The sequence below is a fragment of the Cupriavidus sp. IK-TO18 genome (genome assembly GCF_015549295.1).
GTDB classification, from domain to species: Bacteria; Pseudomonadota; Gammaproteobacteria; order Burkholderiales; family Burkholderiaceae; genus Cupriavidus; species Cupriavidus oxalaticus_A.
The window spans coordinates 55972-113642 of the sequence record NZ_JADGMP010000005.1 but is presented as its reverse complement, the minus strand read 5'-3'; the positions used below and the strand labels follow the sequence as shown (position 1 = coordinate 113642).

51 protein-coding genes (2 of these 51 only partly in view) are annotated in these 57671 nt (G+C 65.0%); 20 read left to right on the top strand and 31 right to left on the bottom strand.

What is annotated here, in order from left to right; genetic code table 11:
- The 5 genes from IPF36_RS02955 to IPF36_RS02935 form a co-directional block, all read left to right on the top strand.
- A protein-coding gene (locus IPF36_RS02955) for an efflux RND transporter periplasmic adaptor subunit (RefSeq protein WP_195427287.1) crosses the window boundary here: on the top strand, positions 1–326 show its end. It extends 796 nt beyond the left edge of the window; the window shows 326 of its 1122 coding nt (coding positions 797–1122); its start codon lies beyond the left edge, outside the window; the stop codon is at positions 324–326.
- Between the two features lie 36 nt (positions 327–362).
- Complete coding sequence (locus IPF36_RS02950; protein ID WP_195427286.1) at positions 363–3608, top strand: efflux RND transporter permease subunit; 3246 nt, start codon at positions 363–365, stop codon at positions 3606–3608.
- Between the two features lie 114 nt (positions 3609–3722).
- Positions 3723–4376 (top strand): protein-L-isoaspartate O-methyltransferase, encoded by a 654-nt coding sequence (locus IPF36_RS02945; protein WP_135705722.1) that lies wholly within the window; start codon positions 3723–3725, stop codon positions 4374–4376.
- Positions 4377–4389: 13 nt separating this feature from the next.
- The gene (locus tag IPF36_RS02940; protein WP_063240539.1) at positions 4390–4713 is read left to right on the top strand and encodes a rhodanese-like domain-containing protein; all 324 of its coding nucleotides are present in this window, start codon (positions 4390–4392) and stop codon (positions 4711–4713) included.
- 114 nt (positions 4714–4827) lie between these two features.
- On the top strand, positions 4828–6333 hold the full coding sequence (locus IPF36_RS02935; protein ID WP_133092448.1) for a TolC family outer membrane protein: 1506 nt from the start codon (positions 4828–4830) through the stop codon (positions 6331–6333).
- A 116-nt stretch (positions 6334–6449) separates the two neighbouring features.
- On the opposite strand, the gene IPF36_RS02930 is transcribed toward IPF36_RS02935, so the two are convergent.
- On the bottom strand, positions 6450–7280 hold the full coding sequence (locus IPF36_RS02930; RefSeq protein ID WP_135705724.1) for an META and DUF4377 domain-containing protein: 831 nt from the start codon (positions 7278–7280) through the stop codon (positions 6450–6452).
- A gap of 311 nt (positions 7281–7591) precedes the next feature.
- On the opposite strand from IPF36_RS02930, the gene IPF36_RS02925 reads away from it, so the two are divergent.
- Entirely contained in the window at positions 7592–8635 is a 1044-nt protein-coding gene (locus IPF36_RS02925; RefSeq protein WP_135706302.1) for a glycosyltransferase family 4 protein, read from the top strand.
- 8 nt (positions 8636–8643) lie between these two features.
- On the opposite strand, the gene waaA is transcribed toward IPF36_RS02925, so the two are convergent.
- The 3 genes from waaA to IPF36_RS02910 are packed head-to-tail and all read right to left on the bottom strand — an operon-like array spanning position 8644 to position 12423.
- Positions 8644–9933, bottom strand: a complete 1290-nt coding sequence (waaA, locus tag IPF36_RS02920; protein ID WP_195427285.1) for a lipid IV(A) 3-deoxy-D-manno-octulosonic acid transferase — start codon at positions 9931–9933, stop codon at positions 8644–8646.
- Positions 9933–11057, bottom strand: coding sequence for a lipopolysaccharide heptosyltransferase I (waaC, locus tag IPF36_RS02915; protein WP_195427284.1), 1125 nt, complete (start codon positions 11055–11057; stop codon positions 9933–9935). The genes waaA and waaC overlap by 1 nt, the downstream gene beginning before the upstream one ends.
- Positions 11038–12423, bottom strand: coding sequence for a phosphomannomutase/phosphoglucomutase (locus IPF36_RS02910; RefSeq protein WP_195427283.1), 1386 nt, complete (start codon positions 12421–12423; stop codon positions 11038–11040). The genes waaC and IPF36_RS02910 overlap by 20 nt, the downstream gene beginning before the upstream one ends.
- A 331-nt stretch (positions 12424–12754) precedes the next feature.
- Here IPF36_RS02910 and IPF36_RS02905 point away from each other — a divergent pair, with 331 nt between their 5' ends.
- Genes IPF36_RS02905 through IPF36_RS02890 form a run of 4 tightly spaced genes read left to right on the top strand, consistent with a single transcriptional unit; the run spans position 12755 to position 17602 of the window.
- Positions 12755–13894 carry a glycosyltransferase family 4 protein gene (locus tag IPF36_RS02905; RefSeq protein ID WP_195427282.1) on the top strand — a complete coding sequence of 380 codons (1140 nt, stop codon included), beginning with the start codon at positions 12755–12757 and terminating at the stop codon, positions 13892–13894.
- On the top strand, positions 13894–15213 hold the full coding sequence (locus IPF36_RS02900; RefSeq protein WP_195427356.1) for a sugar transferase: 1320 nt from the start codon (positions 13894–13896) through the stop codon (positions 15211–15213). The genes IPF36_RS02905 and IPF36_RS02900 overlap by 1 nt, the downstream gene beginning before the upstream one ends.
- Positions 15214–15248: 35 nt before the next feature.
- Positions 15249–16346, top strand: coding sequence for a glycosyltransferase (locus IPF36_RS02895; RefSeq protein ID WP_255519663.1), 1098 nt, complete (start codon positions 15249–15251; stop codon positions 16344–16346).
- Complete coding sequence (locus IPF36_RS02890) at positions 16346–17602, top strand: lipopolysaccharide biosynthesis protein (RefSeq protein WP_195427280.1); 1257 nt, start codon at positions 16346–16348, stop codon at positions 17600–17602. The genes IPF36_RS02895 and IPF36_RS02890 overlap by 1 nt, the downstream gene beginning before the upstream one ends.
- A 27-nt stretch (positions 17603–17629) precedes the next feature.
- Here the strand turns inward: IPF36_RS02890 and IPF36_RS02885 are convergent, their stop codons facing one another.
- From IPF36_RS02885 to rfbB, 13 genes are all read right to left on the bottom strand, one after another.
- Positions 17630–18733: an MraY family glycosyltransferase gene (locus tag IPF36_RS02885; RefSeq protein ID WP_195427279.1), complete on the bottom strand. Its 1104-nt coding sequence runs from the start codon at positions 18731–18733 to the stop codon at positions 17630–17632.
- A gap of 9 nt (positions 18734–18742) precedes the next feature.
- On the bottom strand, positions 18743–19537 hold the full coding sequence (locus IPF36_RS02880) for a glycosyltransferase (RefSeq protein ID WP_368671103.1): 795 nt from the start codon (positions 19535–19537) through the stop codon (positions 18743–18745).
- A complete protein-coding gene (locus IPF36_RS02875) occupies positions 19521–20513 on the bottom strand; it encodes a glycosyltransferase family 2 protein (protein ID WP_195427278.1) in 993 nt (330 codons plus the stop codon). The genes IPF36_RS02880 and IPF36_RS02875 overlap by 17 nt, the downstream gene beginning before the upstream one ends.
- Complete coding sequence (locus IPF36_RS02870) at positions 20510–21691, bottom strand: glycosyltransferase (RefSeq protein WP_195427277.1); 1182 nt, start codon at positions 21689–21691, stop codon at positions 20510–20512. Before IPF36_RS02870 ends, IPF36_RS02875 begins: the two co-directional genes overlap by 4 nt.
- A 104-nt stretch (positions 21692–21795) precedes the next feature.
- On the bottom strand, positions 21796–24435 hold the full coding sequence (locus IPF36_RS02865) for a glycosyltransferase (RefSeq protein WP_195427276.1): 2640 nt from the start codon (positions 24433–24435) through the stop codon (positions 21796–21798).
- A 35-nt stretch (positions 24436–24470) separates the two neighbouring features.
- Positions 24471–25205 (bottom strand): ABC transporter ATP-binding protein, encoded by a 735-nt coding sequence (locus IPF36_RS02860; protein ID WP_218959474.1) that lies wholly within the window; start codon positions 25203–25205, stop codon positions 24471–24473.
- 8 nt (positions 25206–25213) lie between these two features.
- Positions 25214–26023, bottom strand: a complete 810-nt coding sequence (locus tag IPF36_RS02855) for an ABC transporter permease (RefSeq protein WP_195427275.1) — start codon at positions 26021–26023, stop codon at positions 25214–25216.
- On the bottom strand, positions 26010–26519 hold the full coding sequence (locus tag IPF36_RS02850) for a GNAT family N-acetyltransferase (protein ID WP_195427274.1): 510 nt from the start codon (positions 26517–26519) through the stop codon (positions 26010–26012). Before IPF36_RS02850 ends, IPF36_RS02855 begins: the two co-directional genes overlap by 14 nt.
- Complete coding sequence (locus IPF36_RS02845) at positions 26516–27643, bottom strand: DegT/DnrJ/EryC1/StrS aminotransferase family protein (RefSeq protein WP_195427273.1); 1128 nt, start codon at positions 27641–27643, stop codon at positions 26516–26518. Before IPF36_RS02845 ends, IPF36_RS02850 begins: the two co-directional genes overlap by 4 nt.
- 34 nt (positions 27644–27677) lie before the next feature.
- Positions 27678–28229, bottom strand: coding sequence for a dTDP-4-dehydrorhamnose 3,5-epimerase (rfbC, locus tag IPF36_RS02840; RefSeq protein WP_195427272.1), 552 nt, complete (start codon positions 28227–28229; stop codon positions 27678–27680).
- Positions 28226–29107 carry a glucose-1-phosphate thymidylyltransferase RfbA gene (gene rfbA, locus IPF36_RS02835; protein WP_195427271.1) on the bottom strand — a complete coding sequence of 294 codons (882 nt, stop codon included), beginning with the start codon at positions 29105–29107 and terminating at the stop codon, positions 28226–28228. Before rfbA ends, rfbC begins: the two co-directional genes overlap by 4 nt.
- On the bottom strand, positions 29104–30054 hold the full coding sequence (rfbD, locus tag IPF36_RS02830) for a dTDP-4-dehydrorhamnose reductase (RefSeq protein WP_255519662.1): 951 nt from the start codon (positions 30052–30054) through the stop codon (positions 29104–29106). The genes rfbA and rfbD overlap by 4 nt, the downstream gene beginning before the upstream one ends.
- Before the next feature lie 7 nt (positions 30055–30061).
- Positions 30062–31126, bottom strand: coding sequence for a dTDP-glucose 4,6-dehydratase (gene rfbB, locus IPF36_RS02825; protein ID WP_195427269.1), 1065 nt, complete (start codon positions 31124–31126; stop codon positions 30062–30064).
- 231 nt (positions 31127–31357) lie between these two features.
- On the opposite strand from rfbB, the gene IPF36_RS02820 reads away from it, so the two are divergent.
- Complete coding sequence (locus tag IPF36_RS02820; protein WP_195427268.1) at positions 31358–32206, top strand: symmetrical bis(5'-nucleosyl)-tetraphosphatase; 849 nt, start codon at positions 31358–31360, stop codon at positions 32204–32206.
- A gap of 35 nt (positions 32207–32241) precedes the next feature.
- Here IPF36_RS02820 and IPF36_RS02815 read toward each other — a convergent pair whose 3' ends face one another.
- From IPF36_RS02815 to IPF36_RS02785, 7 genes are all read right to left on the bottom strand, one after another.
- Entirely contained in the window at positions 32242–33075 is an 834-nt protein-coding gene (locus IPF36_RS02815) for a 1-acyl-sn-glycerol-3-phosphate acyltransferase (RefSeq protein ID WP_195427267.1), read from the bottom strand.
- On the bottom strand, positions 33072–34379 hold the full coding sequence (locus IPF36_RS02810; RefSeq protein WP_195427266.1) for a dihydroorotase: 1308 nt from the start codon (positions 34377–34379) through the stop codon (positions 33072–33074). Before IPF36_RS02810 ends, IPF36_RS02815 begins: the two co-directional genes overlap by 4 nt.
- Before the next feature lie 68 nt (positions 34380–34447).
- Positions 34448–35419, bottom strand: coding sequence for an aspartate carbamoyltransferase catalytic subunit (locus tag IPF36_RS02805; RefSeq protein WP_195427265.1), 972 nt, complete (start codon positions 35417–35419; stop codon positions 34448–34450).
- Between the two features lie 98 nt (positions 35420–35517).
- Positions 35518–36054, bottom strand: coding sequence for a bifunctional pyr operon transcriptional regulator/uracil phosphoribosyltransferase PyrR (gene pyrR, locus IPF36_RS02800; protein WP_195427264.1), 537 nt, complete (start codon positions 36052–36054; stop codon positions 35518–35520).
- A complete protein-coding gene (gene ruvX, locus IPF36_RS02795) occupies positions 36051–36476 on the bottom strand; it encodes a Holliday junction resolvase RuvX (RefSeq protein ID WP_133092474.1) in 426 nt (141 codons plus the stop codon). Before ruvX ends, pyrR begins: the two co-directional genes overlap by 4 nt.
- Positions 36469–37041 (bottom strand): YqgE/AlgH family protein, encoded by a 573-nt coding sequence (locus IPF36_RS02790; protein ID WP_041681585.1) that lies wholly within the window; start codon positions 37039–37041, stop codon positions 36469–36471. The genes ruvX and IPF36_RS02790 overlap by 8 nt, the downstream gene beginning before the upstream one ends.
- 124 nt (positions 37042–37165) lie before the next feature.
- Positions 37166–37873: a 16S rRNA pseudouridine(516) synthase gene (locus tag IPF36_RS02785; protein WP_195427263.1), complete on the bottom strand. Its 708-nt coding sequence runs from the start codon at positions 37871–37873 to the stop codon at positions 37166–37168.
- Positions 37874–38014: 141 nt separating this feature from the next.
- On the opposite strand from IPF36_RS02785, the gene IPF36_RS02780 reads away from it, so the two are divergent.
- Positions 38015–39583, top strand: a complete 1569-nt coding sequence (locus IPF36_RS02780) for a deoxyribodipyrimidine photo-lyase (protein WP_195427262.1) — start codon at positions 38015–38017, stop codon at positions 39581–39583.
- 17 nt (positions 39584–39600) lie between these two features.
- Here the strand turns inward: IPF36_RS02780 and IPF36_RS02775 are convergent, their stop codons facing one another.
- From IPF36_RS02775 to hemC, 3 genes are read right to left on the bottom strand one after another with little or no spacing between them, the layout of a single operon-like run.
- Positions 39601–40791, bottom strand: a complete 1191-nt coding sequence (locus IPF36_RS02775; RefSeq protein WP_195427261.1) for a heme biosynthesis protein HemY — start codon at positions 40789–40791, stop codon at positions 39601–39603.
- 5 nt (positions 40792–40796) lie between these two features.
- Positions 40797–42977, bottom strand: coding sequence for a fused uroporphyrinogen-III synthase HemD/membrane protein HemX (gene hemDX, locus IPF36_RS02770; RefSeq protein ID WP_195427260.1), 2181 nt, complete (start codon positions 42975–42977; stop codon positions 40797–40799).
- A 9-nt stretch (positions 42978–42986) separates the two neighbouring features.
- Positions 42987–44015 carry a hydroxymethylbilane synthase gene (gene hemC / locus IPF36_RS02765; RefSeq protein ID WP_195427259.1) on the bottom strand — a complete coding sequence of 343 codons (1029 nt, stop codon included), beginning with the start codon at positions 44013–44015 and terminating at the stop codon, positions 42987–42989.
- A 68-nt stretch (positions 44016–44083) separates the two neighbouring features.
- On the opposite strand from hemC, the gene ppc reads away from it, so the two are divergent.
- Complete coding sequence (gene ppc / locus IPF36_RS02760) at positions 44084–47179, top strand: phosphoenolpyruvate carboxylase (RefSeq protein WP_195427258.1); 3096 nt, start codon at positions 44084–44086, stop codon at positions 47177–47179.
- Positions 47180–47258: 79 nt separating this feature from the next.
- On the opposite strand, the gene IPF36_RS02755 is transcribed toward ppc, so the two are convergent.
- Positions 47259–47861, bottom strand: a complete 603-nt coding sequence (locus IPF36_RS02755) for a ferritin-like domain-containing protein (RefSeq protein WP_255519668.1) — start codon at positions 47859–47861, stop codon at positions 47259–47261.
- A gap of 153 nt (positions 47862–48014) precedes the next feature.
- On the opposite strand from IPF36_RS02755, the gene IPF36_RS02750 reads away from it, so the two are divergent.
- From IPF36_RS02750 to IPF36_RS02720, 7 genes are all read left to right on the top strand, one after another.
- Positions 48015–48614, top strand: a complete 600-nt coding sequence (locus tag IPF36_RS02750; RefSeq protein ID WP_133092481.1) for an RNA polymerase sigma factor — start codon at positions 48015–48017, stop codon at positions 48612–48614.
- Complete coding sequence (locus tag IPF36_RS02745) at positions 48611–49357, top strand: anti-sigma factor (RefSeq protein ID WP_135705777.1); 747 nt, start codon at positions 48611–48613, stop codon at positions 49355–49357. The genes IPF36_RS02750 and IPF36_RS02745 overlap by 4 nt, the downstream gene beginning before the upstream one ends.
- A gap of 120 nt (positions 49358–49477) precedes the next feature.
- Entirely contained in the window at positions 49478–50896 is a 1419-nt protein-coding gene (gene argH, locus IPF36_RS02740) for an argininosuccinate lyase (protein WP_195427256.1), read from the top strand.
- Positions 50897–51192: 296 nt separating this feature from the next.
- Positions 51193–51792 (top strand): TRAP transporter small permease subunit, encoded by a 600-nt coding sequence (locus tag IPF36_RS02735; protein ID WP_133092484.1) that lies wholly within the window; start codon positions 51193–51195, stop codon positions 51790–51792.
- A gap of 12 nt (positions 51793–51804) precedes the next feature.
- Positions 51805–53526, top strand: coding sequence for a TRAP transporter large permease subunit (locus IPF36_RS02730; protein WP_195427255.1), 1722 nt, complete (start codon positions 51805–51807; stop codon positions 53524–53526).
- A 271-nt stretch (positions 53527–53797) separates the two neighbouring features.
- Positions 53798–54034 carry a DNA-binding protein gene (locus IPF36_RS02725; protein ID WP_195427353.1) on the top strand — a complete coding sequence of 79 codons (237 nt, stop codon included), beginning with the start codon at positions 53798–53800 and terminating at the stop codon, positions 54032–54034.
- A complete protein-coding gene (locus IPF36_RS02720; RefSeq protein ID WP_195427254.1) occupies positions 54021–54437 on the top strand; it encodes a type II toxin-antitoxin system VapC family toxin in 417 nt (138 codons plus the stop codon). Before IPF36_RS02725 ends, IPF36_RS02720 begins: the two co-directional genes overlap by 14 nt.
- 53 nt (positions 54438–54490) lie before the next feature.
- On the opposite strand, the gene IPF36_RS02715 is transcribed toward IPF36_RS02720, so the two are convergent.
- The 3 genes from IPF36_RS02715 to IPF36_RS02705 form a co-directional block, all read right to left on the bottom strand.
- Positions 54491–56761 carry an arginine/lysine/ornithine decarboxylase gene (locus tag IPF36_RS02715; RefSeq protein WP_195427253.1) on the bottom strand — a complete coding sequence of 757 codons (2271 nt, stop codon included), beginning with the start codon at positions 56759–56761 and terminating at the stop codon, positions 54491–54493.
- 159 nt (positions 56762–56920) lie between these two features.
- On the bottom strand, positions 56921–57487 hold the full coding sequence (gene dcd, locus IPF36_RS02710; RefSeq protein WP_029046089.1) for a dCTP deaminase: 567 nt from the start codon (positions 57485–57487) through the stop codon (positions 56921–56923).
- A gap of 121 nt (positions 57488–57608) precedes the next feature.
- Positions 57609–57671 carry the final stretch of a formate dehydrogenase accessory sulfurtransferase FdhD gene (locus tag IPF36_RS02705; RefSeq protein WP_195427252.1) on the bottom strand. The gene runs 768 nt beyond the window's last position, so the window shows 63 of its 831 coding nt (coding positions 769–831); its start codon lies off the right edge, out of view — the gene reads right to left on this strand; its stop codon occupies positions 57609–57611.

Genomic DNA, 57671 nt, shown 5'->3' with positions numbered 1-57671 from the left:
TCATGGTCTACGTGCGCGTGGAGAATGCCAACGCGAAGCTGCGCGCCGGCATGTTCGCGCGCGGCGCGCTGGTGCTGGGGCAGCGGTCCGGCGTGGTGGCGGTGCCGGCCTCGGCCCTGCGCATGGAAGGCGAGCGTGCCTTCGTCTATGCCATCGACAAGGACGTGCTGGCCGAGCGCCCGGTGCAGCTGGGCGTGCGCGACGAAGGCAGCGGGATGGTGGAGATCGTCTCCGGTCTCGACGCCGGCACCGAGATCGTGCGCACCAACCTCGGCACGCTGCGCAGCGGCAGCCAGGTGCGGCGCGTGAATGACGTGAAAGCGTGAAGGCCTGACGCTTAGCCACGAACCGGAACGCGCCCCATGTGGTTCACTCGCCTGTCCATCCGCAACCCGGTGCTGGCCACCATGATGATGATGGCCTTCATCGTGGTCGGGCTGTTCTCCTACCAGCGCCTGCCGGTCGACCAGTTCCCCGATATCACCTTCCCGGTGGTGGTGGTACAGACCGAATACCCGGGCGCCGCGCCGGAATCGGTGGAATCCGACGTCACCCGCAAGGTCGAGGAGATCGTCAACACCATCTCCGGCATCGACGAGATCTTCTCGCACTCGTACCAGGGCACCTCGGTCGTCGTCATCAAGTTCGACCTCAGCGTCGATGTCGGCCAGGCCGCGCAGGACGTGCGCGACAAGATCGCGCTGATCCGGCCGCAGTTCCGCGACGAGGTCAAGGACCCGCGCGTGCTGCGCTACGACCCGTCCGACGCGCCGATCTTCTACCTGTCGGTGTCCAATGCCCCGGGCGCCAACCGCAGCCAGCGCGAGCTGACCACCATCGCAGACCAGATCGTGCGCAAGCGGCTGGAAACGGTGCGCGGCGTGGGTGCGATCAATCTCGTCGGCGGCACCAAGCGCGAGGTCGAGATCCGCATCCGTCCCGCGCAGCTGGAAGCGCTGGGTATCGGCGTCGACCAGGTAATGAACGCGATCCGCAACGAGAACCAGGAGCTGCCCGCGGGCGAGTTGCGGTCCTCGTCCACCGAGACCGTGGTGCAGATCAAGGGCCGCGTGCCCACGCCCGACGCCTTCCGCAAGATCATCGTGGCGCGCCGCGCCGGCCAGCCGGTCACGCTGGGCGAGATCGCCGACGTGCGCGACGGGCAGGAAGAACAGGAAAGCCTGGCGCTGCTCGATGGCAAGCGCGCCCTCTTCCTGTCGGTGGTGAAGGCGCAGGGCCAGAACACCGTCGATACCGTCGACGGCCTGGTGCGCATGACCGATGAGGTGCGCAAGCTGGTGCCTGCCGACGTGCAGCTCAACGTGGTCAACGACACCGCGCGCGGCATCCGCAGCAGCGTGAAGGAGGTGCGCTCCACGCTGCTGGAAGGCGCGTTCCTGACGGTGGCGATCGTGTTCCTGTTCCTCGGCTCTTGGCGCAGCACGGTCATCACCGGCCTGACGCTGCCGATCGCGCTGATCGGCACTTTCGGCGTGATGTACATGTGCGGCTTCACGCTCAATGTGATCACGCTGATGGCGCTGTCGCTGTGCGTGGGCCTGCTGATCGACGATGCCATCGTGGTGCGCGAGAACATCGTGCGCCACAACCTGATGGGCAAGGACCACCGCAGCGCGGCGCTGGACGGCACCAACGAGATCGGGCTGGCGGTGCTGGCCACCACCTTCTCGATCGTGGCGGTGTTCCTGCCGGTGGGCTTCATGGGCGGGATCATCGGGCGCTTCTTCCACCAGTTCGGCATTACGGTGGTGGCTGCCGTGCTGATCTCGATGTTCGTCTCGTTCACGCTGGACCCGATGCTGTCGTCGGTCTGGCACGATCCCGACCTGCACGGCACCGGCAACAAGAAGAGCTGGTACGGACGCACCATCGGCCGGATGCTGGACTGGTTCTCGGCGCGCATGGACCGGCTTGGCGACGGCTATGCCGCGATGCTGGGCTGGGCGCTGAAGCACCGGATGGCGACCGCGATCATCGCGGCGGTGACGTTCTTCGGCAGCTTTGCGCTGGTGCCGCTGATCGGCACGGAATTCGTGCCCAACGCGGACCTGGGCGAGACGCAGGTCGGGTTCACCACGCCGGTGGGCACGTCAATCGAAATCACCGAGGCCAAGGTGCGGCAGGTGGAAACCGCGCTGAAATCCTTCCCGGAAGTCGCCTACACCTACGCCACCATCAACTCGGGCAACGCCTCGGGCCGCAACAACGCGCTGGTCTCGGTGCGCCTGACCGAGCGGCGCGCACGCAAGCTCTCGACCGCGCAGCTCAACCCGCTGATCCGCGAGCGGCTGGCCGGCATCGCGGGCATCACGCTGACCATGGTCGGCATGCCCGACGGCGCGGGCGGCCAGAAGGCGATCCAGGTTTCGATCCAGGGCGACGACCTCAACGAACTGCGCCGGCTGTCGCAGGAAGCCGGCAAGCGCATGCGGGCGATCCCCGGCCTGGCCGACCTGGATTCGAGCATGAAGGACGACCGCCCCACCATCGAGGTCCGCATCCGCCGCGAACTGGCCTCGGACCTCGGCGTAGGCGTGGCGCAGATCGGCAACGCCCTGCGCCCGCTGCTGGCGGGCGATGCCATCAGCTCGTGGCGCGCCCCCGATGACGAGAACTACGACGTGCGCGTGCGCCTGCCCCGGGACGCCCGCACCGGCATGGCCGACCTGAGCGCGCTGATGATCGCCAGCAGCCAGGCCAACGCCGACGGCTCGCCGAGGATGGTGCCGCTGCGCCAGATCGCCGAGCTGGTGCCGACCACCGGCGCCAACCAGATCAGCCGGCGCGACCTGAACCGCGAGGTCGAGCTGACCGCCAACGTCGCCGGCCGCTCGGCCGGCGAGGTGGCGCGCGACGTCAAGGCCACGCTGGACGGCATGAACTGGCCGGCGGGCTACAAGTACCGTTTCGGCGGCTCGACCAAGTCGATGAACGAGTCCTTCGGCTACGCCGTGTCGGCGCTGGCGCTGGCGGTGATCTTCATCTACATGATCCTGGCGTCGCAGTTCGCCAGCTTCTTCCAGCCGATCGCGATCATGACCTCGCTGCCGCTCACGCTGGTCGGCGTGTTCGCGGCACTGCTGCTGTTCCGCTCGACGCTGAATATGTTCTCGATCATCGGCTTCATCATGCTGATGGGGCTGGTGACCAAGAATGCGATCTTGCTGGTGGACTTTGCCAACCAGGCGCGGCAGGGTCACGTCGATGGACCTGACGGCAGCGAGGGCCGCCAGCCGTTGTCGCGCGAGGCCGCGCTGGTGGAAGCGGCGCGCGTGCGCCTGCGCCCGATCCTGATGACCACGCTGGCGATGATCTTCGGCATGGTGCCGCTGGCCTTCAGCCTGGGCGAAGGCGCCGAGCAGCGCGCGCCGATGGGCCAGACGGTGATCGGCGGGATCATTACCTCGTCGATCCTGACGCTGGTGGTGGTGCCTGTGATCTATACGTATCTTGATGATTTCGGGGCGTGGTTGCGCCGGCTGTGGCAACGCAAGGCGGCCGCGCCGTCACCAAGCCACGCCGCGGCCGCGCCCGCCCGTCCGGCCACGCAGGAATTGCCGGGGCCCACGGAGGCCAGCGCGGAATGAACCCGACGGCGCCCGCAAGGTTAAAATAGCGGGTTAGACAAGACTGTCCGGCCGTGGGCACCGCGCGGCCGGCGCACAGAACGACAGCGGTTGGCCTTGGTAAGGAATGGCAAGATGGATCTCGAAAAAGCCCGATTCAACATGATCGAACAGCAAATCCGCCCGTGGGACGTGCTGGACCAGGAAATCCTGGACCTGCTGGCGGTGGTCAAGCGGGAGCAGTTCGTCCCGGCCGCGTACGCCTCGCTGGCGTTCGTCGACATGGAGATCCCGCTGCCCGCCGGGCAGAATATGCTGCCGCCGCGGGTCGAAGCCCGCATCCTGCAGGACCTGGCCGTGCGCAAGCATGAAAACGTGCTGGAAATCGGCGCCGGCTCCGGCTACATGGCCGCCCTGCTGGCCAACCGCGCACGCCACGTGCTGACCGTGGACATCGTGCCCGAGCTGGTCGAGCTGGCCCGCACCAACCTGGCCAACGCCGGCATCACCAATGTCGACGTCGCCGAAGGCAATGCCGCCGACGGCTGGGCCGCCGCGGCGCCGTACGATGTGATCTGCATCTCCGGCTCGCTGCCGGCGCTGCCGCAGTCGATCCTGTCGCAGGTCAAGGTGGGCGGCCGCATCGCCGCCATCGTGGGCGAACTGCCGGTGATGGAAGCGCGCCTGATCACGCGCGTGTCCGAAACCGAGTACCAGGTCGTCAACCTGTTCGAGACCGCGGTCAAGCCCCTGCAGGGCGCGGCCCGTCCGTCGCAGTTCCAGTTCTGAGGACAGTCCAATCATGCAGGTGATCAAGCCGACCGAACTGGCCCAGTGGCTGGCCGATGCCAGCCGCGCCAGGCCGGTCCTGCTGGATGTGCGCGAAGGCTGGGAGGTGCAGACCTGCGCCATGCCCGGCATCACCCATATCCCGATGCGCGACATCCCGGCGCGCGCCGCCGAACTGGATGAGGACGCAGACATCGTCTGCATCTGCCACCACGGCATGCGCAGCATGCAGGTGGCGGCGTTCCTGGAGCGCCAGGGCTACGCCAGGGTCTACAACCTGACCGGCGGCGTCGACGCCTGGGCCAGCGAAGTGGACCCGGCCATGCCGAAGTACTGAAGCGAGGCACGGCCTGGCCGCGCGGGCCGGCCGCTTTCGTTCGCGCCGCAAGCAGCATTCCGAAGAAGAAACAACCACAGGCCGCGGCCCCGCGCCCGGCAAACTGGAGCTGTCATGAAGTTTGCGCCCAACGCCCTGCCCGGAGCGATCCGGACACGCCTGGCGATCGCGGCTACCCTGCTCGCCCCGCTGCTTGCCATGCTGCCCGCGGCACCGGCAGGCGCGGCCGACCTGCTGCAGGTCTATCGCGATGCGCAATCCAATGACGCCCAGTTCGCCAGCGCCCGCTCGCAACTGCTCGCCACGCGCGAGCGGCTGCCGCAAGGCCGCGCCGGACTGCTGCCGCAGGTCGTCGGCACCGCCGGCGCCAACCGCACCAAGCTCGACCAGACTGCCTCGCTGCCGATCGGCGGCTCGCCCAGCGCCTCGGGCACGCGTTTCTTCAACAACAACAACTGGCAGTTGCAGCTGAGCCAGCCGCTGTTCCGCTGGGACCGCTGGGAAACCTACAAGCAGGGCGAACTGGCCGCGCTGGCCGGTGAAGTCACCTTCCACCAGGCCGAGCTCGACCTGATCACGCGCAGCGCGCAGGCCTACTTCGACGTGCTCGCCGCGCAGGACAACCTGTACCTGGCGCGCGCGCAGAAAAAGGCCATCGGCGAGCAGCTGGAACAGGCCAAGCGCAACTTCGAGGTCGGCACCGCCACCATCGTCGACGCCAACGACGCGCAGGCGCGCTTCGACCTGGCCACCTCGACCGAGATCGCCTCGCAAAACGACCTGGAAATCCGGCGCGCCACCTTGCAGCAGATCACCGGCAAGCCGGTCGACGAACTGATGGGCCTGCGCTCCGAGGCGTTGATTCCCGGACCGCAACCGCCGGACGTGAACGCCTGGGCAGCGCAGGCCGAAACCAGCAACCCGCAGGTCAACCTGGCCGGCTACAACCTGGAAACCGCGCAGCGCGAGACCAACAAGGCCAAGGCCGGGCACCTGCCCTCGGTCGACCTGGTGGCGTCGTACGGCTTCAACAACCAGACCGGCAGCGCCACGCAGGTCATCTCGACCCACTACAACGCGTCGCAGATCGGCGTGCAGCTGACCATGCCGATCTTCTCCGGCGGCCAGATCCAGTCGCGCGTGCGCGAGACCATCGCGCTGGCGGACAAGGCCGCGAGCGACCTCGAATTCGCGCGCCGCACGGCGGCGCAGACGGCGCGGCAGACCTACTCCGGCGTCTCCAACGGGCTGGCGCAGGTCAAGGCGCTGGAGGCTGCGGAGCGTTCGGCGCAGAGCGCGGTGGAATCGAACCAGCTCGGCTATGAGGTCGGCGTGCGCATCAATATCGATGTGCTGAACGCCGAGGCGCAGCTGTTCTCCACGCGGCGCGACCTGGCCAAGGCGCGCTATGACACCATCATGAACGGCTTGCGGCTGAAGGCGTCGACCGGCGTGCTGCAGGAAGAGGATGTGGTGCAGATCAATACGCTGCTGACTTCGGTGCCGGGGTCGATGTACAAGCTGCCGGTGCCGGGGCAGGCTGGCGGCAAGGCGGCGGCAAAGGCTGCCACCGCGGATCGCCGCGGTGTGCGGCGCGATGGCGGGACGCCGCGCTCCTGATCCCACTGACACGATGCAAACGGGCCGCAACTGCGGCCCTTTTTTCCTTGGTGATGCCGGAGATGCGCTGGTTTGCTCCCCTCTCCCGCACGCGGTAGAGGGGAGCAAACCAGCAGCTATTGCGCCCGCGTCCGCGACTCCACCTTCAGCAACTCCCACCGTATCGACGACGCATCGGCCGGCGGGTTCGGCACCTGGTATTCGCGCACGCGCAGCTTGTACGCCACCCCCTGCTCGAAATCCAGCCCTTCGATCGGCCCGTACCAGAGCTGCCACGGCGCGTCCGGCGACTCGCGCCAGCGATAGCACATCATCTTGCCGACGCCCGAACATTCCACGCGCTGCGAATCGATATAAACGATCTTCTCCACGCCACCCGCCGCGGCACTCGCGCCGCGCCTGCCCACGCCTTCGCGCTCGGCAAACTGCAGCAGGTCGCCGCTGGCGGTTTTCCAGACAATCTGCCGCCCGGTGCTGGCCGCCGACGGCTGCGTGCCGACGGTGGTGAACGATGCCTGCATCGCCTTGAGCAACGCCGACTCCAGTTCCATGCGCGGTGGCGGGCAAGCCATGCGCGTGCCAGCCACGCGGTCAAAGCGCACCCCGGTGTCGGTCTTGCCATAGCTGCCAGTAAAGCGGTTGCAGCCGCTGGTGCCGCTGACCGTGCCCTGCGCGGCATCGATGCCATCGCTGAACTCGAAGATGATGGGCTCGCCGTTGTCGCCATGCGGGATGTCGCGCAGCGTGCCGTCGGCCAGCTGCCAGCGCACCAGTTCCCAACGGCTGGGACCGGACGGCTGCGCCTGGTTGAGATTGGCGCCGGCGCTGGGCAGCCCTGGTGCCGGCGCGGTGGTGCAGGCGGCGAGTGTGGCGGCTGCGGTGGCAAGCGCAATGGCCGCGCTGCGCAGGCCGATGCTCCGGCAGGTGCCGCGAAGGGGTGTCTGCATCTCAGTAAGCTCCTGTAACTTGGGCGGGAACGCCGCTGTGCAAGCGATTGACGATCGCATGGCAGCGTCCGCGCTTCATGCTGGCTTAGAGCGTGGCGGATTCATGCAAGTTTCAGCATTGCCGGCTGCACAATGCTGCCGTCTAGTGTAACGTGCGCCCCATGTCTCGCCGCGGCCGGATGCCGGTCGCGGCCTTTCGTGTCTCCGGGTGCCTTAGAACACCTCGGATCGCCCAGAACGCCTTGCCCACCACCACGCATCCCTCGCCTTCCGGCCGCAACATCTGCTTCCTGACCGGCACGCTGAACGCCATGGCCGGCGCCGAGCGCATGACGGCGACAGTCGCCAATGCGCTGGCCGCGCTCGGCCATAACGTGACCATTCTGAGCCTGTGGGACCCGGCCAGCCAGTTCGCGCTGGATCCGCGTATCCGGCATGAAGCGCTGTTTGCGCAGCGGCCTTCGTTCAAGCGGGCTTACCTGGCCACCGTGGCCGGCATCCACCGCCATTGCCGTGCGCACCGGACCGACGTGCTGGTGCAGGTCGACACCATGCTCGCGCTGTTCGTGCTGCCCGCCACCGCCGGTCTGGGCCTGCACCATATCGCCTGGGAGCATTGCCACTTCGACGAGGACCTCGGCAAGCCGGCGCGCAAGCTGGCGCGGCGCCTGGATGCACGCTTCTGCCGGCAGGTCGTGGTCCTGACGGAGCGCGACCGCCAGCGCTGGCGCGAAGCGCTGCGGCCACGCAGCGATATCGTCTGCCTGCCAAACCCCCTGCCGTTCCCGATGCCACCCGAACCTGCGCCGCGCGCGCAGAAGACGGTGCTCGCCATGGGCCGTCTGGTTGCGGCCAAGGGCTTCGATGTGCTGCTGCATGCCTGGCAGCAAGTCGCCGCGCAGGCGCCGGGATGGCATTTGCTGATTCACGGCGAGGGCGAGGAGCGCCCGGCGCTGACCGCGCTGACCGTTGAACTGGGCTTGCAGGACAGCGTCAGCCTGCCGGGCATCTGCCACGATCCGGAGCAAGCGTACGGGCGCGCGTCGGTGTTCTGCCTGAGTTCGCGATACGAAGGCTTCGGGCTGGTGCTGATCGAAGCCATGGCGTTTGGCCTGCCCATCGTCTCGACCGATTGCGAGACCGGCCCACGCGAACTGCTGACGCCCGGGCAAGACGCGCTGGTGGTCGCGACAGGCAATGCGGATGCGCTGGCGCAAGCGCTGCTGACCGTGATCGGCGAACCGGCGACCGCCACCCGGCTCGCAGACGCCGGGCGTCGCAAGGCAGCCGGCTTTGCGCTCGAACGGATCGCGCTGCAGTGGGATGCACTGGTCAAGGCTCCTGCGGAGCCCTGACCTGCCGCTTAGTGTTCCAGGGCTGGCGCCAGCGCCGCCAGCGTACGTACGGTAGCGCCGCGATGCAGCCCGGCAAAAGTCTGTGCATGCGCCCGCATATCCGCCAGCCGCGCGCGGTCCGCCAGCACGCTGCCGGCGGTGCGCACCAGCTCATCCGCATTGTCCACGCGCAGGCACGCGCCCGCGGCAATGGCGTCTTCGGTCGCCTGCGCAAAGTTGAAGGTGTGCGGGCCGATCAGCACCGGCGTGCCGACCGCGCACGCCTCGATCAGGTTCTGCCCGCCCAGCGGCAACAGGCTGCCGCCGATAAAGGCGAGGTCCGATGCGGCGAAGTACATCGCCATCTCGCCCATCGAATCGCCCAGCAGGATATCCGCGTCCACGGGCGCCGTCTCGGCATCGAGATCCAGCGCACTGCGGCGCGCCACCGAGAATCCCGTGCGCGCCGCCAGCGCCGCCACTTCATCGAAGCGCTGCGGATGCCGCGGGATCAGCAGCAGCAACGGGCGCGGCACGTCGCCGGCCAGCGCCTGCCAGCGCGAGAAAGCATCGAGCAACAGCGGCTCCTCGCCTTCGCGGGTGCTGGCGGCGGCCAGCACCTGGCGGCCGCTGAAGGTTTTGCGCAGCCGCTCGCCCAGCGCCATGCCCGCCGGCGCCGGCTGCATGTCGAACTTGAGGTTGCCCGTGATTTGCACGGCCGGCACGCCCAGCTGGCGAAAGCGCTCAGCATCGCCGGCGGTCTGCGCCAGCACGCCCGCGAAGTCGCGGTACATCGCCGAAGCCGCGCGCCCGAAGCGCGCCGTGCGCCGGAAGCTGCGGGGCGACAGGCGCGCATTGACCAGGTACAACGGCACGCCCGCCTTGCGCGCGCCGTGCACCACATTCGGCCACACCTCGGTTTCCATCAGCATCCCCGCCTCGGGCCGGAAATGCCGCAAGAACCGCCGCACCAGCCATGGCAAGTCGTATGGCAGGTAGCACTGCAGGATGCGCGGCTCGTTGCCGAACAGCTGCGCGCCGGTCTGGCGGCCGGTCGGCGTCATATGCGTCAGCAGCAGCCGATGGCGCGGATAGGCGCCGAGCAAGGACTCGATCAGCGGCTGCGCGGCACGGGTCTCGCCCACGGACACGGCGTGGACCCACAGCCACGGCCCCTGGTTCGGCAGGCTGCCATAGATACCCAGCCGCTCGCCGACATGGTGCAGGTAGCCGGGCTCCTTGCGCGCGCGCCATGCCAGCCGCAACAGCGCCAGCGGCAGCACCGCCACCCACAACAAGCTATAGATCAGGCGCAGCATCAGGCAGCGACCCCGCGCACGCGGCAGGCGGCCTCGTAGACTTCATCGACCGATGGCACCACGCCGTCGTCGCCGACGTTGGCGATGCGGTCGGACCAATACCCTTCCGTCTTCCAGCGCCATGTCGCGGTATAGATTTCCACCGTCGGCCGGCACAGCGCCGCCGCGATATGGACCAGGCCCGTATCGACTCCGATCACCACTTCGGCACGGTTGATCAGGCCAAAGCCCTGCATAACCGAGAACTTCGGCAGCACGCGTGCCTGCGGCACGCCCGCGGCAATCTCTTCGGCGGCCTGGCGCTCCTTGTCGTTGCCCCACGGCAGCAGCATGGTCAGGCCTTCGGCGGCCAGGCGGTTGCCCAGCGCGTGCCAGTTCTGCACCGCCCATTTCTTGCGCGCTCCCGCCGTCGCGTGGAAGCAGACGGCATAGCGCGCCGGCAAGTCCGCCCATAGCGGGTCGTCGACATGCAATGACTGCGCCGCCGGCCCGAAAAACCGTGGCGGCTCCACTGGCGCGATCCCCGTCAGCGCCGCGCCCAGAAGGCGCGAGCGCTGCACCGAATGGGTCTGGCGCGGCACGCGCACCGAGTCCGTGTACAACAGGCGCGCCGCAGGCTCATAGCCCGAACCCTGCGTCGCATTGCCCAGCCCGATGATCGGCGCACCCTGCGCACGCGTCGCCACACGCGCCACCACCGCGGTCTTGAGCAGACCCTGGCTTTCGATCACGGCGTCGTAGCGCTCCCGGCGCAAGGCATTGCGCACGGCACCGATCTCCTGCCAGGTCGCGCCCTGCAGGATGCGCTTGCGCCAGCGCCGCAGCGCGAACGGAATCACCCGCCGCACCTCAGGCAACAGGCGCACCAGCTCCACATAGCCCTCTTCCACCACCCAGTCGATCTCGGCACCGGGCCAGCGCGCGCGCAGGTCGTGCACCAGCGGCATGTTGTGCACCACGTCGCCGAGCGACGACACCTTGACCAGCAGGATGCGCGGCCGCTCTGGCAGCGTGAACGGCACTGCGGCCGGCATGGGCTGCACCACGCCGGCCGCGCCGACTGCATCGGGCGAAGGTGGCGATGCCGGCGGCACCGCCGTGCGCTCAGAACGGGAGTTGAGCATCCGGTTTCTCGGCCAGGATCACACGCTTGAACTCGGCCTGGATGCGCGCCAGCGCGGCGTCGTTATCCGCTTCGAAACGCATCACCACCACCGGCGTGGTGTTCGACGGACGCGCCAGGCCGAAGCCATCGGCGTATTCCACGCGCACGCCATCGATCTTGTTCACCTCGCGCGCGCCCTCGAACGTGGCGTTCGCCTTGATCTTGTCGAGCAGCGTGAAGGGCTCGCCTTCCGCGCACTTGAGCTGCAGCTCCGGCGTATTGTTGGCGTTCGGCAGCGCGTTCAGCACCGCGCTCGGGTCGGCGTGGCGCGACAGGACCTCCAGCAGGCGCGCGCCGGTGTACAGGCCGTCGTCAAAGCCATACCAGCGGTCCTTGAAAAACACGTGGCCACTCATCTCGCCGGCGATCGGCGCGCCGGTCTCCTTCAGCTTGGCCTTGACCAGCGAATGGCCGGTCTTCCACATCAGCGGCTCGCCACCGTGCTCGCGGATCCACGGGGCCAGCTTGCCGGTGCACTTCACGTCGTAGATCACCTGCGCACCCGGATTGCGCGACAGGATTTCCTCGGCAAACAGCATCAGCTGGCGGTCCGGGAAGATGACCTGGCCATCCTTGGTCACCACGCCCAGCCGGTCGCCGTCGCCGTCGAAGGCCAGGCCCAGCTCGCAATCGGTCTCGCGCAGGGTCTTCATCAGGTCCTGCAGGTTCTCGATATGCGCCGGATCGGGGTGGTGGTTGGGGAAATTGCCGTCGACGTCGCAGAACAGCTCGGTCACTTCGCAGCCCAGGCCGCGGAACAGGTCGCCGACGAACGCGCCGGCCACGCCATTGCCGGCATCGAGCGCGATCTTCATCGGGCGGGCGAGCTTGACGTCGCTGATGATGCGGTCGAGGTACTTCTGGCGCACATCGACCTTCTGGTAGATGCCTGCACCGCTGGTGAAGTCGCCCGCCTCGATGCGCAGGCGCAGGCCCTGGATCTGCTCGCCATAGATGGCCTGGCCGGCGAGGACCATCTTGAAGCCGTTGTAGTCAGGGGGGTTGTGGCTGCCGGTGACCATGATGCCGGAGGTGGCACGGACGCCATTGAGCTCGATGTTGGTACCGAAGTAGACCATGGGGGTGGCGACCATGCCGAGGTCGATCACGTCCAGGCCGGCGGCGCGCAGGCCTTCTACCAGTCCACCGATCAGGTCAGGTCCCGAAAGCCGCCCGTCGCGGCCGACCACGATCGACTTCTCACCCAGCTCTACGGCCGCCGAGCCGAACGACAGTCCGATCTGGCGCGCAACCTCGCGAGTGAGCGTTTTGCCCACGATGCCGCGGATGTCATAGGCTTTGAAGATAGAGGGATCGATTTGCATGTGGCTTCCTGTCAGTCTTGTCGGGCACGCCGCACACCACAACGGTGTGCCGGCGATACCGGATAGGGCTCTTGGAAAGAACCAAAGGGGGGTATTTTGCCGGATTGCGCGGCTGGCGGGCGGTATAATCGCGGCAATATACCGGACAAGCGCAATTTTCAGCATCTGTCCTACACCTGAGGCTACACATTGCCGCCCGCCCGGCCGCGCCTTGCGCCCTCCGGGCCCATCGGCCACGGAAGCGATCGCCCGACCACTCTGAATTTGCCATAAGTCATCGGCATATTTGGGTCCTGTGGCGGTTGCGGCATGACAAATTTCGTAAGCAAACTTGACGACCGCCGCACAGTCCTCGCCGCGCCTGCGCATTGCCTATCTGATCACCAACTCGGAGATCGGCGGAGCGCAGTCGCATGTTGCCGACCTGGTGCAGGCGGCGCCGGCCGATGCCGACCTCATCCTGCTGGCTGGCGGCGATGGACCGCTGTTTGACATCGCCAGGCGCGCCGGCGCGCAAGTCATCCGGCTGGCGCGGCTGGACAACGCGCTCTCGCCCTTACGCGCGGTGGGTGCATTGCGGGAACTGCTGCAGGCCCTGAAGGAGGCGCGCCCGGACCTCATCCATGCGCATAGCGCCAAGGCGGGTGCGCTGGGGCGGATTGCGGGGGCGCTCCTTGGCATTCCGGTGGTGTACACCGTGCATGGATTTGCCTTCAAGCCACAGGCTCCTACACGTCAGCGACTGGCGGCGCGCGTTGCGGAATGGGTGCTCGCACCGCTGACCAGCCGGCTGATCTGCGTGGCCGAAGCCGAGAGGCGGCTGGCGCAGGCACTCCCGATTCCTGCCCGCCGTATCGCCGTCATTCCCAACGGGATTGCCGACACCGCAGCTCGCGCCTCGCCTGCCGACCCGATGCGCCGCATCGTCATGGTCGCCCGCTTCGCGGCGCCCAAGCGGCCAGACATCCTGATCCGCGCCTTCGCACACGCGAACCTCCCCGGCTGCGAGCTAGTGCTTGCCGGGGACGGACCGCAACGCGCCACCATGGAGGCACTCGCCGCGCAACTCGCGCCCGGACGCGTGGCATTTCCAGGCAATGTCGCGGACATCGCGGGCTTGCTGGCATCGGCACAGGTGTTCGTGCTGGTTTCGGACCACGAAGGCTTTCCGTTGTCGGTGCTAGAGGCGATGCGGGCCGGGCTGCCGGTGATCGCGTCGGACCTGCCTGGCATCCGGGAGCAGATCCAGGGCCCACGACATGGCCTGCTGGTCGCCGGCAACGACGCCGACGCGTTTTCCGCTGCGCTGGCGCGTATTGCGGGCGACGGCGCACTGCGGGCCGAACTCGGCGTCGCCGCGCGCCGCCGGTGGGAACAATGCTATGGGTTGGAACGCATGACCGAGGCAACGTGGCAAGTCTATCGCGATGCCTTGGCCAGACTCCCCGCCACCGCGCGGGTGCCGACATGATGAACGCCAAGACCGACAACCTGCGCCGCCACGCCTTGCGTGGCCGCATCGGCGGCTCCGAGACCATGCGCCGGGTCAGCCGGATGCTGGCCTGGGCTGTGCTCGGGCTATCGCTGTTCGCGCTCAGCGCGGTCTTTGCCGAAGCCGCGCACCGCGCCGGCCTGGTTACCTATGTCTTCACCCGCACGCTGTTGTGGTCCGTGGCGCCGTACCTGGCGGCGTTCATGCTGCTCCACCGCTCGCTGCACCTCCCGGCGATGGAGGGCAACAGCCTGGTCGGGCTGGCCGTGACGCTGCCTTTTGCTGGTTTGCTGTTTGGCTTTGCGGCCTTCCATATTGAGTATTCGCGGGGCGCCCTGCTGCTGTCGTATCTCATTACGCTCGGGTGGATCTGGGCGGGGTATCGCCGCTATGTGCATAACTACGTGCCGTTGTTCGGATACACCGACCCGCATACCCTGGCCCAGCTCGAAGGCATTCTCGCCATGCCAGGCGCCGCGCCGGCGGCGCGCATGCGGTTGGAACCGGTTGGATCGCTGGAAGATGCCAGGCATTTTGATGGGCTGATGGTGGATCGAAGCGTGACTGGCGATCCTGAGCGCACCCGGATGCTTGCCCATTACAAGATGAGTCATGTGCGGATGTATTCGGTCGAGCGGGTTGGGGAGATGCTGACCGGGCGGGTGGGGTTAGCGCATATTGATGAGAATTTTTTGGACGACTATGCCGCCCACTATCTGTATGGCTATCTGAAACGTGTGGTCGATATCGTGGCAGTACTGTGCCTGGCACCGATTGCCGTGCCCGTGGGTCTTGCCCTGGCGCTAGCCATCCGCTTGGAAACGCCCGGCGGCGCCATCTTCCGGCAGGAACGCGTCGGCCTCTTCGGCAAGCCGTTCATCATGCTCAAATTCCGCAGCATGGGCGTCGACTCCAGCGCGCCGGCCCAGTTCGCCGTGCGACGAGATCCGCGCGTTACGCGTGTCGGGCGCGTTATCCGCAAATACCGCCTTGATGAAATTCCGCAACTCTGGAATGTGTTGGTCGGCCACATGAGCCTGATTGGCCCGCGGCCAGAACAGGCGCCAATGGTCGACCAATTCTCGGCATCGATCCCGTACTACCCTTACCGGCACCTAGTGCGGCCCGGCCTGTCCGGGTGGGCGCAGGTCCAACAGGGCTATGCCGGCAGCCATGCAGAGACCGTGACCAAGCTCAGCTATGACCTGTATTACGTTAAGCATTGCTCGCTGGCGCTGGATTTGCTGATTGGGGTGAAGACGTTGCGGACGTTGGTAACCGGATACGGGGCGCGGTGATGTCTGCCGTTGGCAGACGCTCCGAACAGCAGCCCTTGCGTATCCTGCTCATTACCACGGGGCTCAAACTCGGCGGCGCCGAGCAGCAAGTCGCGGCGCTTGCCCGCGCCTTCATCGAGCTTGGCAACGAGGTTGCCATTCTGAGCCTGACCGCGGGCCGGGAAATCGAACTGCCGCCCGATATCGCCGTCACCGAACTTGGAATGCGCAAGACGCCGCTGTCGATGCTTGCGGCACTGCGCAGGGCCAGACAGATTGTGCTTGGATGGCAGCCCGACGTCATCCATGCGCACATGGTCCACAGCAACCTGTTTGCCCGGGCGCTGACTCGGCTGGGCCGCACTCCGCCATTGATATGCTCAGCGCACAGCGCAAGGGAAGGCGGCAGGCTGCGAGCAATGGCCTATCGCGTGACTGACCAGTGGTGCACGCTGACCACGCATGTCAGCGCTGCGGGCAGGGACGCCATGATCGCCAGCGGTGCGGTGTCTGCCCGACGCGTCACGGTGATCCCCAACGGCATTGATACGGGCCGCTTCCGGCCAGACGACGCCTCGCGCGAGCGCGCACGCCGCGAACTCGGCCTGAGCCCTGGGCATGTGCTCCTGCTGAACGTCGGCAGGCTGGTCCCCGATAAAGACCAGGCCATGTTGATCGAGGCATTCCGCGAAGTGGCCGCGCTGATTCCTTGCACAAGGCTGATGATTGCCGGTGATGGACCGCTGCGGTCAGACCTGGCTGCCAGGATCGCGCAGCACGGGCTGAACGACTCCGTCCTGCTGGCTGGCGCAAGAAGCGACATCCCCGAGCTGTTGCGGGCGGCCGACGTCTTCGTGCTGTCGTCGCGAATCGAAGGCATGCCACTTGCGGTGGGCGAAGCGCTGGCCAGTGGCCTGCCTGTGGTCTCCACGGCTGCAGCGGGCGTATCGGAACTTGCGGGCGGCACCGCCACGCTGACGCCGGTCGGGGACGCGCATGCGCTGGGGCGCGCCCTGCGCGAAGCGATCGCCCGGCTGCCAGGCACGCAGGCTGAACGAGACCGCCGCCGGCAGCAGATCGTCAGCCGCTTCGATGTGGCAGCCGTGGCCCGGCAATGGCTGGCGCGGTACCAGGAACTGAAGGAAAAACACTGATGCGCCGCAGAGTCGCAGGCAATCTGCTCTGGATGCTGGCCGACCGGGGCCTACAGGTGGCCGTGGGGATCGGCGTCGTCGCCATGCTGGCACGCGCCCTTGGCGCCGAGGGCTTCGGGCACTTTCAATACGCGCAGTCGCTGGTGTTCATCGCGGCGTCGGTACCGCTGCTATGCTCGGCGGAGGTGGTGGTGCCCCGGCTGGTGGCAATGGCCACGACGGAGGCCAGGCATGTTCTGGTCGCACACGCCTTCGCGATCCGGGTGACCGCCGGTATAGCCGGCTACACGCTGATGTGCCTGTGGCTGGCGATCACGCAGCAGCCCGCCGACACCTGGATTCCTGCCGCCATCCTCGGTACTGCCGTCATGATGCGCGAACCTTTCGGCGTCGTCATCGCGTGGATGCAGGCGCGCACCCACAACCGGCCCAACGTCGTGTTCAACCTGGTCGCCCTCGCGGCAAAGGCTGGATTGATCGCAACGCTGTTCTTTGCCGGTGTGGAACTGGTACCTGCCTATGCCACCGCATTCGCCATCGAGCCACTGATCGCGGCTGTGCTGCTCGCCTGGTACTACTTGTCCCGCGCCCCCCGGGTCGTCCCCTCGCACGAACCGACGCTCACCCGCGAGCTGGTGCGCGACGGCTCGCTGTTCTGGATCAGCTTTATGCTGATGGTCGCCGCGCGCCGCGCCGACCAGTTGATCCTGAAGCCGGCCGTGCCACTGGCCGAACTTGGAACTTATGCGGCCACCATGCAGGTGCTCGACAACTTCACCACCATCGCCACCATCCTGGCCGCGGGCGTGGCGCCGATGTATGTGTTCGCGCAGCAATCCGCCGCCGCTGCGCGTCGCAACGTACTGCGCGTGGCAACGGGCATGTCGATCATCGGCGTAACCGGTGCCGTCATTCTTGCGCTCTGCGCCGGGCCCGTGGTGCGGCTGCTCTACGGCCAGGCTTTCGGGGAAACCGTGGTGCTGTTGCGACTGGCGGCGCTGGCGTCCACACTGATCTTTGCCGACGTTGGCCTGAGTTTGCTGCCCGTCTACCTGCGCAAACCACGCTGGGTGGCAATCAAGTGGGGGCTTGTCCTGGCGACCACGGTCGTCGTCGACATGGTCGCGGTCCCGCGTCTTGGCGCCCGTGGCGCGGTCCTCGGCTACGCCGTTGCCAACGCCGTCGCCGTCATCTTTGGCCTGGTCCTGTTGCTGCGTACCAGCCGCACCACCGCCGCCGCGACGGTCTCGGCTTGAACCCGGCCGGAATCCGCGGCATGGGTCTTACTCAGTGTTGTCCGGAACGCTGGGCCCACGCTTGCCGCGCAGGACAATGCGACGACCGACCCGGAGGCAACGCCATGCGTTGCGCATCAGCAGCAAGTGAAGTGCGGTGACGCCCAGGAACGCAAGGAACAGCACCTGCTCCGAGATCCCCTGCTTCCAGCCGTATACGCCGATAAAGCCCAGCAACCCATTGCTGACAAGAATGACCCACACGATCGCGTCGGGACTCAGGCCGAGGCGAAGCAGCACATGGTGCAAGTGTGTCCGGTCTGCGGACAAGGGATTGCGACGCTTCATTGCCCGGCGGATGACCACTACCAGCAGGTCGATCAGTACGAATCCGAGCACCCAGAGCATCACGACAGGGGGTACACGCAGACCATTGTTATATGGCTTCTGGGACAGTTCCACCGCGAACCAGACGATGCCATATCCGAGCATCAGGCTGCCGGCGTCACCAAGAAACACGCGTAGGCTCCCCCTGAAAGGATTGCGCATATTGAAGATCAGAAAGCCGAGAATTGCGCCGCAGAAAATCACGCACACACGCTGGGCGGCCAGGTTCTCGAGCTCACCGGCAAGGTAACTGAACCAGCCAAAGACAATGAGGGACAGGCCGCCAGCCAGGCCATCGAGCCCGTCGCTCATGTTCATGGCGTTGATCACGGCGACCACGGCAAATAGCGTGAGCGGGATGGCCCAGTTTGCCAGTTCGACTTCACGCCTGCCAAAAATATCGCCCAGCGACGTCAGGTAGACGCCGCCCCATGACGTCATCAAGATGCCTGCAAACAGCTGTGCGGCAAGCTTGGCCACCGGCGACATGCCTTGCATGTCATCGATCAGCCCGACGAAGGCGAGCAACGTCAGACCACCCAGCAATGCCACGTAATAGCCCTGGTTGCGCATGAACAGCAGGCAACCCGCCCATATAGCCAGCGTTACGGCAATGCCGCCGACCAGCGGCACTGCGCCATGGTGACGCTTGCGGTTGTCGGGGCGGTCCAGCAGCCCGCCAACCATTGCCACCGGGCGCAGGAGCAGGACACCCAGCGCCGAGACCAGAAAGGCAAAGGACGGGACCCAGAAAAAGTCGAACATGGATTCGTTCTAATAATTGTTCATTTGCCGGGCGGCGACATTGCCGAAGCGGAATCGCCAGTATGCGCTGGATGTGAACAGCCTCAGCATGCTGGCCAAATGCCATCGCAGGTAGCGGAACCTGCGATGACTGTCGCGGCGCGCATCATGCATCACTATTGCCTCGTTCGCCCAAGAGACGGTTCCGCCATTCAGCCAAGTTCGAAGGCACACGTCCACATCCTCACAATAGAGATGATATCGGTCGTCGAAGCCACCCAGTCGCTTGAATACCTGCGCATCGAACAGAAGAAACATGCCTGCAGCCCAGTCCACCGGAATCGTCCCTTCACTTGTGTAGTCCGGAGGCAAGCGCCTTTTCATCAGTCTGGCAAGCGCACGCTGAAGGAGGATGGAAGGCCGCGGCACTTTCCGCGCGCTGTCTTCGAGGGTTCCATCCTCCGCCACGACGCGCGGCGCTACAACGCCAGGCCTTGCCCGCACTTGCGCCAGGAGTGCAGGAAAGGGATTTTTGATCAGCCGGACGTCGGGATTGACGACACAGAAATATGGCGTGTTGCAGTAAGCGAACGCGGCATTGTGATTGGCGCCAAAGCCCTTTGGTTCGGTGTTCTGGATATACCTGACATCCAGGCCAGCGAGCCCGTCATCGGCGCCGCGTTGCTCGCGCAGATTCTCGGTGACTATCACCTGAAGCGGCAGTTCCCCGGCAATAGCGGACAATTGCCCGATCAGCGGGCGCATCAGTTCCCACTGCCCATGGCTGACCAGGGAAATCGTCAGCAATTTAGCGGTCGGTTCCACGGCCTTGCCTCGCTTCCACCAGTGCGCCGCCACGGCCTTTTACGCCGTCGATGATGCCTTTGGTCATCAATCGGATCCGCCTGAAGCGCGGCGACATGCCGAGACCGAAAAACACCGCAAACTGCGACAGGCGGTACAGATGCGTGATCCTCCAAGCAATGCTCATCGGCGTCGTCAGCAGCATGCGCACCGTATTCCGGAACATGTAGTAGTCGCGCACCGGCGAGTGCACCGGCACCTCGCGCCAGCGGCCCAGCCAGACGCGCACGACATGGTCGCCCAGCGCATGCTCGAGCCGCGCGCCCGGCACCGCAAAGAGCCGCATGCCCCGCGCCTTCACGCGCAGGCACCATTCCGTGTCGACGTGATCAATAAAGTAGCCCTCGTTCATCATGCCGTGTCGCTCCAGCACCGAGATGGCAATCAAGGTGCCGGAGGCGATCAGGAAATCGGCCTCGATATAAGGCTCTGAGGTCAGGCTGGCGAGCCGCTGCACCCGGCCGCGCACCATGCGCACCACCTTGGATGTCGTGCCGGTGCGGCGGTCGTGTGCCACCGCGCCCACCGCGCCAACCTCGACACCGGCGTCGCGCAGCTGCCGGTCCGCTTGCCGCAGCGCGGCGACCATGTTGTCGGCCGGCACACTGTCGTGGTCCAGCAAGAGAACGTATTCGGCACCGGCGGCTTTTGCGGCTTCGATACCGCGGTTTTGAGCCGCCGCGATGCCGAGGTTGATCCCTAGGGGAACGTAACGAATACGTCCAGCCCCCGCATCTTCAGAGAAGCAGATAGCGGCGACGTCGATTCGCGCCGATCCGTTGTCGACGACCACAACAGTCCCGACCTGCTGCAGGGTGGCCTGCAACAGCCGCCGGAAAACAGGCTCGTCGGGATTGAATGTAACGACGACGGCAGCGGTGCTACAGGCTTCAACGGACGCAGCGCCGTTTGGCATGGCAAGTTGAGCTTCGCTCATGCCACCCTCTTCATCCGACTGTGAACAGTGCGGACCATGTGGGCAAGCATGGACCTAGCGCGAACATAGCGCAAATGTACCCTCAGTTTCTGCCGCGCCAGCCAGCCAGCCCCGCGTATCCAGCATGTATCGGCGCCTATTGCCGCACGACTCAAGCGTGGCATCCGTACGGAGCGCTGGAATTCCTCCAGCAAGCTCCGCCAGTGCATGGCCACCACATCCTGTGCATAGTGCCGTCGAACATCCTCGTACGCGGCCGCTGCCATTGCTGCACGCTGCTGCGGGTTGTCCACCAACTCGACGATTGCCCGATACCACGCCTCGGCATCTTGCCGCACGAGCAGGCCAGTCACACCGTTCGCCACGGAGTCACGGTAAGGCGGACTGTCAGCATATACGCCGGCGATGCGCAGGGCGCCGTACTCACGGTACTTGTTGTTGGTCTTGTATCGGTTTGACTCCGTATCCGCCATTGGAGCTAGCCCAATATCCAGGGCGCTGGCATGCTTGAACCTGATGAAGTCCTCGTAACTTCCTATGTGGGCGTGATAGACGACACGGTCCTTGCCGTGTAGCGACGGGGGACAATAACCAAAGAAATGCATCGTCACCTGCGGCCTTTCAGCCAACACTCGCTCCAGCGCAGGAAGAATAGCGATGAAGTCCTTTTCACGCGTCGCGCTACCCGCAAATCCGATCCGGACCTCATGCTCGTGCGCAGGCGGCGGCTCCAGCCCTGACAAGAGGCTGAAGTCGAATGGCGCAGGCAAGACGATGACCGACGCCCCAAAACGATCCCGCAAGTATTTCTCAAGATGGGGCGAGTTGACGATAACCGTATGGGCGTTGCGAACCACAAGTTCTAGGGTCTCGCGCACTTCCTTAGCCTGATAATAGTCAATCAGCGGCCCTTCGCCCTGCAGCTCCCAAAAGTTATCATCGATGTAGTACAGATATGAGATCTTGCGACGCAGCATCCATTTCACCATCGGCGCGGCGGAGGGATCGCCAACGCGGATAAGCAATGGAATAGCGTTACTCTGCATCCGACCAGGCAGGAAGTTGGATACGAGTAACTTGCAGACCCCCGCCGCATTACCGGCCGCCTCGCTAATAAGTCGGCCGATAATATGAGTAGTCGGAATCTCGCCCTCAATAACAAGACGGGCCTGTAGCATTGGCGCCGCTCCGGCAGCACCATGGGCCGGGTCAAGGCTACCGTTATCGCTCATACAGACCTTGCCCGACATTGGCATAAAGAGTCGCGCCCGCATACGCCGATTCAGCATTCATCAGACAACTCAAGGCCGATAGCTGGCACTATACGGCGGCGGATGCCGCTAAGGCGAGCGGCTCCAGCCAGCGAAATATGGCTAGTCGCACCACGCGTAAAGATGCGTATTTCGACATTGTCGGTGCCCTCGACCTCGATGCGCTTCCCAAAGCTGAGTCGGAGGAACGATCTATTTTTAACGTGATTGAGCGGAATAACGGATTGTGCCGCAATCTCATTATTAACAACGATCTCCGCACCGATCACGCCATCGCCATCTGCGAAATCCATCATGGGAATGGTCGACACACCTGCCACCATACCCGCCAAGCCACTGAACGCAGCAGCCACAAAATCCTTCCCATTCAGGTCCAGGCTCGAGCGAAGGTTGAGCGGCGTTGGAACACTCCACACCGTCTTCTGGCTCATGGAGCGGATATCTGCACGCGCCCGCCGGTCATCCACAAGCTGGTAGATCAATCCCTTCTTGTTTATGCAATGGTCCTCGAACGAGAAGCTGCGCGCAATGTCCTCATAGGCAGCAGACACGATCCGCGTCGCAAGATCTTCCTTGTAGAGAAGCGTCCGGATAGCGCGATACCAGCCTTCCTCATCGTTGGGAGCCAGGCAACCAGTCACCTCATGCTTGACATAGTTGCGATAGGTCTCAACATCCGAGTAAACGCCCGGAAATCCCGCCGCCGCGTATTCCCGATATTTATTATTCGTCTTACTACGATTGAACTCGGTATCCGCGAGCGGTGCCAGTGCCACGGCCCACTGCCTAGAGCGGAAAAACGAGATGAACTGATCATAGTCCGGATTAAATGGATGCGACACCACGCGCTCATTTCGCTCGAATTCCGCCGGCACGAAGCCAAAGAACTCGAGCGAGACATTGGTATCTTCTGCCAAGATCCTCTGCAGTGCAGGGATCACAAACTCGAAATCCACGTCCTTCTTCAGACTGCCCATGAAGCCGATTACCGAGGTCGCCTTGTACCTGGGCTTTTCCGCCGGTAGCAGCTGATAGGGCCGGAAGACCTCCACACGATCGCTGTGCTCCACGGCGGCATCTCGCATCGCCGCCGAGTACACTGCCGTCCGATCGGCCAGAGAGATCAGGTCAGCGAGATCCTGGTTCTCAAACTGGCCATGACTTGGTTCGCCGTTGTGAAACTGAAGCGCGAAATAATTGTCATCGGTCTCGAAAGCCACGGGGATACCGAGAGCTTTGGCACCGCGAACAATCTCGATGACCGGAGCGGTGTAGATGCGCAACACGTACACCAACTCAACCTCTTCGAGCTTGATCTTATGAAGCTCGGAAAGGTCATATACAGTGTATTCAAAGCCTTTGTCCTCGCGCCTCAACTGGTCGAACGGCTTTTCCACCAGCAACGCAAAAGACGTCTGCGAACGGTCAGGGACAATAACCGCAACCCTTACCCGCTCGCGACGGGACGGCACACGGAAGAAGACCTCCCTCATCCACCGATCGTCCGGTTGTTGGCTTTGCGTGGCCGCCCGCTCCAAAACCTTCTCGAATTCATCCACATATACTCGACTGGAAAAGCGCGCTTCAATGTTGGCTCTAGCGCGCTTACCCATTTCTGCAAGTTTGGGGGCGTCCGACATCAACTCGCAGAGCTTCGCCGCCATTTCGCTGGCACTCGATACGAGACATCCATCTTCCCCATCGCGGATGATCTCTCGCGCACCGATGGTCGGCGTTGCCACCACCGGGAGGCCACAAGCCTGTGCCTCAAGCAGCGAGACCGGAAAGGTCTCCGTTGTCGAGGTGTTCACATAAATGTCTGACGAGCCAAGACAATCCAGCGGATCATCCACCTGCTTGCGCAAATCAAAATACTTCGCAAGATCGTTCCGCATGATTTTCTCATGCAGAGCATCATAATACTGAGGTTCGCTGGGTCCGACCAAAGCGAACTGAAAGCCTGCACAACCCCGACGTAGCATGTCCATAGCCACATCTGGCAGCATCATTTGATTCTTGTTGTCGTTGAAATGCCCCAATTGTAAGATGCGGAACATTCCGTCCGCACCACGACGGGCAACCGACGGCGAGAACCGCTTGATATCAACGCCATTATGGACCACCGATATGCTGCCACCCAAACCCAGCTCACTCAGTGATTCACGTAATGACTGCGCGGGAACGACAATGTGACCACCACCGCTCGCAAGCAAGCGATAGATCGATTCCTTGAACTCGCCGGACATCGCGGTATAGATGTTGTCGACGAACAAGGCATGAATATGAGCAACGTGGGGACGACCCGTAATTCGCGCCGCAAAGTAACCATCCAGAAACACGCTGGTGTTACTCACAATCACGTCAGGGTTGGTACGCCTGATCAACCGCACCAGAAAATCGATACTCTCGCGCGAGCGATCCAGACAGTAACTAATATTGTCGTCCGAAAACCCTGGATTAAACCACCATCTCAAATAACTTGAGCGGGTAACCTGTACGCCACCAAAATTAAGCTGCGGGGCAATTTTTGCCTCGGGCGGCAGCACCGCTACCAGGTGATGTCCCTTTTCCGCGAGACCAAGGCAAAGCGCCCGAAACGTCTGATCGATACCCGCCAAGCCGGCTGTCGGGCTGATTGCCAAAACACGCATCTTAATTTCCGCTTATATCAAATCTCAGTTGAAGACTACTGCCCGCCACGCCGTGTATATTCAGCAAGAACTTCAGCGGTAGGTCCATCCATTGCTACCTCTCCCTTGCGCAACCAGATCACCCGTTCACAGAAGTCCTCAACCAGAGGCAGGCTATGGCTTGAAAAAACCAGAATCTTGCCTTGGTCCATGAACTCGTACATCCGGCGCTTTGCCTTGTCAGCGAACACCAAATCTCCCGCCCCCATGACTTCATCCAGCAATAAGATTTCCGGATTAATGGCAGTCGATACAGAGAATGCAAGCCGGATGAACATGCCCGCTGAGTATGTCTTTACCGGATAATCCAGAAAATGACCCAACTCAGAAAATTCTGCGATGCTGTGAATGCGTGCCTCGACTTCATCCGGAGCAAGCCCCAACAGCATTGCCCGGATTCGGATGTTATCCCAGCCGGTTTGAGTCATCTCAAAACCCGTCGCCAATTCGAACATCGGCGAAACATGCCCGACGATCTCTGTCTCACCCGAAGTCGGCGGGTAAATGCCAGCCATCACCTTGAGGATGGTACTTTTGCCGGCACCATTCAGACCAACCAGCCCCACTCTCTCCCCGTGAGCAATCTCAAGGTTAATCCCCTTCAATGCATCCACGTATTCGACACGTTCCTTGGCCTTGGGACGGAAAGCATTGAGCAATGCACCCTTCAGGCTGTCCTGGCGCATGGATACATCAAAGCGAACGCGTACATCGCGCAAACTGATCTTCAACTCGGGGATCATAGAACGTAGACGATGCGATGAGACATGCGCTTCATTACTGCAAACGCGACAACGCCGATCAGAATGGCGTAGCCGATGGCGACCATCCATACCTCATCGGGGGGCGAAGCGTTATTGAGCAGCGGATACCTGACGATTTCGATCAGGTAATAAAGCGGATTGTATTGATAGATAAAACCGAGCCCGCGATCCTTCAGCATGGTGACGGTGTACATCACAGGCGTCACGTAGAAACCGATCTGGATCAATCCACTCAACAGGTGCGGTAAATCGCGGTACCTGGCACCAAGATGCGAAACGATAACCAAGTGAAAGAAATTGATGACGATAAACAGCAGGAAGCCGGGGAAAAACCACAGCGCACCGACTTCGAACTTCCGGCCATAGGCAAGGGCTACCGCCAGGAACACCAGCATGCCGACACCGAACACCACGATGTAGGGCACCATGGCCCTATACAGGTAGGTGACCTTTGGGAAGGAAAATTGCTTGATATAACCCTCGGCATTGACAAAAGCGGAGCCACCCTCTGTCAATGCTGATGTCATGAAACCCCAAATAGCGAGCCCCAACGTCAGAAAGGGCAGGAACTCATCCATCGGCTGATGAAACAGCTTGCCGAAGATAATCCCGACCGCCGCCATAGTGGCCGAAAGATTAATAAGAATCCAAAGCGGCCCCAAAATTGAATTGCGAAACCGCCCCTTGACGTCCTGCACTCCCATATGGAGCCACACACGCCACAGTTTGGCCGCAGCAGCATACTCCGTCAGCGGATGCTTGCGGCTGCTGTTATAGACTGTCATCTAGTACACGCTCCATTGCGACCCGCCCTTCCTGGCGGCCTGTTTCCACGAAGCCCAGGTTCTCGTAAATGCGAGCAGCATGGAGGTTCGTTTCCAGTACTTCAAGGTAAGCCTTAGACAAACCAAGCCTGTCGCGCGCGAACACCAGCAACGCCTCGATCGCACGGCGCATCTTCCCTTGCCCGGCGGCCTCCGGCGACACGACAAAGCGGCCAATCTCGGCGCGGCCGGTCGAGTTGTTTACGTCGTAGATCGCAACCTGCCCAACCAGCACGCCGGTCTCCGGGTCCTGCACTACGAACACGAAATCGTCGGACTTCTCGGAATACTTTTGAAACCAGCCCTCGTGGCTTTCCAGAGTCAGAATGTCGGAGAAAATGAACTGTTGCCTGACGCCCTCGCGGTTGCGCCAGGCCAGCGTCAACGGAAGGTGTTCCGTCGCAAGGGGGCGTAGACGCACTCCCTTGGCTTCGAATGGCTCGAAGATCGGCTTCATGCAGCGTACTTGCGAACCAGTTCGCAGACGAATTCAACGTCCTTGCGGCTGATACCCATGTGCATGGGTAGCGACAGCACTTCATTGCTGGCTGCATGCGCGCGCGGGCACTTGCCCTTGCCGCTGGCGTACATGCGGTATTCGGTATTGTCGCGATAATGAACGCCCGGATAAACCTCGTGCTCGTGCAGGGCGAGCATCAGTTCGTCGCGATTCTTCACGCGAATCTGGAACAGGTGGCGCGACGAATCGCAGCCTTCGGTGATGGTCGTCAGCCGGATATTGTCGTGGTCCGACAACAGTTCCTCATACCAGTTTGCCAGCTGGCGACGGTACGCATTGTCATTGTCCAGGTACTTGAGCTGAACCAGACCGATGGCCGCCATGATCGAGTTTCCATGGTACTTGTAGCCGACCTCTTCCACGTCGTACATCCACTTGTAGGCGCCCTGCGTGGTGGTGCGGGCAAACGTGTCCTTGTTGATGCCCAGCCACGTCATCTTGCGAACACGCTCGTCGTCTTCGGCTTCCTGGAAGCAGATCATGCCCGAGTCGGCGGTCGGCAGGTTCTTCACGGCCTGGAAGCTGAACACGGTCACGTCGGCATCGTGGCCCACGTGGCGGCCCTTGTAGCGCGTGCCGGACATATGGGCGGCGTCGAGCACCAGCTTGATGCCCTTCTCCTTGCACAGCGCAACCACCTTGTCGTACTGGCCGACGTTGCCACCCAGGCCCACGAAGATCACGGCGCGGGTGCGGTCGGTGATGCGATCGGCGATGCTGTCCGGGTCCAGGCACAGGGAATCGTCGACATCAGCGAAGACGGGCGTCAGGCCAGAATACAGAATGGCGTGGTTCGTGGAAACGAAAGTCAGGGGCGTGGTGATGACCTCATCGCCATCGGCCCAGCCGTACTTGGTCTTGAACAGTTCAAAGGCGAGATGCAGGCCAACGGTATTGGAGCCCAGGAAGTGCGCGTGGGGCAGCCCGGTGTAAGACTTCCAGGCCTCTTCCATAGCGTTGGTCTTGAAGCCGAGACCGGTCCAGCCCTTCTCCAGGCACTCCTGGATTTCTTTCAGGCATTCTTGAACACGGAAATTCGGTACGAACAATTGGATTGCCATTTTTCTCTCCCAGGGAATTCGGATATCTAATTAATCACTCAAACAATTCTGCAACCGCCAAAGCTGGTGCGTCTTCGTCCTTCTTCGAGAGAACGGGCGCTACTTCGATCGGCCAGTTGATGCCCAGTACCGGATCGTCCCATCGCAGCGATCGCTCGAACTGGGGGGCATAGTAGTCCGTGGTTTTGTAGAGAAACTCAGCGCTATCGGACAAGACCACGAAGCCATGCGCAAAACCTTCCGGCACCCAGAGCTGGCGCTTGTTTTCCGCCGACAGCTCCACACCAACCCACTTACCGAAGTTCGGCGAGCTGCGGCGAATATCCACTGCAACATCGAATACCGTACCGGACACCACCCGTACCAGCTTTCCTTGCGGTTGCTGAATCTGGTAGTGCAGACCACGCAGGACATTCCTGGCCGAGCGCGAGTGATTGTCCTGCACGAAATTTCGTTTCAGGCCCGTGGCATCCTCGAACTGGCGCGCATTGAAGCTTTCAAAGAAGAAGCCGCGGTCATCGCCAAAGACCTTGGGCTCCATGATCAGCACCTCGGGCAAGGCCGTTTTGACAATATTCATGCTCATGCAATCGACTCCTTCAAAACCTGTTGCAGGTATTGGCCATAACCGTTCTTGGACAGCTCCGAGGCCACTCTCTGCATCGTTTCAGCTGAAATCCAGTGATTGCGGAACGCAATCTCTTCCGGGCACGCCACCATCAAGCCCTGACGCTTCTGCAACGTCGCGATGAATGTGGCGGCCTCCTGCAGCGAATCATGGGTGCCGGTATCCAGCCAGGCGTAGCCCCGCCCCATGATCTCGACCTCAAGCTGGGTGGCTTCGAGGTAGCGCTTGTTCACATCGGTAATTTCGAGTTCGCCCCGGGCCGAAGGCCGGATATCCGCGGCGATATCGCAGACCTGGTTGTCATAGAAATACAGGCCGGTCACCGCATAGTTGGAACGAGGCACCTTTGGCTTTTCTTCCAGCGACAAGGCGCGGAAATTTTCGTCGAACTCGACCACACCATAGCGCTCCGGATCGTGTACATGGTACGCGAACACGGTGGCCCCATTCTCCCGCGAAGCGGCGCGCTGCAATTGCTTGGCCAGGTCGTGGCCATGAAAAATGTTGTCGCCGAGAATCAGTGCGGAGGGGTCGTTGCCGACGAAGGACTTGCCGATGATAAAGGCCTGTGCGAGCCCATCCGGGGACGGCTGTACGGCATATTGGAGATTCAGGCCCCACTGGCTGCCATCGCCGAGCATCTCGGTGAAGCGCGGGGTGTCCTGTGGCGTTGAAATTACAAGGATGTCACGAATACCCGCCAGCATCAGCGTACTAAGCGGGTAATAGATCATCGGCTTGTCGTAAACAGGAAGAAGCTGCTTCGAGACCGAGCGCGTGATGGGGTACAGGCGGGTGCCAGAGCCACCGGCCAGAATGATGCCTTTGCGTTTCATTTTCTATCTTCAGAAGTCCTGTTGGCGTCTGTCACTAGCGCGAACTCGGCGATATCAATGAATTCGCGCAGCGTCCTTTCCACATCCCGATGCCATTGGGAAATAGCAATACCGAAGGCATTCCTCAGCTTAGACGTGTCGAGGCGCGAGTTTGCCGGCCTTGGCGCCGGGCTGCCATATTCCTTCGCCGTGATGGCGTGTATATTGGCTGGGCCAAGCGCCAGCGGCACGCCATTGTCGGCTAGATAGCGGACGATCAGCCTTGCGTACTCGCACCAGTTGGTGCCCCCCAGTGCGGTGAGGTGATAAATACCTGGCACGAACTGCTGTTCCGCGCGGTTCAGGTACCGGGCGATGGCGAAAGCCGTGATGTCTGCAACCAGCGATGCGGGAGTCGGCGCGCCCCACTGGTCCGAAACGACGTTCAGCGATTGCCGCACCTTAGCGGCGCGAACGATGCTTTTCAGGAAGTTGCCACCGTGCAGACCGTAGACCCAGCTCGTACGGAATATCAGGTGGTTTGCGGTCGCAGCCTCCACCAGGCGCTCGCCGCCAAGCTTCGACTTTCCATATGCGGACAGCGGATTGGGGATGTCGCTTTCGACGTAGGCCCCGGCTTTTTCGCCATCGAATACGTAGTCAGTCGAATAGTGGACGATCAGCGCCCCAAGAGCAGCCGCCTCTTCCGCCAATATCCCGGGGGCGACCACATTGACGGCGTTTGCAAGGTCGATCTCCTTTTCGGCAAGATCGACCGCGGTGTAGGCGCCCGCGTTGACGATGATGTCCGGCCGCGTGGTCCGGACCACGCGCTTCACGCTCTCTGCATCGGACAAGTCGCATTGGCGACGGTCCATCGCAACAACGTTTCCATGCAGGGACAGGCTGCGTGTCAGCTCAAATCCAAGCTGGCCATTGCAACCCGTGAGGAGGATGGTGGGAAACATGCCGTACTCAAGCGGCATACTGCTTCGCCACCCAGTTCCGATACTCTCCGGACATCACGTCCTGCACCCATGCCTGGTTTTCCAGGTACCACTGCACAGTCTTGCGCAGGCCGGACTCAAACGTCTCCGCCGGCTTCCAGCCAAGCTCGCGCTCCAGCTTGCGGGCATCGATCGCGTAACGGCGATCGTGGCCAGGACGGTCCTTCACGAAGGTGATCTGGTCGCGGTACGAGCCGGTTGCCTTGGGAGACAGTTCGTCTAGCAAGTCGCACAGGGTGTGCACCACGTCGAGGTTGGTCTTCTCGTTCCAGCCGCCGACGTTGTAGGTTTCACCCAGGCGGCCGCGTGCCAGCACTTCACGGATGGCGGAGCAATGGTCCCGCACGTACAACCAGTCGCGCACGTTCTGCCCGTCGCCATAGATCGGCAGCGGCTTGCCGCCGAGCGCATTGGCGATGATCAACGGGATCAGCTTTTCCGGGAAGTGGTACGGGCCGTAGTTGTTTGAACAGTTTGTCGTCAGGACCGGCAGGCCGTAGGTGTGGTGGTAGGCGCGGACGAGGTGGTCCGAGGCTGCCTTGGACGCGGAATATGGGCTGTTGGGCGCGTATGGCGTCGTCTCGGAGAACTGGGGATCGGTTTCGCTCAGCGAGCCGAACACCTCGTCAGTGGAGACGTGGAGGAAGCGGAATCCGGACTTGGCCGGTTCTTCCAGGCTACCCCAATAGGCGCGCGCAGCTTCCAGCAGCGTAAAGGTACCGACGATATTCGTCTGGATAAATTCGCCCGGGCCGTGAATGGAGCGGTCGACATGGCTCTCCGCCGCAAAGTGCACTACCGCGCGCGGCTTGTAGGTAGCGAAAAGCTCGTCCAGGGCGGAGCGGTCGCAGATATCCGTTTGCGAGAACACGTGGCGGGGATCATCCTCAACCGACGCCAGCGTCTTCCGATTGCCTGCATAGGTGAGCTTGTCGACGTTGATGACCCCGTCCGCCGACTTGTCGCCCAGCCATGCCAGAACGAAATTGGCGCCAATGAACCCGGCGCCGCCTGTGACCAAAATATGGGACAAAACTTGCTCCTTGCGTCGATATGTTTCGATGACCCGACAAAAGCCGAGCGCCCACCTTGTCCTCTTCCAGGACGGCGGGGCGTTAAGTGCCTGCAGAAGTGGCGGTATTCTATCTGACTGAATGCCCTAACTTACGCCCCTACCCCCTCTTTTTGTAGCCTCATGTAACCAAGCCACGGTATATCGGTCACAAAACTACAAATAGAAGCGAAATAGTTGCTCAGATCCTTGATGACCAAACCCAACGTATCCTTTACACCACATTTCGCCGTGGGCGACCTCCAAGGCTGCGCGCCATCCTTGTCCGCCCTGCTTCCAAGGCTCGGAGAGCAGCCCACCCTCCGCTTCGTCGGCGACATCGTCAACCGCGGCCCCGCCTCCCTCCAGACCCTTCGCACCATCCATGCCATGGCTCCCCGCGCCGAGATCGTCCTCGGCAACCACGACATCCACCTCCTTGCCGTAGCCGCCGGCGTCCGCAAGAAAGGCAAATCCGACACCCTCGACGATATCCTTGCCGCCTCCGATTGTGATGACTTGCTCACCTGGCTCCGCCACCGCCCCTTGGCCCTGCTGGAAAACAACTTCCTCCTAGTCCACGCCGGCGTCCTCCCCCAATGGACCGCCCCCCAGGTCATCGACCTCGCCCACGAAGTCGAAGCCCAACTCCAGGGCCCCAATTGGCAAGACTTCCTAGCCGACATCTTCGGCAATACCCCAGACCGCTGGCACGACGGCCTGCGCGGCATCGAACGACATCGCGTGGTGGTCAATGCACTTACCCGACTGCGCTATTGCACCGTCGATGGCGTGATGGACTTCAAGACCAAGGAAGGGCTCGGCAAGGCGCCGGACGGCTTTATGCCGTGGTTCGATGTGCCGGGACGGCGCACCGGGGATGTGACCGTGGTTTGCGGGCACTGGTCGACGCTGGGCCTGGTGATGCGGCCGGACCTGATGGCGCTGGATACCGGCTGCGTCTGGGGCGGCAAGCTGACGGCGGCGCGCATGGCGGCGGATCCGGCCGAGCGGACCGTGGTCCAGGTCGATTGCCCGCAATATTGTGATCCGCTGGCCTGAGGCGCAATCCCGCCTTGGCGGGGAGGGCAATCGCGCTAGCTGATGGCAGCGGAGGCTGCGACGGGCTCGGCGGCAGGCTGGGTCGGCTGGTTCAGGCGCTCGGCCGTTGCCACTGCCTCGTCACCGGCCCCTTGCGCGAGATGCTGCACGACCTCGCGGGCGGCGCCTGCCAGCTCGCGGCGGTCGGCGGACGCCGGTGCCAGCGGCGGGCCAATGACCACCCGCGCCTTGATGCGCGGGGCGCGCAGGACGGCGTTCAGCGACTGCAGCAGCGTGGTGTCGTCGATGTAGGCAGCCGCCAGCGTCGGCTGGCCGGTGGCCGCGTCCAGGTAGTTCAGTCCGACCGGCTGCACCGGCAGGCCCCCGGAGATCGGGGCTTGCATCAGGTTGGCGTGAAACGGCAGCACCCCGGTACCGTCGGTGGTGGTCCCTTCGGGGAACACGCCGACGAGGTCGCCCTGCAGCATGACGTCGGTGATGTCGTGCAGGACCCGGTGGGCGTCGCGCTTGCGCGCGCGTTCGATGAAGATGGTGCCGGTCTTGTCACACAGCCAGCCGATCAGTGGCCAGCTCCGGATCTCGGACTTGGCAACGAACCGTACCGGTTGCCAGCTATGGATCACATAGATGTCCAGCCACGAGATATGGTTGGACACCACCAGCGCACCCTGGCGCGCGGCGCCATGCGGGGCCGCGCCGCGGACATCGACGACTTCGACCTCTACCCCGCAGATGCGCAGCAAGCGCCGCGACCAGCGCCGGATGTGCCAGGCGCGCGAACGCGCGCCCAGCCACGGGAACAGCACCGCGCAGGTCAGCAGCCCGCGCAGCAGGTGCAGCACCAGCGCGGTCTTGCGCAGCCAGATCATGCGTTGGCGTGGTTGCCGTTACCGTTGCCGCCGCCGTTGCCGTAGACGATCTGGCCGCCGACCAGCGTCATCCGCACCTTGCCTTCCATCTCGTAGCCGAGCCACGGCGTGTTCTTGCCCTGGCTCTTGAGCGAGCGGCGATCGACCTTCCAGACCTGCTTCGGATCGAACACGCAGACATCGGCGGGGGCGCCGGCGGCCAGCGTGCCGGCCTTCAGGCCGCTCAGGCGCGCGGGCTCGGAGGTGATGCGGGCCAGCGCCTGTGCCAGCGGCACCTTGTGTTCGGCGGCCCAGCGCAGGGTCAGCGGCAGCAGCAGTTCCAGGCCGGTGGCGCCGGGAGTGGCTTCGGCGAAGGGCAGCAGTTTCTCGTCGTCGTCCACCGGGGTGTGGTCGGAGCACAGGGCGTCGATGGTGCCGTCGGCCAGCGCGGCGACGATGGCGTCGCGGTCGCGGGTGCTGCGCAGCGGCGGCGAGAAGCGCATTTGCGAATTGAAGTAGCCGATATCCATGTCGGTCAGCGAGACGTGGTGGATATTGACGTCGCAGCTGACCGGCAGGCCTTCGCGCTTGGCCTGGCGCACCAGCTCCAGCCCGGCGGCGGAGGACAGGCGGCACAGGTGCACGCGGGCGCCGGTGGAGCGCATCAGTTCGAAGATAGTGTGCAGCCGCACGGTCTCGGCGATCACGGATACGCCGGACAGGCCGAGGCGCGACGCCACCGGGCCGCTGGCGGCGACGCCGCCGCCCAGGAACGGGTCTTCCGGGCGCAGCCAGACGGTGAAGCCGAAGGTCTGCGCATATTGCAGCGCGCGCAGCAGCACCTGGGTGTTGCGCACCGGCTGCTCGGCCTGGCTGAAGCCGACGCAGCCGGCCTCGGTCAGCTGGTTCATTTCGGTCAGGACTTCGCCTTTCAGCCCCAGTGTCAGCGCGCCCAGCGGGTAGACGTGGGTCTGGTTGAGCGTGCGGGCGCGGAACTTGAGCATCTCGACCAGGCCCGGCTCGTCCAGCACGGGGTCGGTATCGGGCGGACAGATCAGGCTGGTGACGCCGCCGGCGGCGGCCGCGGCGACTTCGGATTCGAGGGTGGCCTTGTATTCGTAGCCGGGCTCGCGCAGGCGCGCGGACAGGTCGACCAGGCCGGGGCACACGATCAGGCCCTTGGCGTCGATCACCTTGTTGGCGGTGAAGTCCGCCGGGGCGTTGCCGACGCCGACGATCTTGCCGGCGGCGAGGTAGAGGTCCTGCACGGCATCGGTGTTGCTGGCCGGGTCGATCAGGCGGCCGCCCTGGATGTGAATCTTCATAGCTTGGCTTGTCGTATCGGTCGTGTCGCTTGGCGTGTTCGGTAGGTCTTGGCTATACCGCATCGTCATCAGTCGTTGTTCCCTGCCACGATGCCCATTACGGCCATGCGCACGGCGATGCCGAAGGTCACCTGGTTCAGGATCACCGATTGCGGGCCGTCGGCCACGGCGGAGTCGATCTCCACGCCGCGGTTCATCGGGCCCGGGTGCATCACGATGGCATCGGGCTTGGCCAGCGCCAGGCGTTCCGGTGTCAGGCCGTACGCCTTGAAGTATTCCTGCGCGGACGGCAGCAGCGCGCCGCTCATGCGTTCGTTCTGCAGCCGCAGCATGATGACCACGTCGACGCCCTTGAGCCCCTCTTCCATGTTGTGGAAGACGCGCACGCCCATCTGCTCCAGGGCAGACGGCAGCAGCGTGCGCGGGCCGATGGCGCGCACTTCGGGCACGCCCAGCGTGGTCAGCGCGTGGATATCCGAACGCGCCACGCGCGAGTGCAGGATGTCGCCGACGATGGCAACGGTCAGGTTGGTGAAGTCCTTCTTGAAGTGCCGGATCGTGAACATATCCAGCAGACCCTGCGTCGGGTGCGCATGGCGGCCGTCGCCGGCGTTGATCACGTGCACATGCGGCGCGACGTGCTCGGCGATCAGGTAGGGCGCGCCGGAACTGGCATGGCGCACCACGAACATGTCTGCGGACATGGCCGACAGGTTGTTGATGGTGTCGAGCAGCGACTCGCCCTTGCTGGTCGACGACGCATTGATGTTCAGGTTGAGTACGTCCGCCGACAGCCGCTTGGCCGCGATTTCGAAGGTGGTGCGGGTGCGGGTGGAGTTCTCGAAGAACAGGTTGAACACGCTCTTGCCGCGCAGCAGCGGCACCTTCTTGACATCGCGGTCTGAGTCGGACAGCGATACGAACTGGCTGGCGGTATCGAGGATGTGCGTGATCATGTCACGCGACAACCCCTCGATCGACAGCAAATGCTTCAGTTCGCCGTTCTTGGTGAGCTGCGGGTTGCGGAACGTCTTGGTCATGGCAGGTCGGGCGCGGGCAAAAAACGGGGTGGTCTGGTCTCGTGGCAGGCGCCAGGCGCGCTACAGTGCAATGCAGCGCCTGGCAGGCAAACGCCGGCTCAGCCGGCGGCAGTGTCGGTAGGTTCGGTGGCGAAGGCAAAGCGCGCGTCGGCGCCCTCGCCCTGGCGCGACAGCACCAGCGTCTTGCCGCGCGGCAGTTCGATCTCGGCGGCCACCAGGTCGGCGGCGATCGGCAGCTGGCGCCCGCCGCGGTCGGCCAGCACGCCCAGCGCAACGCGCGCCGGACGGCCGTAGTCGAACAGTTCGTTGACGGCGGCGCGGATGGTGCGGCCGGTGGCCAGCACGTCGTCGATCAGCAGGATGTTGCGGTCTTCCACGGCAAACGGCAGCGTGGTCGGCTGGGCCTGGCTGTGCAGGCCCTTCTTGGCGTAGTCGTCGCGATGGAAGGCGACGTTGATCACGCCATGCTCGGGCAGGTTCAGGTCGCTGGCCAGGCGCGCGGCGATCCATGCGCCGCCGGAATGGATGCCTGCCACCGACCAGCGTTCACGCTCGGCGTCGGGGATCAGGGCGCGGGCCTGGTCCAGCAGCTTGCGGTACAGCGCCTCGGCGTCGGGTGCGGAAATCTGCGTCATAGCGGGAATTGGTCGAAATACTGTTGCAGGATGATGCGCGCGGCTTCGGCGTCGAGTTCGCCGCGGCGCGCGCCGGCCATCGAGGCGGCGCGCGAGGAATAGCGCTCGTCCACCCATTCCACCGGCAGGTTGAAGCGCCCGTTGAGCTGGTTGCCGAAGCGCCGCGCCAACCGCATCATCGGCTGCTCTTCGCCGTCCGGGTTGACCGGCATGCCGACGATCAGCTGCACCGGGCTCCATTCCTGGATCAGCGCGCCCACGGCCTCGAAGCGGCCTTCAACGGTGATATTGGGCAGGATGGTCAGCGCACGCGCCTCGCGCGTGATGAAGTTGCCCAGCGCGACGCCGATCTTTTTCTCGCCGTAGTCGAATGCCAGGACCGTGCCGTCGCGGGGCAGTTCGCGCCCCACGGCGTCAGGCATGCCCGGCCTCGCCCGACAGCATGTTGACGTCGACGCCCAGCAGGCCGATGGCCGCGGCAAAGCGCCCTTCGGGCGGCACGCTGAAGATGATCTCGGGATCGGCCTGGACGGTCAGCCAGCCGTTGCGGCTGAGTTCTTCTTCCAGCTGGCCGGCACCCCAGCCGGAATAGCCCAGCGTCAGCAGGAAGCGGTGCGGGCCGCTGCCGTTCGCCACGGCTTCCAGCACATCCTTGGAGGTGGTCATTTCCAGCCCGCCCGGCACCGCCAGCGACGAGACATAGACGCCGACCGGGTCGTGCAGCACGAAGCCGCGCTCGGTCTGCACCGGGCCGCCGAAATAGACCGGCTGGTGCGCCACTGGCTGGATTTCAAGCTTGAGGTCGATCTTGTCGAACAGCGTGGCCATGTCGATGTCGATGGGCCGGTTGATCACCAGCCCGAGCGCGCCACGCTCGTTGTGTTCGCAGATATAGACGACGGAACCCGAAAAGGTCGGATCGGCCATGCCAGGCATGGCAATCAGGAACTGATTGGTCAGATTGATGGGTGCTTCGGGCTTCGCCATGCCTTGCATTTTATCAAATCGCCGGGGGTCTTCCGGAAAAGATTGGCGGGCGTTGCAGTGCAGCAATGGGCGCCCGCGCAGGGCCGCTTGCCGGGAATTGCGGACCGATGATACGGCCCTTTGGTCATGCCTTGCGGGTCAGCGCCGCGAGTTCGTCCGCCGTCAGCCAGCGCCATTCCCCTTGCGCCAGTTCCGGATCCAGTTGCAGGCTGCCGAGCGCGCTGCGATGCAGGGCGCTGACGTGGTTGCCCGCGGCGGCCACCATGCGTTTGACCTGATGGTACTTGCCCTGCAGGAGGGTCAGGCGCAGGCTGCGTTCGCCGGTGATCTCGCAGGCTTCTGCGGCGATCGGCGCGGGTTCGTCCAGCAGCTGCACGCCTGTGACCAGTGCCTGGGCCTGTTCCGGCGTGACCGGCTCAGCAGTCGTCACTTCATAGACCTTGGGCACCTTGCGCTTGGGCGAGGTCTGGGCGTGGATGAACTGGCCGTCATCGGTCAGCAGCAGCAGGCCGGTGGTGTCGTGGTCGAGCCGCCCCACGGCCTGGACCTCGCGCTGGCGCAGCGGCACCGGCAGCAGGTTGTACACGCTGGGATGGTGGCGCGGTCGCTGCGAGCACTCATAGCCGGCGGGCTTGTTCAGCATCAGGTAGGCCTTGGTGCAGGCGATCCACTCCTCGCCATCGACGGTCAGGCGCAGGCCGTCCACCTCGAACTGGGCGCGCGGATCCTCGCACAGCGCGCCGTTGACTTCGACCAGCCCGGCGGCGACCAGGTCGCCGCAGTAGCGGCGGGTGCCGAAGCCCTGGGATTGGAGAATACGGTCGAGTGTCATGTGCTTTGTTGCTGTAATCGTTGTTTGGGTGGCAGATCGGTGCCGAACCGCTATGTTAGGGTATTGGCGCGACGCATCTCCGCGACAAGCCATTTGCCGGCATCATTGCGCGCATTCCTTCGACTCCGTCAGGCAGCGCGCATGCAGCCAGCAGACCCTCCGGCATCGGGCCGCAGACATTACCGTATCGGCCAGGATTTCGAGCGCGGGCTGGTCTGGTTCCGGCGCGACCTGCGCGCCAGCGACCACGCGGCGCTGCATTATGCCCTCAGGCATTGTGCCCGGGTGTGGTGCGTCTTCGTATTCGACCGCGACATCCTCGACCCGCTTCTGGCGCGCGGCCTGCAGGCCGACCGGCGCATCGAATTCATCCTCGAGTCATTGCGGGAACTGGCCGAGACGCTGACAGCGGCTGGCGGCGGGCTGATCGTGCTGGACGATCGCGCCGTCGACGCCGTTCCCGCGCTGGCGCAAGCATTGGACGTCCAGGCGGTCTTTGCCAACCACGACTACGAGCCTGCCGCCATGGCACGCGATGACAGCGTGCGCCAGGCGCTGGCGGCGCAGGCGCGCGCGCTGTTCACGTTCAAGGACCAGGCCATCTTCGAGCGCGACGAGATCCTGAACGGGCAGCGCAAGCCCTTCTCGGTGTTCACGCCCTACAAGAATGCCTGGCTGCGGACCGTGCAGCCGTTTGACCTGCGCCCGTATCCGATCGACCCGTACCTGCATGCGCTGGCGCCCGCGCCGGCAGCATATCGCCAGCCGTTGCCGACGCTCGAACAGCTTGGCTTCCGCACCAGCAACCTCGCCGGGATCGCCATGCCGACCGGCGCCGCCGGTGCGCAAGCGCTGTTCGAGGAATTCACCGGGCGCATCGGCGACTACGGCCGCCGCCGCGACTACCCTGCCCTGCGCGGTCCCAGCTACCTGTCGGTGCACCTGCGCTTCGGCACCATCTCGATCCGCACGCTGGCGCGTACCGCGCATGAAGCGGTGCTGCGCGGCGGCGCGGACAGCGCGGGCGCGACGGCGTGGCTGTCCGAGCTGATCTGGCGCGATTTTTACTTCATGATCCTGCACCATCATCCGCGCGTGGCCGGCGGCGCGGCCTTCCACCCGGCCTACGACCAAATCCGCTGGCAGGACGGCGAAACCGGCGAGCGCTATTTCCACGCCTGGTGCGATGCCGCCACCGGCTATCCGCTGGTCGATGCCGCCATGCTGCAAATCCGGCAGAGCGGCTATATGCACAACCGGCTGCGCATGGTCACGGCCAGCTTCCTGGTCAAGGACCTGGGCGTGGACTGGCACCGCGGGGAGCAGTACTTTGCCGACCTGCTCAATGATTTCGACTTGTCCGCCAACAACGGCGGCTGGCAATGGGCGGCGTCGACCGGCTGCGACGCGCAGCCGTGGTTCCGCATCTTCAACCCGGTGACTCAGTCGGAGAAGTTTGACCCGCAGGGGCGCTTTATCCGCAAGTACCTGCCACAGCTGGCGGCGTTGCCCGACAAGTACCTGCATGCGCCGTGGACCGCCCCCGACCATGTGCTGGCGAATGCCGGCGTGCGACTGGGCGAGGACTACCCGCGCCCGCTGGTGCAGCATGACGTGGCGCGCAAGGAAACGCTGGCGCGGTATGGGGTGGTGAAGGAAGGCGGCAAGCGCAGCGCCGCCGGCATGGAACAGGACGACCCGGACGAGTGAACGCCGGAGGCGACCGCTCAGGCCGCCAGCATCGCGCTTTCGCGATAGTGCCGCTGCGCGTCCTCGAAACGCTCGGTTTCCTCGAACAGCCGCGCCAGCGCCAGGTGCGTGCGCACGCGCAGCCGGCGCTGCTGGTCGATATCGGCATACTTCAGCGCTCGCTCGAAGCTGGACTGGGCCTTGCCCCACAGCTTCTCGCCCAGGCACAGCACGCCCAGCGTGTAGTAGAGGTCGGCATCGGCGGGATGCCCGGCCAGCCATTTCTCGGCCTGCTGGATCTGCGGCAGCGCATGGCCGGGCACCGCGCAGTCGGCGTAGCGCAGCACCAGGCGGCTGTCCCAGTTGAACTTGAGCGCGTCCTCGATGATGCGGCGGGCTTCGTTCTGACGGCCCAGCGCGGCAAAGTAGCGCGCGGCGGGTTCGGCGATGCGCGTGGCGCGGCGCTCGTCGGCGGACAGCGATCGCCAGAATTCGCCGAGGGCGTCGGCATCGTGGCGGCGCTCGTCGAGCATGGCCTCGACCGCCATCTGCTTGAGCCGCAGCGCCAGCACCGGGTGCAGCGCGTTGCGCTTCTCCAGCGAGCGCGCCAGGCGCAGTACTTCGGACCAGTTCTTCAGGTGCTGGTGCGCGCGCAGCGCGATGCGCTGCACATGGATCTGGCGCGCGCCCTGGGCCTGCAGCTGGGCGATGGTTTCCAGCGCGCCGTCGGCGTCGCGGGCATCGACCAGCAGTTCGGCCATCGACACCAGGCGTGCCTGCTCGCGCTCGGGATCGGTAACCTGCGACATCCAGGCATCGCGCCGCTCGGTCTCCTGCATGCGGTGCGCGGCGCGCGCGCCGATCAGCGCGGCGGTCTGGGCCTGGTCTTCCCAGGACTGGGCCTCGCGCGCGCAGCGCTCGGCGCGGGCGAAGCGGCCGGCGAACAGGTTCTCGATCGACTCGCGCAGCGCCGCCTGCGCCTTGTTCATGCGGCTGCGCTCGCGGTAGGCGGCGGCGCGGCGCGGCATTTCGGACAGATGTCGGATGGTGGACATCACCGTCCAGACCACGAAGAACAGCAGCAGCAGCAAGGCCAGCGCCAGGTTCAGCGACAGCTCGACGCGGTACGGCGGATAGAACAGCACCACATTGCTGTGGTTGAACTGCGTGAAGAGCGCCAGCCCGACGGCGCCGCCGAACAGGACCGCAACCCAGAACAGAAGGCGCATTGGGCTTACTCCTTCTTCAGGGCGTTCAACGCGCCCAGGCTCTCGGACATGGTCGGCAACTGCACCGTCACCGCGCCTGCCTGGGCCTGCCTGAGCAGGGTCAGCACGCCCTGCACGCGGCGCGACTTGGTGTCGAAATAGCGCCCGATCATCGCCTGCGCCGCAGCCAGGTCGTTGCGGAACACCGGCTCGTTGCGCGACAGCAGTGCCAGCCGCGCATTGAGCAGGCGCAGCTTGACGTTCTCGCGCAGGAACCAGCCCTGGTCGCCGGACAGCAGCAGCGCTTCCGCATCGTCGACCTTGCGGATGCGGACTACCTGCGCCATTTCGTCGCGCAGGTAGGTCCACAGGCGGGAGAACCAGCCGTTGGTGGCAGCCGCCGCCGGGGCGCTGGCGCCGCCCTTGCCGGCCGCGCCCTCCTTGCGGGCATCGGCCTCGGTGCGTTCGAGCATGCGTTCGCTGGACAGCAGCGGCAGCGCGTCGACCTGGTTGATGGCTTCGTCCAGCTTGATCGCGGCGCCGGTCAGGTCGGTGTCGGGCACGGCCTTCATGCGCGCGATGTCGCGGGCAATGGCTCGGCGCAGCAGGTTGTACTGCGGCTTGTCGGTGCGCGCCAGGCGCGCGTCGGCGCTTTGCAGCGCGGCCAGCGCAACCTGCACGTTACCGGTCAGCTGCAACTGCTGGCCGGCGTTGGTCAGCAGTTGCTGGATCTCGGCGATTTCCCAGTCGTCGCGGTTGCGCATCAGATCCTGGTAGACCTGCTCCAGCGCCACCTGCTTGTCGCGGGTCTCGCCGACCTGGTTTTCGAGCGCGCCGACCTTGGCCTGCAGCTCCTTGACAGTGTCCTGCGCATTGCGCGTCAGCACGCGCGACTCCTGCACCAGCGCGTCGTTGCTTTGCTGGCGCCGGGCCAGTTCGCCGGTCAGGTGGTCCACGCGCTGCTGCAGCCACCAGAAGCCGCCGGCGGTGGCAACCACCAGCACGGCCACCAGGGCCCACAGCGCCGCGGGCTTGCGCGCGGCAGCGTGCTGGCCGGCGGAGGAAGCGGGGGCGCCGGGGCCCGGAGCGGGCGCGGAGGCCGCCGAGGCCGCAGCGGGCGGCGGTGTAGCGGAGGAGGACGTGGTTTCTTGCGTCACGCGTTCGACCTTCGTTGACGTTGCGGGGACTGCGACAGCCGGCGCTGGCGCCGGTGCCCCGGCGCGCACCGGGCTGGTGTCTGTTATCGCGCCAGCGCGGCCGGATGCACCCGATACACCGGCAGCTTCCGGCGCAGCCGCCACCGGCACCGGACCGGCGTGGGCATCGGCCCATTGCAGGCACGCCGCGAGCAGGCCAGCATCGCCCGGCGCGGCACGCAGGATATGGCTGAAGCCCAGTGCCAGCGCTTGTTCGGCGATTCTCGCATGCGGCGCGATGCACTGCACCTGCCGCAGGCCGGCATTTTCCTGCGGCGAAAGGTGTTGACGCGCGAGCGTGTCGAGGTTACGCACGGCCTCTGAGCTGGTCAGCAGCCATACATGGGGCGGCGCGCCGGCCTGCACGCTGTCGCGCACGGCCTGCCATTGCATCGCGCCGGGCTCCGGCAGCGTGCGCCGGTAGGCCTCGACGGCCTCGACCTGGGCACCGGCTTCGCGCAGGCGGTCGCCGAGCCAGTCGCGGCCGCCGTTGCCGCGGACGATCAGGACGGGCTTGCCGGCGAGCGTGGCGGGATCGAGCTGGGCCCACAGCGCCTCGGAATCGAAGCGCGGGCCTTCGGCGTCGTGGTTCGGGTCGTGGTTGTGATGGCTGCTTTCGCTGGCGTCATCGGCGCCCTGCCCGTTCCCTGCGGCGCCGGCCGGCGCGATCACCCGGCAGGTGGGCGGCGCGATGCCACGCTCGGCCAATGCGGCCACGCTGGCCGGACCAACCACGGCGGCCGGCACCTGCGCCGGCCATTGCGCCGTGGCGGCACCCTGCACGCCGGCCAGCGCATCCAGCGCATGGGCAATGGCGTTGGGACTGACAAAGACCACCAGCGCAAACTGATCGAGCCGCGCCAGGGCCGCGCGCAGCGGCGCGTCGTCGGCGGCCGGGCCGATCGCCAGCAGCGGAAAGCTGAGCACGTCCAGACCCGCGGCCTGCAGCGCCTCGGTCAGTTGCCGGGACTGCCCGGCGGGTCGTGTGACAACGACGGTCGGGCGGGGCATCGGTCAGCCTCAGGCGGGAGGTTGCGTGCCGGGCGTGCCGGGCGAGGCGGCGGCGGGATCGGCGAGCGCGGCGAGGATCGCTTCGGCGCCCTGCGCCAGCAGGTCGCGCGCGCAGGCCTGGCCAAGGGCTTCCGCGGCGCCCAGGTCGGTGGCCGGGCCGGCAACGGCGGCGCGCAGGCCGCGCGTGCCGTCGGGCATGCCGACAAAGGCGTCGAGCCTGAGCTGGTCGCCGTCCCAGTATGCGTGGGCCGCCAGCGGTACCTGGCACGAACCGTTCAGCATGCGCGCCACGGCGCGCTCAGCGGCCACGGCCAGCAGCGTCGGCTGGTGGTTGAGCGGAGCCAGCCAGGCGGCCAGCTCGGGGCGGTTGGACGGGATCTCGATGCCAAGCGCGCCCTGCCCGGCCGCGGGCAGCGACGACTCAACGGGGATCACCGCGCGGATGCGGTCATTCAGGCCCAGGCGCTTGAGCCCCGCGGCGGCCAGAATGATGGCGCCATATTCGCCCCGGTCAAGCTTGCCGAGCCGCGTGTCGAGGTTGCCGCGCAGCGGCTTGACCACCAGGTGCGGATAGCGGGTGCGCAGCAAGGCCTCGCGGCGCAGGCTGGAGGTGCCGACCACGGTGCCGGGCGGCATCTCGTCGAGCGAGGCAAAGCTGTTCGAAACCAGTGCGTCGCGCGGGTCCTCGCGCTCCATCACCGCGGTCAGCGCGAAGCCGGGAGGCAGTTCCATCGGCACATCCTTGAGCGAATGCACCGCCAGGTCCGCGCGGCCTTCGTCCATCGCGAACTCCAGTTCTTTGACAAACAGACCCTTGCCGCCGACTTTCGACAGCGTACGGTCTAGAATCTGGTCTCCGCGCGTGGTCATGCCAAGAATGGACACGTCACACGCGGGATAGTATTGTTGCAATGCAGCACGCACATGTTCAGCCTGCCACATGGCCAGACGGCTCTCGCGGGAGGCAATGACGAGCTTTTGCGGAAGGTTGCTAGACACGACAGCGGTAGAGGAAGACGGGATGGCGGATGCTTGCATCCGTGAATGTTAGCACGCGACCCAATAGCCGCTCCGCACCAATATAGATAAGCAGACGAGGAGATTGCATGACGCAGCACGCTGCGCGCCCCACTGGCCGCAAGACCGCCGCTTCGGGCGCTTCGGGCACATCCGCCGGCGCTTCGGCCGCGAAGGATCCGGCCGCCGGCTTGGGTGAAGCAAACGGCGCATCCGCCACCAAACCGACCCGCGCGGCCCGCCGCAGCGGCACCGAAGGCAGCAGCGGCGCCACCTCGCGCACCGCGAAGCGCGTCTCCAAACCCCAGCTTTCCATCGTGTCGAGCAACGGAACCACCATCGCCGCCGCCCCCGGCCGCCGCACCGCTGACAAAGACCTGCCGCTGCGCGAGGACATCCGCTTCCTGGGCCGCCTGCTGGGCGATTGCCTGCGCGAACAGGAGGGCGACGCCGCCTTCGAGGTGGTCGAAACCATCCGCCAGACCGCGGTGCGCTTCCGCCGCGAGAACGACCGTGCCGCCGGCGCCGAGCTGGACCGCCTGCTCAAGCGCCTGTCGCGCGACCAGACCAACCAGGTGGTGCGCGCGTTCAGCTATTTCTCGCACCTGGCCAACATCGCCGAGGACCAGCACCACAACCGTCGCCGCCGCGTGCATGCGCTGGCCGGCTCGCCGCCGCAGGCCGGCAGCCTGCAGCACGCGCTGGAAAAGATCGACGCCGCCGGCGTCACCGGCAAGCAGCTGCGCAAGTTCCTGGACGAGGCGCTGATCGTGCCGGTGCTGACCGCGCACCCGACCGAAGTCCAGCGCAAGAGCATCCTGGACGCCGAGCGCGAGATCGCCCGCCTGCTGGCCGAGCGCGACCTGCCGACGACCGCGCGCGAGCGCGAGCACAACACCGCCCAGCTGCGCGCCAAGGTCACCACGCTGTGGCAGACCCGCATGCTGCGCGACGCGCGCCTGACGGTGGGCGACGAGATCGACAACGCGCTGTCTTACTACCGCACCTGCTTCCTGCGCGGCATCCCGCAGCTGATGACGGAGCTGGAAGAAGACATCGCCGCAGTGTTCCCGACCACGCGCAAGCGCAAGGGCACCCCGGGCACGCAGCCCACGCCGCTGGCGCCGTTCCTGCAGATGGGCTCGTGGATCGGTGGCGACCGCGACGGCAATCCCAACGTGACCGCCGAGACCCTGGAACACGCCTCCAGCCAGCAGGCCCAGATGATCCTGGACTGGTACCTGGATGAAGTCCATGCGCTGGGCGCCGAGCTGTCGATGTCGACGCTGATGGTCGATGCCAGCCCCGAACTGCTGGCGCTGGCCGAGCGCTCGCCCGATATTTCCGAGCATCGCGCCGATGAACCGTATCGCCGCGCGCTGATCGGCATCTACGCGCGCCTGGCCGCCACCTGCAAGACGCTGACCGGCCACGCCGCGCCGCGCCGCCCGGTGGCGCCGGCCGAGCCCTATGACAGCGCCGAAGCCTTCGCCGCCGACGTGCAGGTGGTGATCGACTCGCTGCGCGAGAACCACGGCCAGGCGCTCGCAGGTGCGCGCATCGACGCGCTGGCGCGTGCCATCGGCGTGTTCGGCTTCCACCTGGCGTCAGTCGACATGCGCCAGGTGTCGGACGTGCACGAAGCCGTCATCGCCGAGCTGTTCGCCGCCGCCGGCATCGCCCCCGACTACGCCGCGCTGCCCGAGCAGCGCAAGCTGGAGCTGCTGCTGGCCGAGCTGCGCCAGCCGCGCCTGCTGACGCTGCCTTGGCACGAGTACTCCGAGCAGACCCGCAAGGAACTGGCGATCTTTGCCGCCGCGCGCGAGCTGCGCAAGCGCTACGGCAAGCGCATCGCGCGCAACTACATCATCTCGCACACCGAGACGCTGTCCGACCTGGTCGAGGTCATGCTGCTGCAGAAGGAATCCGGCATGCTGCAAGGCACGCTGGGCAGCAAGACCGATCCGGCGCGCATGGAACTGATGGTGATCCCGCTGTTCGAGACCATCGAGGACTTGCGCAACGCCGCCGGCATCATGCAGTCGCTGCTGGACCTGCCCGGCTTCGATTCGGTGATTGCGCACCATGGCGTCGAGCAGGAAGTGATGCTCGGCTACTCGGACTCCAACAAGGACGGCGGCTTCCTGACCTCCAACTGGGAGCTGTACAAGGCCGAGCTGGCGCTGGTGCAGCTCTTTGAAGAGCGCCAGGTCAAGCTGCGCCTGTTCCACGGCCGCGGCGGCACCGTCGGCCGCGGCGGCGGCCCGACCTACGACGCCATCCTGTCGCAGCCGCCGGGCACGGTCAACGGCCAGATCCGCCTGACCGAGCAGGGCGAGATCATCAACAGCAAGTTCGCCAACGCCGAGATCGGCCGGCGCAACCTGGAGACGGTGGTCGCGGCCACGCTGGAAGCATCGCTGCTGCCGCAGCAGAACGCGCCCAGGGACCTCGACATGTTCGAGGCGGTGATGCAGCAGCTGTCCGACCGCGCCTTCACGGCCTACCGCGACCTGGTCTACGAGACCCCGGGCTTCAAGGACTACTTCTTCGCCACCACGCCGATCACCGAGATCGCCGACCTGAACCTGGGTTCGCGCCCGGCGTCGCGCAAGCTGATGGACAAGAAGCACCGCCGCATCGAAGACCTGCGCGCGATCCCGTGGGGCTTCTCGTGGGGCCAGTGCCGGCTGCTGCTGCCGGGCTGGTACGGCTTTGGCAGCGCGGTGAAGTCGCTGCTGGACCGCGCGCCGGACGACAAGGCCCGCAAGTCCGCCGTCACCACGCTGCGCCGCATGGTCAAGACCTGGCCGTTCTTCTCCACGCTGCTGTCCAACATGGACATGGTGCTGGCCAAGACCGACCTGGCGGTGGCTTCGCGCTACGCGCAGCTGTGCGACGACGCGGCGCTGCGCCGCAATGTGTTCAACCGCATCAGCAAGGAATGGCACCTGACCAGCGAGATGCTGGCGCTGATCACCGGGCACCAGGAGAGGCTGGCGGACAACCCGCTGCTGGCACGGTCGATCAAGAACCGCTTTGCCTACCTGGATCCGCTGAACCACTTGCAGGTGGAACTGCTCAAGCGCTACCGGGCCGGCAAGGACGGGGATGATATCCGCGTACGACGGGGGATTCACCTGACTATCAACGGGGTAGCGGCGGGGTTGCGCAATACGGGCTGACGCCAATCGTGGGACCGCCGGTTTGCTCCCCTCTCCCATTTGGGAGAGGGGAGCAAACAATCGGCAAGTCCTTGTCGCTTCAGCCGACAAACGCCCCCGGCACCGGATCCTCACCCAGCGCATGCAGCAGCACCGCCCAGTGCATTGCCTCGTCCCCGAGGATGCTGCCAGCGGCCCTGGTCAGCTCGCGGTTGTGGAAGTTCGGCAGCACGCCCAGGTAGGCGGCGGTCGCGCCCTTCTCCAGCCCCGCTGCAAAGCGCAGCACATCGGCCTGGTTCTTCAGGCTCTCGGTCGGGAACTTGTATTCCGACGCCTTCTTCGCCATCACCGGCGTGCCACCCAGCTTCGACACCGTCCCGGTCAGCACCTGCGCATGGGCCTTGTGGTGGTCCTGGAACTTGACCGCGGTGGCGAGCACCGGCTTCTGCAGCAGCCCGCTCTCGGCGCCGACCTGGTAGGCGGCAATCGCCTGGTACTCCAGCCCCAGAGCGGTATTCAGGATATTGATGTCGTCCTTGGTGCTGCCCGACTGCGTCTGCGCCCACGCCGGCATCGACTCGCCGAGCGTGATGACGGCCAGCGAGCCGAGCGCGAACAGGCCGGGCGCCTTGAGCAAGCCCCGCCGGCGCGCATCCGGCAGCGTGACGATGGTCCCGGCCTCGCGCGCGGGTTTCTGTGACATGCGGTCCATGGTGTTCTCCTGTGACGGATGACAACGTGGCGCCCCGTTGGCCGGGGTGCCTGGCTTGCGCCTGTCACTTCTACGCACGCGCCGCGCGTTTGGATGCGGCGCTACCTATAATCCGGCAAAGCTCCCTTGCAAGGACCCGTCCCGGTGCCGTCCTCCCCCCAGCCGTCTTATGCCGCGCCCGCCGGTCCCGACCGGCTGGAGGCGCTGCTGCAGGCCGTGGCCGTGGGCGACCGCCAGGCACTGCGCGGCCTCTATGACCTCACCGCAACGAAACTGTTTGGCCTCGCGCTGCGTATCACTGGCAGGCGCGATTGGGCGGAGGATGTCGTGCAGGAAAGCTTTGTCAGCATCTGGCACCACGCCGGCGACTATCGGCCGCATCTGGCCGCGCCGATGACCTGGATGACAGCGATCGTGCGCAACCGGGCGCTCGACAGCCTGCGCCGCGCCGCCGCCGCGCGCGTTGCGCAGACCGTCGAGCTGGAAGAAGACCTGGGCGAGTGGCTGGCCGATGACGCCGCCGGCCCCGCCGAGCTGGCCGATGCCAGCCAGCAGGCGCGCGCGCTGAACCGCTGCCTGCAACGGCTGGAGCAGGCGCAGCGGCAGGCGATCGTGCTCGCGTACCTGCACGATCTGAGCCATGCCGAGCTGGCGGCACGGCTGCGCGTGCCGCTGGGCACAGTCAAGTCCTGGGTGCGCCGCGGCCTGGAGCGGCTGCGCCACTGCCTGGAGGCGGCGACATGAAACTGGCCGCCCATCCCGAGCTGCTCGATCGCCTTGCCGCCCAGTACGCGCTTGGCGTGCTGCGCGGTGGCGCGCGCCGGCGCATGGAACACCTCGCGCGTGAAGAGCCGGCGGTGCACGCCGCCATCCTGCGCTGGCAGGACCGGCTGGCCGGCGTGTCCGAGTTGCAGGCCACAGCGGAACCGGTCGACAAGGTCTGGTGCGGCATCGAAGCCCGGCTGGGCTGGAAGCCGCCCGTTGAGGCCCTCAAGCCTGCCAGGCCCGCTGAAGTCGCGGCGGCCGGCTGGTGGCAGCGGCTGTGGTCGGCTCCGGTGTTCTGGCGCGGCGCCGCGGCGGCAATGGCCGTGGTGACAGTGCTGTCGATCGGGATCGGCATGCAGGTGGCGCAACAGCGCGAGGCCCCGCCGGCCGCGGTCATCGCCGTGCTCAACGACGACCAGGCCCAGCCCGCCATGCTGGTGTCCTGGGATGCGGGCGCGCGCAGCCTGATCGTGAGGCGCCTGGATCACGTAAAGCTGAGCGAGCAACAGGTGCTGCAATTGTGGGCCCTGCCCGCCGGCGGCAAGCCGCGCTCGCTCGGCGTGATCGGCCGGGCGCCGCAGGTCCGCCTGGCGATGGCAGCCCCCCCCGCCGCAGTGCCGGCCCTGGCGGTCAGCATCGAGCCGACTGGCGGCTCGCCCAATGCCGACGGGCCGAGCGGCCCGGTGGTGTTCAAGGGGCCTGTGCTCCACAGCCCGCTGTAACCGGCGGCCGGCCGGCGCCGCCATGCCCCTGGCGGACGATATAATCCCGTTTTTCCCAAATTCTCCAACTGCCTCGCGCCCCGGCGCCCGCCAGCCGCGAGCCAAATGCAGCCGACGTCCATGTCCACCTCCCAACTTGCCAAGAAAGGCGAAGCCTGGTCCGCCCGCTTCTCCGAACCGATGTCCGACCTGGTGAAGCGCTACACCGCCTCGGTGTTCTTCGACAAGCGCCTGGCCCTGTTCGACATCCAGGGTTCGCTGGCCCACGCGGCCATGCTGGCCAAGCAGGGCATCATCGCCGAGGCCGACCGCGCCGAGATCGAGCGCGGCATGGCCCAGATCAAGGGCGAGATCGAGGCCGGCAGCTTCGAATGGAAGCTGGACCTGGAAGACGTCCACCTGAATATCGAGGCGCGCCTGACCGCGCTGGTCGGCGATGCCGGCAAGCGCCTGCACACCGGCCGCTCGCGCAATGACCAGGTCGCGACCGACATCCGCCTGTGGCTGCGCAGCGAGATCGACAACATCATCGCGCTGCTCGGCGCGCTGCGCGTGTCGCTGCTGGACCTGGCAGACAAGAACGCCGACACCATCCTGCCGGGCTTCACCCACCTGCAGGTGGCGCAGCCGGTCACCTTCGGCCACCACCTGCTGGCCTACGTGGAAATGTTCACCCGCGATGCCGAGCGCATGGCCGACTGCCGCAAGCGCGTCAACCGCCTGCCGCTGGGCGCCGCCGCGCTGGCCGGCACCAGCTACCCGATCGACCGCGAGTTCGTGGCGCAGCAGCTGGGCTTTGACGGCGTCTGCCGCAATTCGCTGGACGCCGTGTCGGACCGCGACTTCGCCATCGAATTCTGCGCCGCCGCCGCGCTGGTGATGACGCACGTGTCGCGCTTCTCGGAAGAACTGGTGCTGTGGATGAGCCCGCGCGTGGGCTTTATCGACATCGCCGACCGCTTCTGCACCGGCAGCTCGATCATGCCGCAGAAGAAGAACCCCGACGTGCCCGAGCTGGCGCGCGGCAAGACCGGCCGCGTCAATGGCCACCTGATCGGCCTGCTGACGCTGATGAAGGGCCAGCCGCTGGCTTACAACAAGGACAACCAGGAAGACAAGGAGCCGCTGTTCGACACGGTCGACACCGTGGTGGACACGCTGCGCATCTTCGCCGACATGGTGCCGGGCATCACCGTCAAGCCGGAAGCGATGCGCGCCGCCGCGCTGCAGGGCTACGCCACCGCCACCGACCTGGCCGACTACCTGGTCAAGAAGGGCCTGCCCTTCCGCGACGCCCACGAAGCCGTGGCCCACGCCGTGCGTGCCTGCGACAGCCGCCAGTGCGACCTGGCCGACCTGACCGTGGCCGAGCTGCGCGACGTGTCGGGCCTGGGCGACAAGGCCGCGCTGATCGGCGACGATGTGCATGCCGTGCTGACGCTCGAGGGCTCGGTCGCCGCGCGCAACCATGTCGGCGGCACCGCGCCGGACCAAGTGCGCGCTGCCATTGCCGACGCACGTACGGCGCTGAACGGCTGACCCCACAGACCCCACTTCGGCGGGGACACCGGCAAGCCGAGACGGGAGCACAGGCTCCCGTTTTTCGTTTGCGTGCACCAACGCACCGACTTCTGTTGTTTATTGCGCAAAGCCGCGGAAAACAGGCGACGTTCGATAAGTGCCGCAAAGAGCGAATTCGGCCCATTTTTGCACATTATTGGTGCAAAAACATCGAAAAATGTGATCCACTGGGGATTCACCCTAAAGATGTAGGGCGGGTAGCGCCGTAGACTATCGCGCCACCCCTGTATCCCAAAAATCCCTAGGACGATCACATGTCTTTCCTTATGAGGATCTCGCGGCTTATCGACGCCGTGAACGAATTCTTCGGGCATTGGGCGAAATGGCTGATCCTGCTTGCCGTACTGGTCTGTGCAGGCAACGCCATCATTCGCTACACCTTCAGCGTCAGCTCCAATGCATGGCTTGAACTGCAGTGGTACATGTTCGCGGGGGTGTTCCTGCTGGGTGCCCCTTACACGCTGATGCGCGACGAGCATGTGCGCATCGACGTCATCGCCGGTCGCTTCTCCGAACGCACTCAGGTCTGGATCGACATTTTCGGCTTCCTGCTGTTCCTGCTGCCGATCTCACTGATCATCCTGTGGCTGTCGATCCCTTACTTCTGGCTGTCGTATGCCGGGCATGAGATGTCCGGCAACGCCGGCGGGCTGATCCGCTGGCCCGCCAAGTTCCTCATCGTAGCGGGCTTTTTCCTGCTGATCCTGCAGGGTCTGTCCGAGCTGATCAAGCGCTTTGCCTACCTGAAGGGCGAACTGCCGTTCTCCGCCTTCCGCAAGCACGCGGTCGATCCGGCGCTGGAGATCGCCGCAATCGCGCAAGCCAACCAGACCGGCCCGTCTGAAAAACAATAAGAGGCGCGCACGATGACGCAATTCCTGATCGCGAACATGGCCCCGATCATGTTCGCCTCCCTGGTCGTATTCCTGCTGTCGGGCTTCCCGATCGCGTTCGCGCTTGCCGCCAATGGCCTGCTCTTCGCCTTCATCGGCATCGAGCTGGGCATGCTGCCTCCCGAACTGCTGCAGGCGCTGCCCAGTCGACTGTTCGGCATCATCGAGAACGATACGCTGCTGGCGATCCCGTTCTTCACCTTCATGGGCCTGATCCTGGAACGCTCAGGCATGGCCGAGGACCTGCTCGACACCATCGGCCAGCTGTTCGGCCCGATCCGCGGCGGTCTCGCCTATGCGGTGATCTTCGTCGGTGCGCTGCTGGCGGCAACCACCGGCGTGGTGGCTGCTTCGGTGATCTCGATGGGCCTGATCTCGCTGCCGCTGATGCTCAAGTACAAATACGACAAGCGGCTGGCCTCGGGCGTGATCGCCGCGTCGGGCACGCTGGCGCAGATCATCCCGCCGTCGCTGGTGCTGATCGTGCTGGCCGACCAGCTGGGCCGCTCGGTCGGCGACATGTACAAGGGCGCCTTCGTACCGGGACTGGTGCTGACCGGCCTGTACATGGGCTATGTGCTGCTGATCTCGCTGATCAAGCCGGCCGCAGTGCCCGCGCTGCCGATCGAGGCCCGCACCTTCCGCGAGCCCAGCGGCAAGAGCGGCGCGGCTTCGGTACTGGTGCTGACCGCACTGTCCGTCGCGGTGGGCGTGGCCGTTGACATGCTGTACAAGCCCGAGGCACCGCTGGACGAGCGCCTGGTGATCTCGGTGGGCGCTGCGATCCTGTTCGCCTTCGTGCTCGCGGTCATCAACAAGGCGCTCAAGCTGAACCTGCTGTCACAGATGGCGGAAAAGGTCACCTTCGTGCTGATTCCGCCGCTGGCGCTGATCTTCCTGGTGCTCGGCACGATCTTCATCGGCGTCGCTACGCCGACCGAAGGCGGCGGCATGGGCGCACTGGGTGCGCTGATCCTCGCCCTGCTCAAGCGCCGCCTGGACCTCGGGCTGACACGACAGGCAATGGAGGCGACGCTGAAACTGTCGGCCTTCGTGATCTTTATCCTGATCGGTGCGCGGGTGTTCTCGCTGACCTTCTACGGCGTGGACGGCCATGTCTGGGTGGAGCACCTGCTGACCGCCTTGCCCGGCGGCCAGGCCGGCTTCCTGGTTGCGGTGAACGTACTGTTCTTCCTGCTGGCGTTCTTCCTCGACTTCTTCGAACTGGCTTTTATCCTCGTGCCCCTGGTTGGCCCTGTGGCGGACAAGCTTGGCATCGACCTGATCTGGTTCGGCGTGCTGCTGGCGGTGAACATGCAGACTTCGTTCATGCACCCGCCGTTCGGCTTTTCGCTGTTCTACCTGCGGTCGGTGGCGCCGCGCGAGGTAAAGACCGCCGATATCTACTGGGGCGCGGTGCCGTTCGTGGTCATCCAGTTGATCATGGTGGCGTTGATCATCGTCTTCCCGGGCCTGGTCACCACCGGCGGCCACAAGGCCCAGGACCGCAGCGTGACGCGTGACCTTTCCATCGACCTGGACAGCGCCAGCCCCAGGCCATCGGCGCCGAGCCTGTCGGTGCCGGCCCCGGCCGGGCAAGCGGGCGGCGGCGAAGGTCTGGAGTTGCCGGCCCAGCCAGCTACGGAGAGCGAGCCGTCGGCGCCCCAGTTCGAGTTCGAGAAAAAGAAGAACTAGAGCCGGCATCGTTCGGATCCGCAAGGCCCAAAAGCCCCGCAAGCGCTGCGGGGCTTTTTTCTTTCGCGCATTGCGAATCGGCTTATCGACCAGCATGCCGGCACGGCGCAGACTGCTCTCACCTCCACCCACCTGCAAGGGAGCCGTGCCCATGGACACCATTGCCTTGCCGCACCCCGCCGCCAGCCGGCGACGCCTTCAATCGTTCCTTATCGAGCGGCACGACGCTATCAATGCTAGCATCAGCGCATCCCGTGATAAGGAGCGCAAGATGGCAACCCTGATCGTTCGTGGCATCGATGAATCCCTGGTCCAGCGCCTGCGCGAGCAGGCCGCCGCCAATGGCCGCAGCGCCGAGGCCGAGCACCGGGCCATCCTGGCGCTGGCACTGGGCGGCACGCGCCGGCGCAGCTTTGCCGATGTGCTGGCCAGCATACCGGACGTCGGCGAGGATGCCGATTTCCAACGCGCTCAGGATTCTGGCGAGGCGCCGCGTGTATTTGATTGATACCAATGTCGTCAGCGAGGCACGCAAGCGCGAACGCGCCAATCCCGGCGTGCGCGCGTTCTTCCGGCAGGCGGCGCGCGATGGTTCGACGCTCTACCTGTCCGCGCTGACCGTGGGGGAGTTGCGGCGCGGCATTGCGCTGATCCGCCATCGCGGCGACACGGCGCAGGCCGAGGCGCTGGAGCAATGGCTGACGGCCGTGCTGCAGGATTTCGGCCGGCATGTGTTGCCGGTCGATGCCGATGTCGCCCAGATATGGGGGCGGCTACGCGTGCCGCGCCCGGAGCATGCGCTGGACAAGTTCATTGCCGCGACGGCGCTGATCCATGACCTGACGATCGTCACGCGGAATGTGGGGGATTTCAGCGGGACGGGGGTGGAGTTGCTGAATCCGTTCAGCTAGAAAGAAAACGCCCCGCATGCGCGGGGCTCATTCCTGTGCCGGACTCGCTTGCTTCAGGCCACCTGCTTCACGCAGTCGACGAAGTAAGCCTTCTTGCCGTCCACCTCGTCCTCCACCAGACCGTGGATATCGGTTTCGAACCCCGGGAACAGCTTGTTGAACTCGCGTGCGAACTTCAGGTACTGCACGATGGTGCGGTTGAAGCGCTCGCCCGGGATCAGCAGCGGGATGCCCGGCGGGTACGGCGTCAGCAGGATCGCGGTGACGCGGCCTTCGAGGTCATCGACCGGCACGCGCTCGATCTCGCGGTGCGCCATCATGGCCCACGCATCCGACGGCTTCATCGCCGGTTCCATGTCCGACAGGTACATCTCGGTGGTCACGCGCGCCACGTCGTTGGCCTTGTACACGCTGTGGATCGCATCGCACAGGTCACGCAGGCCCATGCGCTCGTACTGCGGATACTTGCCGACGAACTCCGGCAGCACGCGCCACAGCGGCTGGTTCTGGTCGTAGTCGTCCTTGAACTGCTGCAGCTCGGTCACCAGCGAGTTCCAGCGGCCCTTGGTGATGCCGATGGTGAACATGATGAAGAACGAGTACAGGCCCGTCTTCTCGATGATGATGCCGTGCTCGGCCAGGTACTTGGTGACGATGGCCGCCGGGATGCCGCGCTCGCTGAACTCGCCATCAACGTCCAGGCCCGGGGTGATGATGGTGGCCTTGATCGGGTCGAGCAGGTTGAAGCCATCGGCCAGGTCGCCGAAGCCGTGCCAGCGCTCGTTGGCCTTGAGCATCCACTCTTCGCGGTCGCCGATGCCGTCTTCGATCAGGGCCTCCGGGCCCCACACCTTGAACCACCAGTCGCCGTTGTTGCCGGCATCGTAGTCGCCCTCGACCTTGCGCATGGCGCGGCGGAAGTCCATCGCCTCCTGGATGCTCTCTTCCACCAGCGCGGTGCCGCCCGGTGCTTCCATCATCGCCGCCGCCACGTCGCACGAGGCGATGATCGAGTACTGCGGGCTGGTCGAGGTGTGCATCAGGTACGCCTCGTTGAAGCGGTAGCGGTCCAGCTTGCGCGTCTCGGAGTCTTGCACGAGGATCTGCGAAGCCTGCGACAGGCCCGCCAGCAGCTTGTGCGTGGACTGCGTGGCGAACACCAGGGCGTCCTTGCTGCGCGGGCGATCGCGACCGATCGCGTGCATGTTGTGATAGAAGTCGTGGAACGCCGCGTGCGGCAGCCAGGCTTCGTCGAAATGCAGCGTGTCGATCTCGGCCGCCAGCATATCCTTGATCTGCTCGGCGTTGTACAGCACGCCGTCGTAGGTGCCCTGCGTGATCGTCAGGATGCGCGGCTTCTGGTTCTTGGCCTTGCTGGCGAAGGGGTGCGCGGCGATCTTGCGCCGGATCGTTTCCGGATCGAACTCGCTTTTCGGGATCGGGCCGATGATGCCGTAGTGGTTGCGCGTCGGCATCAGGAACACGGGGATCGCGCCCGTCATCATGATCGCGTGCAGGATCGACTTGTGGCAGTTGCGGTCCACCACCACGATGTCGCCCGGCGCCACGTTGGCGTGCCACACCATCTTGTTCGACGTCGAGGTGCCGTTGGTGACGAAGAACATGTGGTCCGAGTTGAAGATACGCGCGGCATTGCGCTCGGACGCGGCCACCGGACCGGTGTGGTCGAGCAGCTGGCCGAGTTCGTCCACCGCATTGCAGACGTCGGCGCGCAGCATGTTCTCGCCGAAGAACTGGTGGAACACCTGGCCCACCGGGCTTTTCAGGAACGCCACGCCGCCCGAGTGGCCGGGGCAGTGCCACGAATACGAGCTGTCCTGCGCGTAGTCGATCAGCGCCTTGAAGAACGGCGGCGCCAGCGTATCGAGGTACACCTTGGCTTCGCGGATGATGTGGCGCGCCACGAACTCGGGGGTGTCCTCGAACATGTGGATGAAGCCGTGCAGCTCGCGCAGGATATCGTTGGGGATATGGCGCGAGGTGCGGGTTTCGCCGTACAGGAAGATCGGCAGGTCCGAGTTGCGGCGGCGCACTTCGGCAACGAAGGCGCGCAGCTTTTCGATCGCGGCAGCTTCCGGCTGATCGTCGCTGCTCACGAACTCATCGTCGTCGATCGACACGATAAAGGTCGAGGCGCGGCTGGACTGCTGCGCGAACGACGTCAGGTCGCCGTAGCTGGTCAGCCCCATGACCTCCATGCCCTCTTTCTCGATCGCCTCGGCCAGCGCGCGGATGCCCGAGCCGGAGATGTTCTCGGAGCGGAAGTCTTCGTCAATGATGATGACGGGGAAGCGGAATTTCATCGGGCATCCTTGATGGAAAGCAGGACATAAAGGACTTGAGCCACATGGCCGGCAGGGGTTCCCCTGCGACGGCGACATGTGGCTCTCACGTCAGGTCTTGGCACCCCGCGCGGCTATCGCGGAGCGGCCGTTCCGGCAAACGCCGGCATTGTAATGCGATCAGGTCTTCGGCAGTGTGACACCATGCTGGCCCTGGTACTTGCCGCCCCGGTCGGCGTACGAGGTTTCGCAGACTTCGTCGCTCTCGAAGAACAGCACCTGGGCGCAGCCTTCGCCGGCGTAGATCTTGGCGGGCAGCGGCGTGGTGTTGGAGAACTCCAGCGTCACATAGCCTTCCCATTCCGGCTCGAACGGGGTCACATTGACGATAATGCCGCAGCGCGCGTAGGTGCTCTTGCCCAGGCAGATGGTCAGCACGCTGCGCGGGATGCGGAAATATTCCATCGTCCGCGCCAGCGCGAAGGAATTCGGCGGAATGATGCAGACATCACCCTTGAAGTCCACGAAGGACTTCTCGTCGAAGTTCTTCGGGTCGACGATGGTGCTGTTGATATTGGTGAATATCTTGAATTCATCGGCGCAGCGGATGTCGTAGCCGTAGCTCGAGGTACCGTACGACACGATCTTGCGCCCGTCGGCCTCCCGGACCTGGCCTGGCTCGAACGGCTCGATCATGCCGTGCTGCTCCGCCATGCGGCGGATCCATTTGTCGGATTTGATGCTCATAGAGGTTGGGAGGTAGACACACTGGCTCGGAGTGCGCCGCATTGTACAACCATTCCGCCCGCGTTCCGTTGAGACAACGCCGCATCCGTCGACAGGCGATGAAGTGGCCCTTGAGCCACAATCAAGCTACGGCGTCCTCGGGAATCCGATGACGGAACCGTTCGCGCCCGGTGTAGAGCAGAAA

Bases quoted from the DNA above. Each gene is read 5' to 3' on its own strand.
- rfbD (WP_255519662.1), bottom strand. From the start codon at position 30,054: ATGTTTCCCACCATCCTCCTCACGGGTTGCAATGGCCAGCTTGGATTT.
- ppc (WP_195427258.1), top strand. From the start codon at position 44,084: ATGACGCAGCACGCTGCGCGCCCCACTGGCCGCAAGACCGCCGCTTCG.
- IPF36_RS02935 (WP_133092448.1), top strand. From the start codon at position 4,828: ATGAAGTTTGCGCCCAACGCCCTGCCCGGAGCGATCCGGACACGCCTG.
- IPF36_RS02925 (WP_135706302.1), top strand. From the start codon at position 7,592: ATGGCCGGCGCCGAGCGCATGACGGCGACAGTCGCCAATGCGCTGGCC.
- IPF36_RS02815 (WP_195427267.1), bottom strand. From the start codon at position 33,075: ATGATCTGGCTGCGCAAGACCGCGCTGGTGCTGCACCTGCTGCGCGGG.
- dcd (WP_029046089.1), bottom strand. From the start codon at position 57,487: ATGAGCATCAAATCCGACAAATGGATCCGCCGCATGGCGGAGCAGCAC.
- IPF36_RS02725 (WP_195427353.1), top strand. From the start codon at position 53,798: ATGGCAACCCTGATCGTTCGTGGCATCGATGAATCCCTGGTCCAGCGC.
- IPF36_RS02890 (WP_195427280.1), top strand. From the start codon at position 16,346: ATGCGCCGCAGAGTCGCAGGCAATCTGCTCTGGATGCTGGCCGACCGG.
- IPF36_RS02875 (WP_195427278.1), bottom strand. From the start codon at position 20,513: ATGAGCGAAGCTCAACTTGCCATGCCAAACGGCGCTGCGTCCGTTGAA.
- hemC (WP_195427259.1), bottom strand. From the start codon at position 44,015: ATGCAAGCATCCGCCATCCCGTCTTCCTCTACCGCTGTCGTGTCTAGC.
- IPF36_RS02820 (WP_195427268.1), top strand. From the start codon at position 31,358: ATGACCAAACCCAACGTATCCTTTACACCACATTTCGCCGTGGGCGAC.
- IPF36_RS02790 (WP_041681585.1), bottom strand. From the start codon at position 37,041: ATGGCGAAGCCCGAAGCACCCATCAATCTGACCAATCAGTTCCTGATT.
- IPF36_RS02780 (WP_195427262.1), top strand. From the start codon at position 38,015: ATGCAGCCAGCAGACCCTCCGGCATCGGGCCGCAGACATTACCGTATC.
- IPF36_RS02945 (WP_135705722.1), top strand. From the start codon at position 3,723: ATGGATCTCGAAAAAGCCCGATTCAACATGATCGAACAGCAAATCCGC.
- IPF36_RS02755 (WP_255519668.1), bottom strand. From the start codon at position 47,861: ATGTCACAGAAACCCGCGCGCGAGGCCGGGACCATCGTCACGCTGCCG.
- rfbA (WP_195427271.1), bottom strand. From the start codon at position 29,107: ATGAAACGCAAAGGCATCATTCTGGCCGGTGGCTCTGGCACCCGCCTG.
- ruvX (WP_133092474.1), bottom strand. From the start codon at position 36,476: ATGCCTGACGCCGTGGGGCGCGAACTGCCCCGCGACGGCACGGTCCTG.
- IPF36_RS02785 (WP_195427263.1), bottom strand. From the start codon at position 37,873: ATGACACTCGACCGTATTCTCCAATCCCAGGGCTTCGGCACCCGCCGC.
- IPF36_RS02850 (WP_195427274.1), bottom strand. From the start codon at position 26,519: ATGAAGCCGATCTTCGAGCCATTCGAAGCCAAGGGAGTGCGTCTACGC.
- IPF36_RS02865 (WP_195427276.1), bottom strand. From the start codon at position 24,435: ATGCGTGTTTTGGCAATCAGCCCGACAGCCGGCTTGGCGGGTATCGAT.
- IPF36_RS02745 (WP_135705777.1), top strand. From the start codon at position 48,611: ATGAAACTGGCCGCCCATCCCGAGCTGCTCGATCGCCTTGCCGCCCAG.
- rfbC (WP_195427272.1), bottom strand. From the start codon at position 28,229: ATGAGCATGAATATTGTCAAAACGGCCTTGCCCGAGGTGCTGATCATG.
- IPF36_RS02810 (WP_195427266.1), bottom strand. From the start codon at position 34,379: ATGAAGATTCACATCCAGGGCGGCCGCCTGATCGACCCGGCCAGCAAC.
- IPF36_RS02855 (WP_195427275.1), bottom strand. From the start codon at position 26,023: ATGACAGTCTATAACAGCAGCCGCAAGCATCCGCTGACGGAGTATGCT.
- IPF36_RS02730 (WP_195427255.1), top strand. From the start codon at position 51,805: ATGACGCAATTCCTGATCGCGAACATGGCCCCGATCATGTTCGCCTCC.
- IPF36_RS02900 (WP_195427356.1), top strand. From the start codon at position 13,894: ATGAACGCCAAGACCGACAACCTGCGCCGCCACGCCTTGCGTGGCCGC.
- IPF36_RS02885 (WP_195427279.1), bottom strand. From the start codon at position 18,733: ATGTTCGACTTTTTCTGGGTCCCGTCCTTTGCCTTTCTGGTCTCGGCG.
- IPF36_RS02910 (WP_195427283.1), bottom strand. From the start codon at position 12,423: ATGCAAATCGATCCCTCTATCTTCAAAGCCTATGACATCCGCGGCATC.
- IPF36_RS02870 (WP_195427277.1), bottom strand. From the start codon at position 21,691: ATGCTACAGGCCCGTCTTGTTATTGAGGGCGAGATTCCGACTACTCAT.
- IPF36_RS02805 (WP_195427265.1), bottom strand. From the start codon at position 35,419: ATGACCAAGACGTTCCGCAACCCGCAGCTCACCAAGAACGGCGAACTG.
- IPF36_RS02930 (WP_135705724.1), bottom strand. From the start codon at position 7,280: ATGCAGACACCCCTTCGCGGCACCTGCCGGAGCATCGGCCTGCGCAGC.
- IPF36_RS02775 (WP_195427261.1), bottom strand. From the start codon at position 40,791: ATGCGCCTTCTGTTCTGGGTTGCGGTCCTGTTCGGCGGCGCCGTCGGG.
- IPF36_RS02715 (WP_195427253.1), bottom strand. From the start codon at position 56,761: ATGAAATTCCGCTTCCCCGTCATCATCATTGACGAAGACTTCCGCTCC.
- IPF36_RS02950 (WP_195427286.1), top strand. From the start codon at position 363: ATGTGGTTCACTCGCCTGTCCATCCGCAACCCGGTGCTGGCCACCATG.
- IPF36_RS02940 (WP_063240539.1), top strand. From the start codon at position 4,390: ATGCAGGTGATCAAGCCGACCGAACTGGCCCAGTGGCTGGCCGATGCC.
- IPF36_RS02845 (WP_195427273.1), bottom strand. From the start codon at position 27,643: ATGGCAATCCAATTGTTCGTACCGAATTTCCGTGTTCAAGAATGCCTG.
- waaA (WP_195427285.1), bottom strand. From the start codon at position 9,933: ATGCTGCGCCTGATCTATAGCTTGTTGTGGGTGGCGGTGCTGCCGCTG.
- waaC (WP_195427284.1), bottom strand. From the start codon at position 11,057: ATGCTCAACTCCCGTTCTGAGCGCACGGCGGTGCCGCCGGCATCGCCA.
- pyrR (WP_195427264.1), bottom strand. From the start codon at position 36,054: ATGACGCAGATTTCCGCACCCGACGCCGAGGCGCTGTACCGCAAGCTG.
- IPF36_RS02735 (WP_133092484.1), top strand. From the start codon at position 51,193: ATGTCTTTCCTTATGAGGATCTCGCGGCTTATCGACGCCGTGAACGAA.
- hemDX (WP_195427260.1), bottom strand. From the start codon at position 42,977: ATGCCCCGCCCGACCGTCGTTGTCACACGACCCGCCGGGCAGTCCCGG.
- argH (WP_195427256.1), top strand. From the start codon at position 49,478: ATGTCCACCTCCCAACTTGCCAAGAAAGGCGAAGCCTGGTCCGCCCGC.